Source organism: Ancrocorticia populi (assembly GCF_003123745.1).
In the GTDB taxonomy this organism is placed as follows: domain Bacteria; phylum Actinomycetota; class Actinomycetes; order Actinomycetales; family Actinomycetaceae; genus Ancrocorticia; species Ancrocorticia populi.
The window spans coordinates 919,975-977,645 of the sequence record NZ_QETB01000001.1; the positions used below are offsets into that span (position 1 = coordinate 919,975).

Annotated in this window: 53 protein-coding genes and 1 other RNA gene (2 of these 54 only partly in view); 40 read left to right on the forward strand and 14 right to left on the reverse strand. The window is 59.4% G+C overall.

Annotated features, from left to right (window positions below):
- A protein-coding gene (locus DD236_RS04260) for a class I SAM-dependent methyltransferase (protein WP_243409903.1) crosses the window boundary here: on the forward strand, positions 1-321 show its 3' end. The gene continues 519 nt to the left of window position 1, outside the view; the window shows 321 of its 840 coding nt (coding positions 520-840); its start codon lies beyond the left edge, outside the window; its stop codon occupies positions 319-321.
- A 120-nt stretch (positions 322-441) separates the two neighbouring features.
- Here DD236_RS04260 and DD236_RS04265 read toward each other — a convergent pair whose 3' ends face one another.
- Both DD236_RS04265 and DD236_RS04270 read right to left on the reverse strand, forming a co-directional pair.
- Complete coding sequence (locus DD236_RS04265) at positions 442-2,118, reverse strand: phospho-sugar mutase (RefSeq protein ID WP_109093094.1); 1,677 nt, start codon at positions 2,116-2,118, stop codon at positions 442-444.
- On the reverse strand, positions 2,115-2,933 hold the full coding sequence (locus DD236_RS04270; protein ID WP_109093095.1) for a purine-nucleoside phosphorylase: 819 nt from the start codon (positions 2,931-2,933) through the stop codon (positions 2,115-2,117). Before DD236_RS04270 ends, DD236_RS04265 begins: the two co-directional genes overlap by 4 nt.
- Before the next feature lie 34 nt (positions 2,934-2,967).
- Between DD236_RS04270 and dapE the strand changes: the two genes are divergently transcribed.
- From dapE to DD236_RS04285, 3 genes are all read left to right on the forward strand, one after another.
- Entirely contained in the window at positions 2,968-4,059 is a 1,092-nt protein-coding gene (dapE, locus tag DD236_RS04275) for a succinyl-diaminopimelate desuccinylase (RefSeq protein WP_109093096.1), read from the forward strand.
- Positions 4,056-4,874, forward strand: coding sequence for an LOG family protein (locus tag DD236_RS04280; protein WP_109093097.1), 819 nt, complete (start codon positions 4,056-4,058; stop codon positions 4,872-4,874). Before dapE ends, DD236_RS04280 begins: the two co-directional genes overlap by 4 nt.
- Before the next feature lie 86 nt (positions 4,875-4,960).
- Complete coding sequence (locus DD236_RS04285) at positions 4,961-5,128, forward strand: DUF3117 domain-containing protein (protein ID WP_109093098.1); 168 nt, start codon at positions 4,961-4,963, stop codon at positions 5,126-5,128.
- Positions 5,129-5,303: 175 nt separating this feature from the next.
- Here DD236_RS04285 and DD236_RS04290 read toward each other — a convergent pair whose 3' ends face one another.
- The 5 genes from DD236_RS04290 to DD236_RS04310 form a co-directional block, all read right to left on the reverse strand.
- Positions 5,304-5,933 carry an O-methyltransferase gene (locus DD236_RS04290; RefSeq protein WP_109093099.1) on the reverse strand — a complete coding sequence of 210 codons (630 nt, stop codon included), beginning with the start codon at positions 5,931-5,933 and terminating at the stop codon, positions 5,304-5,306.
- A gap of 82 nt (positions 5,934-6,015) precedes the next feature.
- On the reverse strand, positions 6,016-7,137 hold the full coding sequence (locus DD236_RS04295; protein ID WP_109093100.1) for an Mrp/NBP35 family ATP-binding protein: 1,122 nt from the start codon (positions 7,135-7,137) through the stop codon (positions 6,016-6,018).
- A gap of 62 nt (positions 7,138-7,199) precedes the next feature.
- The gene (locus tag DD236_RS04300; protein ID WP_109093101.1) at positions 7,200-7,772 is read right to left on the reverse strand and encodes a DUF1003 domain-containing protein; all 573 of its coding nucleotides are present in this window, start codon (positions 7,770-7,772) and stop codon (positions 7,200-7,202) included.
- The gene (locus DD236_RS04305; RefSeq protein WP_109093102.1) at positions 7,765-9,048 is read right to left on the reverse strand and encodes a magnesium transporter MgtE N-terminal domain-containing protein; all 1,284 of its coding nucleotides are present in this window, start codon (positions 9,046-9,048) and stop codon (positions 7,765-7,767) included. The genes DD236_RS04300 and DD236_RS04305 overlap by 8 nt, the downstream gene beginning before the upstream one ends.
- A 58-nt stretch (positions 9,049-9,106) precedes the next feature.
- Positions 9,107-10,594, reverse strand: a complete 1,488-nt coding sequence (locus DD236_RS04310; RefSeq protein ID WP_109093103.1) for an aminopeptidase P family protein — start codon at positions 10,592-10,594, stop codon at positions 9,107-9,109.
- Between the two features lie 297 nt (positions 10,595-10,891).
- Here DD236_RS04310 and DD236_RS04315 point away from each other — a divergent pair, with 297 nt between their 5' ends.
- From DD236_RS04315 to DD236_RS04340, 6 genes are all read left to right on the forward strand, one after another.
- Positions 10,892-11,878, forward strand: coding sequence for a siderophore ABC transporter substrate-binding protein (locus tag DD236_RS04315; protein WP_109093104.1), 987 nt, complete (start codon positions 10,892-10,894; stop codon positions 11,876-11,878).
- Between the two features lie 198 nt (positions 11,879-12,076).
- A complete protein-coding gene (locus DD236_RS04320; RefSeq protein WP_109093105.1) occupies positions 12,077-13,108 on the forward strand; it encodes an ABC transporter permease in 1,032 nt (343 codons plus the stop codon).
- A gap of 9 nt (positions 13,109-13,117) precedes the next feature.
- Positions 13,118-14,194, forward strand: coding sequence for an iron chelate uptake ABC transporter family permease subunit (locus DD236_RS04325; protein WP_109093106.1), 1,077 nt, complete (start codon positions 13,118-13,120; stop codon positions 14,192-14,194).
- Positions 14,191-14,946: an iron ABC transporter ATP-binding protein gene (locus DD236_RS04330; RefSeq protein ID WP_109093107.1), complete on the forward strand. Its 756-nt coding sequence runs from the start codon at positions 14,191-14,193 to the stop codon at positions 14,944-14,946. Before DD236_RS04325 ends, DD236_RS04330 begins: the two co-directional genes overlap by 4 nt.
- 23 nt (positions 14,947-14,969) lie before the next feature.
- Positions 14,970-15,812, forward strand: coding sequence for a PHP domain-containing protein (locus tag DD236_RS04335; RefSeq protein WP_109093108.1), 843 nt, complete (start codon positions 14,970-14,972; stop codon positions 15,810-15,812).
- On the forward strand, positions 15,809-16,426 hold the full coding sequence (locus DD236_RS04340) for a MarC family protein (RefSeq protein WP_109093109.1): 618 nt from the start codon (positions 15,809-15,811) through the stop codon (positions 16,424-16,426). Before DD236_RS04335 ends, DD236_RS04340 begins: the two co-directional genes overlap by 4 nt.
- Before the next feature lie 253 nt (positions 16,427-16,679).
- Here the strand turns inward: DD236_RS04340 and DD236_RS04345 are convergent, their stop codons facing one another.
- Complete coding sequence (locus DD236_RS04345) at positions 16,680-18,290, reverse strand: DEAD/DEAH box helicase (protein ID WP_109093110.1); 1,611 nt, start codon at positions 18,288-18,290, stop codon at positions 16,680-16,682.
- Positions 18,291-18,445: 155 nt separating this feature from the next.
- The gene (locus DD236_RS04350) at positions 18,446-18,676 is read right to left on the reverse strand and encodes a DUF3107 domain-containing protein (RefSeq protein WP_109093111.1); all 231 of its coding nucleotides are present in this window, start codon (positions 18,674-18,676) and stop codon (positions 18,446-18,448) included.
- Positions 18,677-18,910: 234 nt separating this feature from the next.
- On the opposite strand from DD236_RS04350, the gene DD236_RS04355 reads away from it, so the two are divergent.
- Positions 18,911-22,042 carry an ATP-dependent helicase gene (locus tag DD236_RS04355; protein WP_109093112.1) on the forward strand — a complete coding sequence of 1,044 codons (3,132 nt, stop codon included), beginning with the start codon at positions 18,911-18,913 and terminating at the stop codon, positions 22,040-22,042.
- The gene (locus tag DD236_RS04360) at positions 22,039-25,497 is read left to right on the forward strand and encodes an ATP-dependent helicase (protein WP_165819818.1); all 3,459 of its coding nucleotides are present in this window, start codon (positions 22,039-22,041) and stop codon (positions 25,495-25,497) included. Before DD236_RS04355 ends, DD236_RS04360 begins: the two co-directional genes overlap by 4 nt.
- Positions 25,498-25,503: 6 nt before the next feature.
- Here DD236_RS04360 and DD236_RS04365 read toward each other — a convergent pair whose 3' ends face one another.
- On the reverse strand, positions 25,504-26,454 hold the full coding sequence (locus DD236_RS04365; protein ID WP_243409904.1) for a phosphotransferase: 951 nt from the start codon (positions 26,452-26,454) through the stop codon (positions 25,504-25,506).
- A gap of 146 nt (positions 26,455-26,600) precedes the next feature.
- Between DD236_RS04365 and DD236_RS04370 the strand changes: the two genes are divergently transcribed.
- From DD236_RS04370 to DD236_RS04440, 15 genes are all read left to right on the forward strand, one after another.
- The gene (locus tag DD236_RS04370) at positions 26,601-27,845 is read left to right on the forward strand and encodes a TadA family conjugal transfer-associated ATPase (RefSeq protein ID WP_109093114.1); all 1,245 of its coding nucleotides are present in this window, start codon (positions 26,601-26,603) and stop codon (positions 27,843-27,845) included.
- A 41-nt stretch (positions 27,846-27,886) separates the two neighbouring features.
- On the forward strand, positions 27,887-28,669 hold the full coding sequence (locus DD236_RS04375; protein ID WP_207785676.1) for a type II secretion system F family protein: 783 nt from the start codon (positions 27,887-27,889) through the stop codon (positions 28,667-28,669).
- Complete coding sequence (locus tag DD236_RS04380; protein WP_109093116.1) at positions 28,666-29,529, forward strand: type II secretion system F family protein; 864 nt, start codon at positions 28,666-28,668, stop codon at positions 29,527-29,529. Before DD236_RS04375 ends, DD236_RS04380 begins: the two co-directional genes overlap by 4 nt.
- Positions 29,530-29,543: 14 nt before the next feature.
- Entirely contained in the window at positions 29,544-29,738 is a 195-nt protein-coding gene (locus DD236_RS04385) for a hypothetical protein (protein WP_109093117.1), read from the forward strand.
- Positions 29,739-29,809: 71 nt separating this feature from the next.
- Positions 29,810-30,142: a TadE/TadG family type IV pilus assembly protein gene (locus DD236_RS04390; protein WP_279322650.1), complete on the forward strand. Its 333-nt coding sequence runs from the start codon at positions 29,810-29,812 to the stop codon at positions 30,140-30,142.
- On the forward strand, positions 30,126-30,578 hold the full coding sequence (locus tag DD236_RS04395; protein WP_109093119.1) for a TadE family protein: 453 nt from the start codon (positions 30,126-30,128) through the stop codon (positions 30,576-30,578). The genes DD236_RS04390 and DD236_RS04395 overlap by 17 nt, the downstream gene beginning before the upstream one ends.
- 1 nt (position 30,579) lies before the next feature.
- Positions 30,580-30,981, forward strand: a complete 402-nt coding sequence (locus DD236_RS04400; protein ID WP_109093120.1) for a Tad domain-containing protein — start codon at positions 30,580-30,582, stop codon at positions 30,979-30,981.
- Positions 30,982-31,004: 23 nt separating this feature from the next.
- Complete coding sequence (gene prfB / locus DD236_RS04405; RefSeq protein ID WP_109093121.1) at positions 31,005-32,141, forward strand: peptide chain release factor 2; 1,137 nt, start codon at positions 31,005-31,007, stop codon at positions 32,139-32,141.
- A 128-nt stretch (positions 32,142-32,269) separates the two neighbouring features.
- Positions 32,270-32,962: a cell division ATP-binding protein FtsE gene (ftsE, locus tag DD236_RS04410; RefSeq protein ID WP_109093122.1), complete on the forward strand. Its 693-nt coding sequence runs from the start codon at positions 32,270-32,272 to the stop codon at positions 32,960-32,962.
- The gene (gene ftsX, locus DD236_RS04415; RefSeq protein WP_109093123.1) at positions 32,962-33,876 is read left to right on the forward strand and encodes a permease-like cell division protein FtsX; all 915 of its coding nucleotides are present in this window, start codon (positions 32,962-32,964) and stop codon (positions 33,874-33,876) included. Before ftsE ends, ftsX begins: the two co-directional genes overlap by 1 nt.
- Before the next feature lie 16 nt (positions 33,877-33,892).
- Positions 33,893-35,257, forward strand: coding sequence for a murein hydrolase activator EnvC family protein (locus DD236_RS04420; protein ID WP_243409905.1), 1,365 nt, complete (start codon positions 33,893-33,895; stop codon positions 35,255-35,257).
- Positions 35,258-35,353: 96 nt separating this feature from the next.
- Positions 35,354-35,878 (forward strand): SsrA-binding protein SmpB, encoded by a 525-nt coding sequence (gene smpB, locus DD236_RS04425; protein ID WP_109093124.1) that lies wholly within the window; start codon positions 35,354-35,356, stop codon positions 35,876-35,878.
- Between the two features lie 219 nt (positions 35,879-36,097).
- Positions 36,098-36,467, forward strand: a transfer-messenger RNA (tmRNA) gene (gene ssrA, locus DD236_RS04430).
- Positions 36,468-36,684: 217 nt separating this feature from the next.
- Positions 36,685-36,942 carry a type II toxin-antitoxin system Phd/YefM family antitoxin gene (locus tag DD236_RS04435; protein ID WP_109093125.1) on the forward strand — a complete coding sequence of 86 codons (258 nt, stop codon included), beginning with the start codon at positions 36,685-36,687 and terminating at the stop codon, positions 36,940-36,942.
- Positions 36,939-37,325: a type II toxin-antitoxin system VapC family toxin gene (locus DD236_RS04440; RefSeq protein WP_109093126.1), complete on the forward strand. Its 387-nt coding sequence runs from the start codon at positions 36,939-36,941 to the stop codon at positions 37,323-37,325. The genes DD236_RS04435 and DD236_RS04440 overlap by 4 nt, the downstream gene beginning before the upstream one ends.
- A 347-nt stretch (positions 37,326-37,672) precedes the next feature.
- Here DD236_RS04440 and DD236_RS04445 read toward each other — a convergent pair whose 3' ends face one another.
- Both DD236_RS04445 and fucP read right to left on the reverse strand, forming a co-directional pair.
- Positions 37,673-38,968, reverse strand: coding sequence for an ABC transporter substrate-binding protein (locus tag DD236_RS04445; protein ID WP_109093127.1), 1,296 nt, complete (start codon positions 38,966-38,968; stop codon positions 37,673-37,675).
- Positions 38,968-40,353 carry an L-fucose:H+ symporter permease gene (gene fucP / locus DD236_RS04450; protein WP_109093128.1) on the reverse strand — a complete coding sequence of 462 codons (1,386 nt, stop codon included), beginning with the start codon at positions 40,351-40,353 and terminating at the stop codon, positions 38,968-38,970. Before fucP ends, DD236_RS04445 begins: the two co-directional genes overlap by 1 nt.
- 195 nt (positions 40,354-40,548) lie before the next feature.
- On the opposite strand from fucP, the gene DD236_RS04455 reads away from it, so the two are divergent.
- Positions 40,549-41,679, forward strand: coding sequence for a sialidase family protein (locus tag DD236_RS04455; RefSeq protein ID WP_133246053.1), 1,131 nt, complete (start codon positions 40,549-40,551; stop codon positions 41,677-41,679).
- A gap of 4 nt (positions 41,680-41,683) precedes the next feature.
- Here DD236_RS04455 and DD236_RS04460 read toward each other — a convergent pair whose 3' ends face one another.
- Entirely contained in the window at positions 41,684-41,986 is a 303-nt protein-coding gene (locus DD236_RS04460; RefSeq protein WP_109093130.1) for a DUF2249 domain-containing protein, read from the reverse strand.
- A gap of 255 nt (positions 41,987-42,241) precedes the next feature.
- On the opposite strand from DD236_RS04460, the gene DD236_RS04465 reads away from it, so the two are divergent.
- The 9 genes from DD236_RS04465 (at position 42,242) to DD236_RS04505 (ending at position 50,651) form a co-directional block, all read left to right on the forward strand.
- Complete coding sequence (locus DD236_RS04465) at positions 42,242-42,586, forward strand: hypothetical protein (protein ID WP_109093131.1); 345 nt, start codon at positions 42,242-42,244, stop codon at positions 42,584-42,586.
- On the forward strand, positions 42,586-43,938 hold the full coding sequence (locus DD236_RS04470; protein ID WP_109093132.1) for a tripartite tricarboxylate transporter permease: 1,353 nt from the start codon (positions 42,586-42,588) through the stop codon (positions 43,936-43,938). Before DD236_RS04465 ends, DD236_RS04470 begins: the two co-directional genes overlap by 1 nt.
- A gap of 11 nt (positions 43,939-43,949) precedes the next feature.
- Positions 43,950-44,906 (forward strand): mevalonate kinase, encoded by a 957-nt coding sequence (mvk, locus tag DD236_RS04475; RefSeq protein ID WP_109093133.1) that lies wholly within the window; start codon positions 43,950-43,952, stop codon positions 44,904-44,906.
- Positions 44,903-45,895 carry a diphosphomevalonate decarboxylase gene (gene mvaD / locus DD236_RS04480; protein WP_207785677.1) on the forward strand — a complete coding sequence of 331 codons (993 nt, stop codon included), beginning with the start codon at positions 44,903-44,905 and terminating at the stop codon, positions 45,893-45,895. Before mvk ends, mvaD begins: the two co-directional genes overlap by 4 nt.
- Positions 45,892-46,995, forward strand: a complete 1,104-nt coding sequence (locus tag DD236_RS04485; RefSeq protein WP_109093135.1) for a phosphomevalonate kinase — start codon at positions 45,892-45,894, stop codon at positions 46,993-46,995. Before mvaD ends, DD236_RS04485 begins: the two co-directional genes overlap by 4 nt.
- On the forward strand, positions 46,992-48,080 hold the full coding sequence (fni, locus tag DD236_RS04490; RefSeq protein ID WP_109093136.1) for a type 2 isopentenyl-diphosphate Delta-isomerase: 1,089 nt from the start codon (positions 46,992-46,994) through the stop codon (positions 48,078-48,080). Before DD236_RS04485 ends, fni begins: the two co-directional genes overlap by 4 nt.
- 193 nt (positions 48,081-48,273) lie before the next feature.
- Positions 48,274-48,729, forward strand: coding sequence for a hypothetical protein (locus tag DD236_RS04495; protein ID WP_109093137.1), 456 nt, complete (start codon positions 48,274-48,276; stop codon positions 48,727-48,729).
- Positions 48,730-48,846: 117 nt separating this feature from the next.
- Complete coding sequence (locus tag DD236_RS04500) at positions 48,847-50,127, forward strand: SLC13 family permease (RefSeq protein WP_109093138.1); 1,281 nt, start codon at positions 48,847-48,849, stop codon at positions 50,125-50,127.
- 2 nt (positions 50,128-50,129) lie between these two features.
- Positions 50,130-50,651, forward strand: coding sequence for a universal stress protein (locus tag DD236_RS04505; protein WP_207785679.1), 522 nt, complete (start codon positions 50,130-50,132; stop codon positions 50,649-50,651).
- Here the strand turns inward: DD236_RS04505 and DD236_RS04510 are convergent.
- The gene (locus tag DD236_RS04510) at positions 50,648-51,196 is read right to left on the reverse strand and encodes a MogA/MoaB family molybdenum cofactor biosynthesis protein (protein WP_109093139.1); all 549 of its coding nucleotides are present in this window, start codon (positions 51,194-51,196) and stop codon (positions 50,648-50,650) included. The two genes, DD236_RS04505 and DD236_RS04510, sit on opposite strands and share 4 nt — an antisense overlap.
- Positions 51,197-51,411: 215 nt before the next feature.
- Between DD236_RS04510 and DD236_RS04515 the strand changes: the two genes are divergently transcribed.
- The 3 genes in view from DD236_RS04515 to narH are tightly spaced (at most 14 nt apart) and all read left to right on the forward strand, a layout consistent with a single transcriptional unit that may run on beyond the window.
- Complete coding sequence (locus tag DD236_RS04515) at positions 51,412-52,776, forward strand: nitrate/nitrite transporter (protein WP_109093140.1); 1,365 nt, start codon at positions 51,412-51,414, stop codon at positions 52,774-52,776.
- A 14-nt stretch (positions 52,777-52,790) separates the two neighbouring features.
- Entirely contained in the window at positions 52,791-56,480 is a 3,690-nt protein-coding gene (locus tag DD236_RS04520; RefSeq protein WP_109093141.1) for a nitrate reductase subunit alpha, read from the forward strand.
- Positions 56,480-57,671, forward strand: the 5' portion of a protein-coding gene (gene narH, locus DD236_RS04525) for a nitrate reductase subunit beta (RefSeq protein WP_109093142.1). 344 nt of this gene lie beyond the right edge of the window; only the first 1,192 of its 1,536 coding nucleotides appear in the window; the start codon lies at positions 56,480-56,482; the stop codon falls past the right edge of the window. Before DD236_RS04520 ends, narH begins: the two co-directional genes overlap by 1 nt.

The window sequence follows — 57,671 nt, forward strand, 5'->3', positions numbered from 1 at the left end:
GCCGAGGAGTCTGGAACGGGTGCGCAAAAGGATCTCTCACAGACGATCAAGGTGGGTGCCAAGCCACTGAAGATCGCGAATTGGGCGGCCATGTTGGAGAGCGTGGGTTTCCGGGTGGAGTACACCTCGAGCAACAAGATGGCGCTCCTCGAAGTCCGCCGAGTCATTGCCGATGAGGGCATCCTAGGCTTCCTCAGGATTATCACCAATGTTGCTCGCAACCCCGCGGCTCGCAAAAGGATTCTCGCGATGCGAGCAACCTTCAAGGCCAATCAGGAGTACCTGTGCGCGGTAGGGCTGGTTGCGGTCAAGCCCGAGTAGACCCACCTTCCCGGGTTTGCGTCAGATCTCTAGTTTTGAGTGGTTGGCAGGTGGGGAGGTTTCGTCGTCGTCGGAAGAATAACTGCGACGAAACGATCCAACTCGCCCTAAAAACCATTCCTAGAGAACCAGCGCGGCTGAAACGTCCTCCTTGAACTGCTCCAAACGCGCGGCGGCCTCGGCCTTGGTGGCCTGCAGATCGCTGCCCGCGGGTAGGTAGACCTCCAAGTAGCACTTGACCTTGGGTTCGGTGCCGGAGGGGCGGATGATTACGCGGTCGTGCGCATCGGTGAACCAAGCGATACCGTCAGTGGCGGGCAGTGCGTCTGAGCCCTCGCTGAGATCCCATACACGCGCCACCGGCGAACCGGCAAGGGTAGTGGGCGGCGTGGTGCGGACCTTTGCCATGGTAGCGGGAATGATCGAGAGATCGTCCACGCGCACGGTCACGGGACCGGACAGATACACTCCGTGCTTGGTGTAGAGCCGGTCCAGCTCTCCCAGAAGATCCGACCCTTGATCGCGCAGCTTCGAGGCCAGCACGGCCAAAAGAATTCCAGCGGAAAGGCCATCCTTATCGCGAACGGCGCCGGGATTAACGCAGAAGCCGATGGCCTCTTCGTACCCGTAGGCGATGTGTGGCGTGCGAGCGATCCACTTAAAGCCGGTGAGTGTGGCCTGATAGGCGAGCCCGTGGCTTGTGGCGATTTGCTCGAGCATCCGAGAGGAGACGATTGAGGAAGCGAAAGTAGGGGTGCCCGGCTCCAAGACTGCGCCCCCGGCCAGATACTCTCCCAGAAGCGAGCCAATCTCATCTCCGGAAAGCTGGCGCCACGTCCCGTGCTCGGGCACGGCAGCAGAGCAGCGATCGGCGTCTGGATCGGAGGCAATCACAATATCCGCATCGACGGAGGCGGCGAGTTCCTTCGCCAAATCCAACGCTCCCAACTCCTCAGGGTTAGGGAATGGCACGGTGGGGAAGTCGGGATCTGGGGTGCACTGTTCGGCCACTTCGATGACGTTTTCGAACCCTGCTTCGCTGAAGATTCGGCGCATGATCGGCGTACCAACCCCGTGCATGGCCGTGTAGACGATCTTCAGGTCGCGTGAATACATGGCCGGGACCAGAGCGGCAGTTTCGCTGACGTAGGAGTCAATGACATCCTCGCCGATGGCGCCGTACGTGTCCGCCAGCGGGATGTCTCCGGCCGCAGGGGCGGCGGCAATCAGCGCCGCGATATCCGCATCGGCGGGTGGCACAAGCTGAACGCCTTGACCGAACTGATCGGCGCAGCGCCCGCCCAGATACACTTTGTAGCCGTTGTCGCGTGCGGGGTTATGGGAGGCGGTCACCATAACACCAGCGTCCGCGCCCAAGTGCTGCACGGCGTAGGCGAGCAGCGGGGTGGGGAGCTCACGCGGCATGATGAGGGCACGGATACCGGCGGCGGCTGCGATCGCGGCGGTGTCCTCAGCGAACTCGCGGGAGTGATAGCGCGCATCGTTGCCAATCACGAGCAGGGCATCGTCCCCCACCTTTTCCAGCAGGTACCTCACCAGCCCGGCGGCGGCCCGGCGCACCACGGCGCGGTTCATGCGGTTCGGCCCTGCGGCCATCGCCCCGCGCAACCCAGCGGTACCGAACTGGAGCGTACCCGCGAAGCGATCTGACAGTTCGGCGGCGGCGTCCGGATCGCCGTTCTCTGCGCGCTCCAACAGTGCCGTGAGTTCACCGCGATCGGCTTCTGACGGATCGTTTGCGATCCAGTCCTGGACCTCAGTTAGGTTGTAACTCATGCGTTCTCCTGATCGATTCGTGAAATGACGTCCGCAAGTAGGCGGGAAATTCGCGGGCCCGCAGCCCGCCCGGCCTCAAGCACTTCGGCGTGATTGAGCTCCCCGGGGGCGAACCCGGCGGCGTGGTTGGTGACCAACGAAATCCCGAGAACCTCCATGCCAGCCTCGCGGGCGGCGATGGTCTCTAGCGCCGTGGACATGCCCACGAGGTCCGCTCCGAGAGTCCGTGCCATCTGGACCTCGGCGGGTGTTTCATAGTGCGGGCCGGGGAACTGTGCGTACACGCCCTCAGGTAGATCGGGATCTACCTCTAGGGCGATGCTGCGCAGGCGCGGGGAGTAGGCATCCGTGAGATCCACGAAGTGTGCGCCTTGGATCGGTGAGGTGAAGGTGAGGTTGAGGTGATCGCGAATTAGCACGGCCGTACCCGGGCCCCATTCGCCCACGGTGCTGCCGCATCCGTTGGTGAGCACGGCGATCTTGGCACCCGCGGCGGCGGCCGTGCGGATGCCGTGGGCTACGGCGGCCACGCCCTTGCCTTCGTAGTAGTGGGTCCGCGCGCCCAGCACGAGCGCGTGATGGCCGCTCGCCAGGTTGATGGACGTGAGCGAACCAGAATGCCCGGCAACGCCCGAGACAGAGAATCCGGGGATTTCAGGTGCGGGAATTGTAGCAACGGGTTCTCCAATGAGCTCCGCGGCCCCACCCCAGCCAGAACCAAGAACAAGGGCAATGTCGTGGTGTTCAACCCCTGTTCGTTGAGCGATTACCTGAGCTGCCTCGTGAGCGAGCTGTTCAGAATCTGTTGTTGTCATAGAGCAATGGTAGCTTGCTTAGTAGCATGGTTCCATGACGATTTCTGAGTTGGCTGCGCGCCTCGTAGATATTCCTTCCGTTTCGGGCAACGAGCGCGAAATCGCGGACTTTGTTGAGGCGCGCCTGCGCGCGAATCCGGCGCTGGACGTGACTCGAGATGGGGACGCGGTTGTTGCGCGCACCCACCTCGGGGCCGCCTCGCGCGTGATTCTGGCCGGTCACCTTGACACCGTTCCGATCGCTGGAAACGTCCCCAGTAGCTTTTTTGACAGCGACGAATCACATCCCCACCTCTTCGGCCGCGGATCTGTAGACATGAAGTCAGGGTGTGCCGTGTTCCTTGCACTGGCCGAGGAGCTGACACATCCGCGTCTCGATGTCACGTGGGTGTTTTACGACCACGAGGAGGTTGCAGCCGAGCTGTCAGGGTTGGGGCGCCTGGCAGCGGACCACCCGGAGTGGCTTACCGGCGATCTTGCTGTGCTGGGCGAGCCAACCAACGCCCGGATCGAAGGCGGATGCAACGGCACGATGCGATTGAACCTTACCGCTACGGGTCAGGCCGCACATTCGGCCCGCCCGTGGATGGGGACGAACGCGGTGCACGCGCTCGCCGAACCGCTGAGGAGGCTTGCCGAGTGGGAACCGCAAGTTCATAGGGTTGGAGGGCTCGACTTCACTGAATCATTGCTGGCAGTAGGTATCTCAGGTGGAGGAGCGCGTAACTCAGTTCCTGACGAGGCCACCCTCATCGTTAATTTTCGATTCGCCCCCGATCGTAGCGAAGCTGCCGCCGAAGCATACGTGCGCGATCTGTTCGCGGATCTGCCGCTTGCCATCGAGGTGACCGATTCAGCGGCGGCCGCAGCTCCGGGTATGGATCACCCCGAGTTTGCCCGGCTTGCGGGGCTGCTGTCTGAGCGCGGTGCGGGCGATCCGGTGGCCAAGCTGGGGTGGACGGACGTTGCACGGTTTTCCGCGCTGGGCGTCCCCTCGATCAATTGCGGGCCGGGCGATCCGCTTCTCGCGCACCGGGCCGATGAGGCTTGTCCGGTGGAGCAGATGGACGCTATGCACGAAATATTTACCCAATGGCTACAAGCCAGTGAGAAGATGGCATCATGAGTTCACATTCCGATTCCTACCGCCGCGGTCCTATGCTCTTTAGAGGCGATAAGATCCCCTCGGTCACGGCCGATGCCTCGCTGTTGGCTCCGGATCAGGGATCCGCTTGGTCACGGGAGGATCCTTGGCGCGTGATGAGAATCCAAGCAGAGTTCGTGGAGGGTTTCGGTTCGCTTGCCGATCTTGGCCCGGCGATTTCGGTGTTTGGATCGGCCCGCGAAAAGCCTGATTCGCCATGGTACTCGAAGGGCGTAGAGGTGGGTAAGCTCCTGTGCGATGCCGGTTTTGGCGTGATCACCGGCGGCGGGCCGGGAATTATGGAGGCCGCGAATAAAGGTGCGCATGAAGCGGGCGGCACCTCCGTCGGGTTGGGCATCGAGCTGCCGTTCGAGCAGGGGATGAACGAATACGTCAATCAAGGCATCAGCTTCCGCTACTTCTTCGTTCGCAAGATGATGTTCGTGAAGTATTCTTTGGGCTTTATCGTGATGCCTGGAGGATTCGGAACACTCGATGAGCTTTTTGAGGCTATCACTCTAGTGCAAACCGGTAAGGTTAAGTCCTTCCCAATCGTGCTTGTTGGCACGTCCTTCTGGGGTGGAATGATGGATTGGGTCCACGAAAGTCTCATAGGACAGGGCATGGCGTCTCCCGCCGATGAGCTACTCATTACCCTTGTTGATACGCCGGAAGAAGCTGTCAATGCCGTAGCTAAGGGGATCCATGAACTCGCGGCGAATACTCGCAACCACGCGTCAAAGGACGGTGCCGCAGGGAAGCCTTCTGCCGGTGGATTCGGGAAGAGAACCAAATAGGGACTCCAGCATTGCGGGCAATTGATCGGCGATCTCGGTATGATAGATGTGTTGTCGGTTCAACACCGCGACGGGAAGGATGAGACATGGCAGCCATGAAGCCTCGTACAGGAGACGGTCCCCTCGAAGTAGAGCGTGAAGGACGCGGCATCGTTGTTCGTATCCCGGTGGATGGCGGTGGCAGGTTAGTTCTTGAACTAAATGATGCCGAAGCGACGGGACTCAGAGAGGCTCTTGCATCGATCGAGAAGTAAGATATCTTGATGCTGAGGGAGGGAAGCCAGGTAGCTTCCCTCCCTCGCTTATGTCTCGGCTCCGTCGTCGTCCTCAATTTTGCGTCAAACCTCGGGTTAAAGGTGACCTCACCATCCACATCTCGCGTCAAATCTATAAGGTTGGTGTGACAGCCATCGCTGGCGGAGTGCTTTGTTAACGCAAGGATGCGAGGAGGAGCCCGTCTCCCACGGGGATAAGTGAGGTCCGAAGATCGGCGGACTCCATGAGTTCACGCCCCAGATCGCGAATCGCTACAACCTCGTCTTCACGGCGAGCGGGATCGGCTACACGCCCGTGCATGAGCGCGTGGGCGATGATGAGCACGCCGCCGGGGCGGAGCATGCGCAAGGCTTCGTTGACGTCACCGCTCATTTCGAGAGGGTCTCCGTCAAGAAACACGATGTCATACGAGTTATCGGCGAGGCGGGGAAGGATATCCGCGCTCTTCCCGTTGATGATGCGCGCCCGACCGGGCCGCACGCCTGCCTTTGTGAAGTAGGCTTTGGCGCTGTGCTGAGCCTCGGACTCCACGTCAATGGTGGTGAGCATGAGATCGGAAGACGCCCGAAGCAGATATAGGCCGGATACTCCCGTGCCGGTTCCTACCTCTACGACTGAGCGGGCCTTCGTTGCGGCGCCTATGAGGCTAAGAAAAGACCCTGTTGCAGCGGAGATTGAGGCGATGTCATACTCGCGGGCTTCGTCCCTAGCGTGAGCGGTGACGGAGTCTTCCTCACACATGTCCTCGGCATACGCCCACGATTGAGTCTGCTCGCCCGCCATGGCTCTCCCTTCAAATGGCCCCCAGCTAATAATACAAGGAGGGCGCCGGTTTTCCAGCGCCCTCCAAGCAGATTCTCAGTACCTAGACCGGTGTAACCCCGAGTCCGCGGCCCGCTAGGTTGCGGGAACGGTGAGCAAGGGTCTGAGCGATCTTGCGGAGCTCATTCTGGGCGGGAGAAGATCCTTCGTCGATAGCCCACGGCATACCGGAATCGCCGCCTTCACGGAGCTCTGTCTCCAACGGGACTTCGCCCAACACGGGAACCTCGTAGCCGAGCAAGCTCGAGAGCTGCGCGGCAACCGTGTGCCCGCCACCGCTACCGAAGATGGCGTTCTTGGAGCCATCCGGCATGGTCATGTAGGACATGTTCTCGATAACGCCTACCACGTTCTGCTCGGTGGCCTTGGCGATCTGTCCGGCGCGCTCAGCAACCTCGGCCGCAGCGGCCTGAGGTGTGGTCACAACCAGAACCTCTGAGTTCGGGATGAGCTGGGCAACGGACAGGGCAATATCGCCGGTGCCTGGCGGCAGATCCAAGAGGAGCACGTCTAGATCGCCCCAGTACACGTCGGCAAAGAACTGCTCGAGTGCACGGTGAAGCATTGGGCCGCGCCACACCACGGGGGAGTTGTTCTCCACGAACATGCCGATGGAGATGACCTTCACGCCGTGAGCAACGGGAGGGATGATCATATCATTGATTCCCTGAGGCGGAGTCTCGACTCCGAGCATGCGGGGGATAGAGAAGCCATAAATATCGGCGTCAACAAGGCCCACCTTGAGCCCCTCGGCGGCCAGTGCCGCAGCAAGGTTGGCTGAGACGGAGGACTTGCCTACGCCGCCCTTGCCGGAGGCGATCGCGTAGACCTTCGTTAGCGAATCCTTCGCAGCGAAGGGGACCTTTCGCTCAGGTTCGCCGCCACGGAGCTTGGATTGAAGCGCGGAGCGTTGTTCTTGGTTCATCGAGCCCATCGTGACATTCACGGCGGTGATGCCCTCGAGCTTGCTCACAACGTCCTTGACATCGGACTCAATCGTTTCGCGAAGCGGGCACCCTGCGGTTGTCAGCAGAATGTGGACCGATGCCACGCCCTTATCACTCACATGAACATCTTCGACCATGTCCAGTTCGGTGATGGGGCGTCGGAGCTCGGGATCGATAACGTTCTCGAGACTCTTTCGGATCTCATCGGTTGTAATCATGGTTCCATGCTACCCGCCTCGGGTTAGGCTAGGCGAACGTCGCGTGATGCCTCACAGGGCCTTTAGTCACCCTTGCTGGAATGGAGTGAGTCAAGTTCATCCTGCAACTGCGCGATTCTCTCGTCCCTCTCCCGAATTCGTTCCTCGCTGTCCCGCTCAAGGTCTTGAAGTGCATCGCGAAGCTCAGAGCGGACAAAGTCACGGGTGGCCACTTCTCCGAGGGACTGCCGCAGGCCGGCGATCTCGCGCAGCAAGTATTCGGTATCCGCCAGATTGCGTTCTACGTTCTGGCGATCCTGTTCGGCGATCACGCGGTCGCGATCGTCTTGGCGGTTCTGCGCAAGGAGGATGAGCGGGGCGGAATAGGATGCCTGCGTGGAAAACGCGAGGTTCAACAGGATGAAGGGATAGGGATCCCACGCATACTTCTGAGCGAAGGCTACGAGCGTCACGTTCGCCGTAATCCACACCACCACGAACACGGTCATGTACAAGATGAACCGTGGGCTGCCCATAAACCGCGCGGTGGATTCCGCGAACCGTCCGAAAGCATCTGGATCTGAGGGCTTCCTGCGGCGCCGCTTGCGCGTGTCCAGCGGCGTATCAAATGAACCGGCTACGTACCGCTCAGCCATGGTGCACCTCCAACGCTTCGTCAGTCGTGTCCTCGTCAGCCTCTCTCCAATCCTCGGGCAGGAGGTGATCAAGAACGTCGTCTACAGAGACGGCTCCCACGAGTAAATCATCGTCAACCACGGGGACCGCGGTCAGATTGTACGTTGCGAGCAGCCTCGTGATGGTGCCGATCCCGTCCCCGGGAGAGACTGCATCCACATCGGTATCGAGGATGGATCCGATCATGGTTGAAGGTGGCTCGCGCAGGGCCCGCTGCAGGTGAATCACGCCGAGGAATCGTCCGGTGGGGGTTTCCAGCGGGGGCCGGCACACGAACATGATGGCGGCCAGCGCCGGGGGCGTATCGGCCCGGCGCGCCATGGCAAGTGCCTGGGCGATCGTGGCGTCTGGCGGCAGAATGATCGGGTCGGACGTCATAAGCCCGCCCGCGGCACGTTCATCGTAGGTCAGGAGCCGGCGCACATCGCGCGCCTCCTCCGGCTCCATCTCCTCGAGCAGCTTGGCGGCCTGCTCGGTGGGCAGCTCGGCCACGAGGTCCGCGGCATCGTCTGGCTGCATTGCGTCTAGAACGTCGGCGGCACGATCAATATCGAGGGCCGAGAGAATGAAGGCCTGATCTTCCGAGCCAAGTTCCTCCATCACGTCGGCGAGGCGTTCATCGGGAAGCTCGTGCGCCACTGCCTGCATGCGCTCAGGTGGCAGATCGCGCAACACATCGGCAACGTCCGCGGGCTTGAGGCCTACAAGTTGGGAGAGGATTGAGGAAGCCCCCTGATTGGCGGCGGGATGCGCAAGGCCCACTACGTCATTGACGGGAACCGTGAACGTCTCGGCGGCCTTTCGGCCCTTCTTCGAGGTCTGCACAAAGAGCGTGGTCAGTTGCCACTCCCGCCCGCGCACGTTGGACATGGCGGCGTCTAGAACAATCGCTTTCTCCCCGGTTTCTCGGAGCGTGACCGTGCGCTCTAGGAGCTGGGCCAACACAAGCGTTTCGGCCGGGCGCTGGGCGAAACGGCGCATGTTGACCAAACCGGTGGAGATGACCTGCCCCTTATCAATCGAGGTGACCCGGGTCAGTGGCAGGAACACCCGCCGCCGCCCGGCAACCTCCACAACCAAGCCCACAGCTAGCGGATTGCCCTTGAATCTGAACAGGACAACTACGTCATACACCGTTCCCACCTTGTCGCCTATCGGGTCAAAGACGGGGCTACCCACGAGGCGTGCGGTATAGACGATGTTCCGAGCTGCAGGCCGAGTCGCAGAGTGTGCCATGGGTTCCTCTCATTAAGCGCTTCTGGTGGAGCGCCCTTAGTGAATCGCAGGAAGCGGCTCAGCTGTTGATGGACGCGATCCACGCCTCAACATCGGCAATAGTGCGCGGGATGTCCTCGGACAACCGTATGGCACCCGATTCGGTTACCAGAATGTCATCCTCGATGCGAACGCCGATGCCGCGGAACTTCTCGGGAACCTTCAGATCGTCCTCACGGAAGTACAGGCCAGGTTCGATCGTGAAGCACATACCCGGCTCCAGAACGGCGTCCAAGTACATTTCCTTGCGGGCGAGCGCACAATCGTGAACATCGATCCCAAGATGGTGGGAGGTGCCGTGGGGCATCCAACGGCGATGCCACTGGTTATCCGGAAGCAGCGATTCTTCTGCGGTCCCGGGTAGGATTCCCCACTGCTCGAGACGCTCAGCAATCACCTCCATGGCAACTGCGTGTACATCGCGGAACTTGCAGCCGGGCTTTTGCGCCTCGGCAAGTGCACGCTCGGCGGCATCCAGAACGGCCTGATACACCTCTGCCTGAGCCTCAGAGAAGGTGCCCGAAACGGGCAGGGTACGCGTGATATCAGCGGTGTACAGCGAATCAACCTCAATGCCAGCGTCCACCAGAATCAGCTGGCCTTCCTTCAAAGGGCCGTCATTGTCAATAAAATGAAGCGTGTTCGCGTGGTTACCGGCCGCGGCAATCGTGTCGTATCCAAGCCCATTGCCCTCTTCGCGGGCCTTGGCCCCGAAGGCACCTTCCACAACGCGCTCGCCGCGATGATGGCCGAGGGCGCGCGGGAAGGACGCGATGATGTTATCGAAGCCCTCTCGCGTGCTGTTCACGGCATGCTGCATTTGGCCGGCCTCCCATGGGTCCTTCCGGAGGCGAATCTCCGCCAGCGCTTCGGAAAGCTCGGCATCGGCTTCCTCGGCTTCCTGCGCGATCTCCGCGCGCTCGCGAAGCTCCTGAACCTGAGATTCGATTCGCGCATCAGATTGGGGGACCACTCGAAGGCTGACCTGACCCTGCCCGAGATCCTTGGCCAGAGCATCGGACAGATTGTCGATCGAATCGCATCGAATACCAGTGAGTGTAGACATCTCTTCGAGCGTTGGCTGCGCGCCTACCCAGAATTCTCCGTAGCGAGAATCCGCGTAGAACTCCTCGGAGCTGCGCGGGGCGCACGGATGGAAATACAGGGTGGCCTCGTGGCCGCCTTCCACCGGGTTAAGAACCAGCACGGCATCTGGCTCCATCTCCCCTCCCAGGCCGGTGAGGTGAGCGAATGCTGAATGGGCACGGAACCGGTAATCACAATCGTTATTGCGGGTCTTGTAACCGCCCGCGGGAATCACGAGGCGTTCGCCCGGGAACCTCTCCGAAACCAGCTTGTGCCGCGCCGGCACATAGTCCGCCGCTTCGCCTCGCTCCACATTTGAGACACGCGGACCCCAGTCCGATCCGATGAATTCTCGGAATGCGGAGCTGGTGGGCTGCTGTGACCGATTGTTTCCGCGACTTTCTAATTCTTCCTTTGTCATAGTCACATTCTCCCACCAACTGCATAGATTCGCTCTTCCTTCGCCCGTGAAGAAATGGCGGGTGGAATTCGTCGTCGTCGGAAAAACATTGGGAACGACGACGGAGCCGCACCCAGGACCAACGCCCCACTAGGTAGTCCAACCCTTTGTTAGGTTACCCTGACTGGCTGTGACAAGTTCCTCACCTGGCCGAATTGAGATTGCGGTTAGCGAAATTAATTAAGTAACGTGAGCCGTACGTTAATCGAAGTAAGGTACGCCTTACTGACTTGTACGCAATACACACAGGAGACGCACATGCGCCGCTCATTCCTCGCCACCCTCGCAGGTGGCGCGCTCATTCTTTCAGCCTGCGGGTCCGATACGGACTCCGCTGACCAGAATGAGACCACTCCCGCCGGGGATTCCTCAACGATTGAGATTGAGGACAACAATGGAACACACGAGATTTCAGTTCCGCCCGCCTCTGTTGTGGCAACGGACAATCGCACGTTCGAGACTCTCCATGATTGGGATGTGGAACTGGCCGCCGCGCCACTTGGCCTTATGCCCAGTACGGTCGATTATTCCGAAGACGATGGAATCGTGGATTTGGGCATGCACATGGAGCCTAACCTCGAGGCCGTGGTGGAGGTGAACCCGGACGTCATTATCAACGGGCAGCGGTTCACCCAGTACCATGATGATTTCGCGGAGTTGGCACCGGATGCCGCGATCGTTGAGCTTGATCCTCGCGATGGGGAGCCCTTCGATGAGGAGCTTAAGCGTCAGGTTCTGGCGCTCGGACAAGTCTTCGATAAGGAGACCGAGGCCGAGGCTCTCGGCGCCGATCTTGATACCGCGGTAGAGCGCGTCACGGGTGCCTACGATTCCGAGGAGACGGTGATGGCCGTTAATACCTCAGGTGGCGAAATTGGCTTCATCGCACCGTCAGTTGGCCGCACCCTCGGCCCCATCTACGATGTTCTTGGGCTGACGCCAGCGCTGGAAGTTGAGGGATCAACTGACGATCACCAGGGCGATGACATTAACGTGGAGGCTATCGCTGACTCGAATCCTGATTGGATCTTGGTCATGGACCGCGATGCGGCCGTGAGCGCCGATGATCCCGAGTACACTCCCGCCAACGAGCTCCTTGAGAACTCGGACGCACTTGCCAACGTGACGGCCGTGCAGGAAGGCCAGATCGTGTACATGCCAGCGGATACCTACACCAACGAAGGGATCCAGACCTACACCGAATTCTTGAACACCTTTGCCGATGCCCTTGAGGCAGCAAACTAAGAATTCCCCAGATCACCGACGGCGAGCCTTGCCCCTTAATGGCTCGCCGTCGGTCCGGTATGTCTCTGGGGGACTTGGGGTATCCGGGGTGCCCGGGAGGCGCGGAGATTAACCGGGAAATGTTCCTCGGGCGAGGTGGCAAAGTCCGAGGAACGCGTAGGACGTGTGGAACATGTGGGACGTGTCGGGGAGGAATCGATGACATCACCCGTGGAATCGGGACCAGACAAACCTGTAGTCCAAAAACCGGTAGCTAAGAAATCGCAGAAGGTTTCCTCGCACAAGCTTCTGGATTGGAAGCTACTGCTAGGGGTTATTGCGGTGGGCGGGCTACTGGTTCTCTCGCTGTATACAGGTGTTTATGACGTTCGCGGTGCAGAAGACGGATCCACCATGTTTGCCGTGACGCGCATTCCGCGTACCGTGGCGCTCATGCTGGCCGGAGCGGCGATGGCCATGTGCGGCCTCGTCATGCAACTGCTCACCCAAAACCGCTTCGTCGAGCCCACCACCACCGGCACCACCGAGTGGGCCGGGCTGGGACTCCTTTTCGTCATGGTGCTCTTCCCGGGCGCTAGCATCACCATGCGCATGGTGGGCGCCGTGATTTTTGCATTTATTGGGACAATGGTGTTCTTCGCGTTCGTACGGCGCGTATCGCTCAAGTCTTCTCTGATCGTGCCGATTATTGGGATCATGCTGGGGGCAGTAGTGGGATCCATTTCCACCTTCGTGGCGCTTCAGGCCAATGCCCTGCAAAACCTCGGCGTGTGGTTTGCCGGCAGCTTCACCTCTGTTCTGCGGGGTAACTACGAGATTCTGTGGATCGTGGCCTTCGTGGTGGTAGCAGTGTTCGTAGTGGCAGATCGCTTCACAGTGGCAGGGTTAGGTAAAGAAGTGGCCACCAACGTGGGGCTTAACTACGACAGAGTGATCTTGCTTGGGACAGTACTGGTGGCTATCGCCACCGGAGTTGTGACTGTTGTAGTGGGGAATTTGCCGTTTCTGGGCCTGATTGTGCCGAACATCGTCTCTATGATCCGCGGCGATGATCTCCGATCAAACCTGCCCTGGGTGTGCCTCCTTGGTATCGCGATCGTCACCGTATGTGACCTAGTGAGCCGGACAATCATTGCCCCGTTCGAAGTGCCCGTATCCCTGATCCTCGGGGTGTTGGGTGCGGCCGTATTTGTTGCGTTGCTGCTCGGGCAGCGGCGCCGGATGAGCTAAAGGTTGGATATGGCTCAGATAGTGGATACTCAGGAAGATCAGCCCGGTGGACGCAGTCTTGGTGGGCGCGGCGCCAGTAGTCATGAGCGGCGCTCCACAGCTTTGCCTACCGCCAAGTCACGAATCCGGTATGCCGTTGTTCTGACGATTCTTTGCGTGCTGGCGGGCGGGTTCGCTTTTGGCGTCTTGGCCGTTGGCAATCCCATGCCCGTTGGGTCGGATGGCTTTTGGCGTATCGCTAAGATGCGCACCACGAATATCACCGTGATGCTGATTGTGGCGTTCTGTCAGGCAATGGCTACCGTTTCCTTCCAAACCATCACCAACAATCGGATTATCACCCCGTCCATCATGGGATTCGAATCCCTGTACACGGTGGTCCAAACGAGCTCAGTGTATTTCTTGGGAGTTGCTGGCGTGGTAGCCCTTCAGGGGCGCGTGCAGTTTGTGGGGCAGGTGCTACTCATGGTTGCGCTGGCCATGATGCTCTATGGGTGGCTGCTGCGCGGGAAATACGGCAATCTTCAAGTCATGCTTCTCGTGGGCATCATCATTGGGGGAGGGCTTGGATCAGTTTCCAGCTTCATGCAGAGGCTGCTCACACCCAGCGAATTCGATGTTCTGGCCGCTAGAATGTTCGGCTCAATTTCCAATGCGAACGCGGATTACCTCCCCATTGCAATCCCTTTGTGCCTGGCCGCCGGCGGCGCACTCTGGTTCAAATCACGGCAGCTCAACCTCATGGCGCTAGGCAAAGAAACTGCCATCGGCCTAGGACTTAACTACAAGCGTGAGCTGCTCCAAACCCTCTTTTTCGTCTCTATTCTGATGGCGGTTTCCACCGCACTCATCGGGCCAATGACGTTCCTCGGGTTCCTCGTGGCCACACTGGCCTACCAGTTCGCGGATACCTACGATCATCGCAAGATTTTTCCCGTCGCGGTACTTACCGGATTTGTTGTGCTCTCCGGTGCTTACTTCGTTATGAAGAACATTTTCTACGCTCAGGGTGTTGTCTCCATCATCATCGAGATGGTGGGAGGCGTCACCTTCCTCATCGTCATGCTCCGAAAGGGACGCCTGTGATTACGCTCAACGACGTTCGCAAAGTCTATTCCTCCAAGGTCACCATCGGCCCCGTTGATCTGAAGATCCCGCAGGGAGGCATAACTGCCCTTGTGGGCCCCAATGGTGCCGGCAAGTCCGCGCTCCTGACGATGGTCGGGCGGTTACTGGGGATGGACTCCGGTGCGATCGAGGTGGCGGGCTACGACATCGCTTCCACTAAGTCGCGCGATTTGGCCAAGATTCTGTCTATTCTGCGCCAGGAAAACCACTTCGTCACACGCCTGACGGTGCGCCAGCTCGTGGGCTTCGGCCGGTTTCCCTATTCTCAGGGGCGCCTGACCACAGAAGACGAGGAGATCATCAGCGAGGCGATTGATTTCTTGGATCTCACAGAGCTGGAAGGACGCTACCTCGATCAGCTTTCCGGTGGTCAGCGCCAACGAGCCTATGTTGCCATGGTTTTATGCCAAGATACGGAGTTTGTGCTACTCGATGAGCCGCTCAATAACCTAGATATGAAGCACTCCGTGGAGATGATGAAGCACCTTAAGACGGCTGCTGTCAGCACCGGGCGCACCATTATCATCGTGCTCCATGACATCAATTTTGCCGCTTCCTACGCCGATTACATTTGCGCCATGAAGGACGGCTCCGTGGCTGAATTTGGAAGCCCTGCTGAAATCATGCAGCCGGACACGTTGACGCGCATCTTCGATACCCCCGTCAGCGTGATCGATGGGCCAAGCGGTCCGCTCGCGTGCTATTTCTAGAATCGCCGTGCTATTAGTAGAGCATGAGAATTGATCCGCACACCCACACCACCCGCAGCGATGGGCGTTCAACACCGAGCGCGCTGATGGCCGAGGCTGCCGTTGCGGGTATCGATATGATCGGGCTGACGGATCACGATACGGTGTCTGGTTGGGAAGAAGCTGCCAACACCGTGGAAACCAGCGGCGTGGCGCTCATTCGCGGGATGGAAATTTCGGCGATGTACCACGGGATCACGCTGCACATGCTGGGATATCTGTTTGATCCCGATGCGCCCGCCATCACTGAGCATACGCGCCAAGTCCGTGAGTCGCGGGTGGAGCGAGCCCGAGAAATGGTTGCTCGGCTGGGACGGGACTTCCCAATAACCTGGGAGGATGTCACTCGCCACCTTGAACCAGGCGCTACCGTGGGGCGCCCGCACATCGCCGATGCCCTCGTTGAGGCTGGCGTGGTGGAGAGCCGTGCTCAGGCGTTTGACCACCTACTCAAGGCGAGGTCTCCCTATTACGTATGGCACAAGGCCGCGGAGGCAACCGAGGCGATCGAGTGGATCAATGCTGCGGGCGGGCGCGCCGTGTTCGCTCATCCGGCCGCGCCACACCGTAACCGTGTTGTTCCCGTGGAGGCTTTCGAGGAGTTTGCGGAAGCCGGATTATTTGGTATCGAAATTGACCACCGGGATAATCTCGAGGCTGCCCGCCCCGAACTCGCGGCACTTGCCGATCGGCTCGATCTCGCGCGATTTGGTTCCAGCGACTACCATGGTCTGGGCAAACCTAACCGCCTTGGCGAAAACACCACGTCCCCGGCGGTCATTCAAGCTCTTATCCAGAGCTGTCAGTTGGAGGTTCTCTATCCGTGACGGGATTTGATGGCGTACTCTTCGCGTCTACTTTCACCACGCTCTTTGTTATCGCAGATCCCTTCGGGAACCTTCCGGTTTTCCTTGCTCTGACGTCACGAATGACGCCCAGGGAGCGCAAGCGGGCCGCTTGGCAGGCCACGTTGACATCGCTTGCCGTTCTCACCATCTTTGGCGTTTTCGGCAAGTACATCCTTGGGTTCCTTCACATCAGCGTAGAGGCCATGCAGCTATCTGGTGGCCTTCTACTCCTGCTTGTTGCTCTCCAGCTCCTGACCGGCTCGGAGCAGAACCCTGGCGAACCCGGTGCAGCAAACGTCGCGCTCGTGCCGATCGGCGTTCCGCTTCTCGCTGGGCCGGGCTCGATCGTGGCCGTCATGATCTCTGCTCAAGATGCCGTCAACGGCGGAGTCGGCTCAATCGTTGCGGCGATCGTTGCCGTGTTGATTGTGCATGTGGTCGAGTATGTGACGATGCGCTTTGCTAACCCAATCCATAGGCTCCTTGGCGAGGGCGGTACCATCTTCCTCACCCGGATTTCGGGCATGCTGCTCGCGGCTATCGCCGTGCAGCTCATGGTGAATGCGGTGCTCTCGATTATTGAGGGAATGTAGGCCTTCACGGATGCCTTTAGTGCTTTGGGATGCCTCTGGCGTTTGGGGTTGCCAGTATAGAGACAACTGAAAGCGCTAACCTAAACCCAAAGCGCTAACGCCAACCCAACTGGTACCCCCGACTGATTGAGGTAGGGATGGATTCGACATAGGGATTTGCCCGAAATTTGGTACCGACGACGAAGCACCCACCTCCGCAAATAACTTGCTGAGGTGGGTGCGTACGTAAGTAAACGTCGTCGTCGAAAAAACTCTAACCCTCAGAGCCCTCACTACGGTTAACGCGGCGGCGCTTGCGATTGCGGCGAGGCGCAGCCTGACGGTTGGCGTTCTCCTCAGACTTATGCGAATCGCCATGCCCGCGGCCATCGCGTCCCCGAGAATCGTTGTTGCGGCGCCGGTTGCCGCTTCCTCCTTGAGAACGCCCGCGGCGTTGTCCGCTACGTCCGCCCCGAGACCGCTCGCGGCCCTTGCCGGCGGACTTGCCAGTCTCTCCCAGATCTTCGAGCTTTTCGGCAGCAAGGCCAGCGCGTACACGCTTCTCCACCGGAAGTGTTCCGGTCACATCACTCGGAATATCAAGATCGGTATAAAGGTGATCGGAGGTGTGGTAGGTCTCGATAGGCTCGGGGTAGCCGAGGTTCAGGGTCTTGTTGATAACGGCCCAGCGCGGGATATCGTCCCAATCCACGAAAGTCACGGCTGTGCCAGAATGCCCGGCACGCCCGGTGCGCCCAATGCGATGTATATACGTCTTGTCGTCTTCTGGGCACTGGTAGTTGATGACGTGGGTGACGTCGTCAACATCAATACCACGGGCAGCGACGTCGGTTGCTACCAGTACGTCCACCTTGCCATGGCGGAAGGCCCGCAACGCCTGCTCGCGCGCACCCTGCCCAAGATCTCCATGGAGGGCGCCGGCAGCGAAACCGCGCTCAGCTAGATCCTCGGCAAGACGGGCGGCAGTGCGCTTCGTACGGGTAAAGATAATGGTGAGCCCACGCCCGCGCGCCTGCAAAATACGCGAGACAACTTCCACCTTATTGAGGGCGTGGCAGCGATACACAACCTGACGTGTGCTCTTAACCGTGGCGCCTTGATCAGTAGGGTCTTGCGCCCGGATATGAGTGGGCTTGGACATGTAACGGCGTGCCATGGATACCACGGGTCCGGGCATGGTCGCGGAGAACAGCATGGTGTGCCGGCGCGGCGGAGTCTTGGACAGGATGGTCTCAACATCCTCAAGGAAGCCGAGGTCCAACATCTCATCGGCCTCGTCCAGCACCACAGTGCGGACGGCTGAAAGGTCTAGGGAGCCGTGGCGCTGTAGATCGATGAGGCGTCCAGGGGTGCCCACTACGATTTCAGCACCCTTGGTGAGGGCCTCTTGTTGCGGCTCGTAGGCACGTCCGCCATACACTTCGATGATGCGGACGTTGCGGTACTTGGCGGCCATCGTAATTTCGGCAGCTACCTGCTTGGCCAGCTCGCGTGTGGGAAGCACAATCAGCCCCTGTGGCTTGCCACGCTGAGCCTCGGGGATATCGTCCCAACCTTCTTCGTCAGGCCCGGCGATGGCTTCAAGCATCGGGATACCGAACCCGAGGGTCTTGCCCGTTCCGGTCTTGGCTTGGCCAATAATGTCATGGCGGCGCAGCGCCACGGGAAGTGTGAGGGCCTGAATTGGGAAGGGATGAATAATCCCCTTATCGGTCAGGGCTTTTGTAATGGGGGCGGAAACGCCGAAATCCTCGAACGTCTTCTGGTCAAGGCCTTCGCTATCGCCAGTAATGTCAGCTTTTACTTCCCGAACCTCGGGAACTACAGCAGCCGATGAATCGACTATGCCGGAGCTAGTGCTCATTCAGTCATCCTTTTCTTTTGGCGCGTACGGTACGCGCGGCGCAGCCGATCGCAAATGCCAATTTGAATCGAGACGACCGGGCAGCTCTTATCTCCATACTAAGACCAATGCCCCACAAGGTGCTTGCGGGGCGTTGGGTCTCACACTCTGGCGGCTTATTCGGGGACTAATCCAAAGCCCACGCGGCGGGTGTGGGCAGAGGCTACCTCGACGTAGCCGATCGCATCTGCTGGGACAACCACCGAGCGCCCGGAAGAATCCGAGAGCCGCAGCGGCGAGCCGTTTTCTAGGGCGGCATTTACGAGCTTATCCAGCTCTTCAGTGGTGATATCGATATCGAGGTTGAGTTCGCGCGGTGCCTGACGAACTCCGATGTTGATTTCCATAAGATCCTCCCTCGTGGGATAAGTAACTGCCCCTAGCTTAGCGTCCGCACCCAGTCCAGACTGAGTGGAGCCTTACCTGTTCATTGATGGCCGAATGCTGTAAGGGTTTTTAGCGACGACGACGAATTCTTGTCCGATCCCGCCGCTGCCTCTCATCGTGCAATTGCTTGGTGAGCTGTTGGTCGGCGATCGGTTGTACGGAAATGTAGTGGAGGCCCGCGATAGAGTTTCATCGTGGACACGATAGAACTTGACGAATCGCAAATTGACGCGCTTGAGGCTGCCGTTGCTCCGTGCCGGTTGAGCATTGTTGGGGCTCCCGGCTCGGGAAAAACACTCGTGTTGAGCTACCTCATCCAGCGTGAAGTGGAGCGTGCGGGCCGCCCACCCAAGATTGCGGTTCTAACTCAGGATCGGCGCTCGGCAACGTTGCTGCGCAATCAGATCTCGAGGCAACTTGGCGGGCTGCCCGAAACCGTCCGAGTTCAAACCCTCACGGCCTTTTGCTACGCGCTGGTCCAGTCCTATGCTCAGGCGGTGGGCCGTGGGGACCCGGAGCTCATCTCGGGGCCCGACGAGGATTCGATTCTTGGGGAGATTCTCGCAGCCTCCCCGGACATCGCATTTCCGTCCTTCGTGACAGACGAGGTGGCCAACATGCCGAGCTTTCGCTCGGAGATCCGCAACTTGATCACGAGGGCGTCCGAACTTGGATATTCGCCCAAGGATCTGGACGAACTGGCACGCACTTACGAGGAACCAATGTGGCACGCCGGTGCGCAGATTATGTCCAAATATGAGGATCTGACGGAGGCGCGCTCGGCTTTCGGGGGCCCGGAGGATACCTCGGATCTGCTTGATCACGCCCAACTTATTGGGACGGCTGCCAGCATGATTGCTGGCTGGGAAGCCAACGTGGCCGCCTCGCCGGGCAACGATGGGCTTGGCACGCCGCGGCCCCGCTGGGACTGGGTGGTTGTAGACGATATTGAGAACGCGCCGCGCTCCATCTTGGCACTGCTAGCGGAACTCGCAGCGGACGGAGCCTCGATCGTGGTGGCTGGTGATCCCGATGCGGCCGTTCAGGGATTCAGGGGCGGGGTGGCTAGCCTGCCAGGGGACATCACGGATCCGGCCGGTTTTGGCGCTACGCCAGTCTATTTGCACCAGCGGTACCGAGGCGGAAGCGCCATCGGGCGCGTCAGCGATCAGCTGGTCCAGCGGATCCGAGTGGGCGGATCGATGGTGGGCCATCGCTTGCCCCAAGACGCGGATGGGGACGGTGCCGTCTCGGCGCGCCGCTACGTACACCGCGAGGAAGAGATCTCCGCAATCGCGAGAGATCTGCGGCTTTTCCATATTAAAGAGGGCGTTCCGTACTCACAGATGGCGGTGGTGACGCGCTCGCGAGCGGATCACGCAGCCCTGCGTGGCTCGCTCATCCGCAAATCCATACCCGTGGAACAAATTGGTTCGGATAGGCCGCTCCACGAGCATCCGGCCGTTGCCAGCCTCCTCGACGTGATCCGTCTCAGCCTCAAGATCGGGGAGGGGCAGGATTTGGCAGACGTTCTCACCTCGTGCGTTGTGGGGATCGATCCGTTGGAACTGCGGCGCAGTAGCAGGGCGATGCGTGGTTACGAAGTGGTGCGAGGAGGCGAGCGCAGTGAGGATGAATTGCTGTCGCTGGTGCTGGAAGGGCCTGAAGCGGTCAGAGAACACGCACCTGCGGGAGCCGATGCGCTGATCCGGGCCGCCAAGATCTTTGATGCGGTGCGCCAATCGGCTAGCAAAAACAACTGGCTGGCTGAAGACGTTCTGTGGGCAGGTTGGGAAGCCAGCGGGAAGGCCGAACAGTGGCGGGCGCAGGCTCTAGCCGGTGGCCTTGCCGGGGACTGGGCGGATGTTGCGCTGGACTCGGTGATCCAGTTGTTCCGCGTTGCTCAGCGCATGGCGGATCGCGAGCCCACTGTGCAGATTCGGGAACTGATCGATGAAGTGACCAGCCAGCAGCTCCCAGAGGATTCGATTGCGCGTCTTGGGTCTGGGCAGGAGGCAGTTACGCTCACTACTCCGTCCGCATCGCAGGGGCGCGAATGGGATGTTGTGGTGATCGCCGGCCTTCAAGATGGAGTGTGGCCCAATATGCGTGTGCGTGATAGTTACACGCACACGGCTCGGCTCACACAGATCGCAACCGGGCGTCTTGTTCCAGGGCTTTCAGAGAGCGAGCAACGATTCCAAGACGTTGAGGAGACCCTCGATGATGAGCTCCGTCAGCTTTACCACTGCCTTGGCCGTGCACGGCGGCGCCTCATACTCACGTGTGTTCAGAGCGATGAGTCCGTCCCGTCGCGGTTCTTCGATGCTATGGGATTCGTTAAGGAGGAGGACGCTGACGGTGCAGAAGAGGAGCCATCCCGCCTCCTGCTGGGTCCACGCGCTCAGCACGCGGATTTGGATATGCCGGGGCTCGTGGGCCAACTTCGCCGCGCGGCGGGAGGGGCTGAGGCCGAAGGTGCGGCGGATGTCCTCTCTCAGCTCCGCGAAGGTGGCGTTGCCGAGGCTCAGCCGGGCATGTGGTTCGATCAGGTGGCCGCGAGGACTGGGGGAGAGGCCACGGGGATCAGTTCGGTTTCGCCCTCGCGCGTGGAGAGCCTCTTGGCGTGTCCCCTTCAGGGATTCTTACAGGGAGTTGGAGCGGATAGTGCCGATGGGCATGAAGCCGCCAACCTGGGCACATTCATCCATGCGATAGCGGAAGAGCTGCCGCATGGAACGCTCAGCGAGTATATCGAGCTCATGGATTCTCGGTGGCAGGCGGAATTTGAGGACCCTACGGAGAGTTTTGCGGCCCTCCAACGCTACAACCGCGCCCGTACGATGGTGGAGACTCTGGCTGTCTATGTCAAGGACCATCCTGAACCGGTGAAAACCGAGCGACGCGAGCGTGTTGAGTTGGATGAGACTGCGCGGCTCAATGCTTCCCTGGACCGGGTCACTTTTACGGATGACGGCGCGAAGGTTGCCGATTTCAAGACAGGCAAGAATGTGCCGTCAGAGGCGGATTCTGAGGACAATATTCAGCTCCAGCTCTATCAATTCATCCTCAACCGGCTCTACAACAAGAGCGAGGGAGCTGAACTTGTCTATCTTGGCGCGCCGAAGGCTAAGGGCGATCCCACCGTGCGCAGCCAAAAGCCGCTCACAGAGGAAGGCAGCATGCGGGCCGAGGAACGGATACGTGAGGCGGCGGCCATTCTCCGATCGGATGCCTTCGCCGCTAATACGGACACGGGCCCATGCGAAAGGTGCTCGTTCCGATCAGTTTGCCCAGCCAAGCCCGAGGGAAGGATGTTCTCATGACTAACTACGAATCGATCATGACGTGCCTGAACCCGGATTTCCTTCCCACGCCGGAGCAGCGCGAGGTTATCACTTCGAATTCGCCTGCGATCTTGGTGGTGGCTGGGGCTGGATCGGGAAAAACCGCCACGATGGCCAACCGGATTGCCTACCAGATAGGCACAGGCACGGTTCGGCCGGGTGAGGTCCTCGGCCTCACGTTTACTCGCAAGGCCGCGGGTGAGCTCGCCCAGCGAGTTGATCAGGCGCTTATGCGTTTGAGTAAGGGTGGTTTCCTCACGAGCCAAGGTGAGGGACTCTCCGCGCTGCGCGAGCGAATGGACCGGCCCAACATCTCAACATACAACTCGTTTGCTGCCGATATTGCTGCGAGCTACGGCATGCTCGTTGGCAAGGATCCCGGTGCCCGGCTCATTACCGATGCGGAGCGCTGGCAGCTCATGGAGGAGATCGTAGGGGCCTGGCCAACTCGTGAAGAGGATGAGGCGCTGCGAGAAAGTGCGCAGTCCACCATCATCTCCTACTCTCTTTCTCTCGCCTCTTCCCTGATCGATAATCAACTGACCACGGATGAGGCCCGCGAATTCCTGGCTCGGGAGATTGATGCGCTGAACCGTCTGGAGGAAGAGGGTAAGGGCGTCAAGCTGGGCAAGCAAGACGGTGTCAGCCTCACCACGGAGTGGAACACTCTGCGTAAGAAGGGTCTGCCCGCTCTGCAAAGGCGCCGCCAAATGCTCGATATTGTGGACGTGTACCTCGAGCGGAAGAAGCAGCTCGGTGTGGTGGAGTTTGCAGATCAGGTGGCAACTGCAGCCGCCGTCTTGGGGGAGCATCCCGCACTCGGCGAAGAGCTGGCCGGGCGTTACCGGCTAGTTTTACTTGACGAATACCAAGACACCTCGATCAATCAGGCGGACCTCTTGGTTAAGGCCCTTGGGAGCAAGATGGGCGCGTGGCGCTCCGTTTGTGCAGTGGGAGATCCCTACCAAGCGATCTATGGCTGGCGCGGGGCAAGCGCGAGCGCACTCGCAGATTTCGCCGTTCAGTTCCGGCGCCATATGGGCGGGCTGGAAGAGCTCACGCTCTCCACATCCTTCAGGAACGATTGCGCGATCTTGGACGCCGCCAACGCCGTTGCTCTGGGCATCGAGGACACCGCCTTGCCCGTGAAGAAACTGGAGGCCCGTAAGAAAGCGGGGCCGGGAAAGGTCACCGAAATCCGGACCGTTCTGCGGGAGGATTCCTACCGTGCGATAGCCTGGCGCATCAAGGACGTCATGGCTGCCATGGCGGACAAGGACGGCGGTGCAGAAATTGCCGTGCTGTGCCGTAAGCGCAAGTACATCGAGACGATAGTAGAAGCCTTGAACGAGGTGGGCGTTCCCTATGAGATCGTTGGCGGCGAAAGCTTGCTGCAGCGCCCCGAAATCTTGACGATCCGCGCAGCGCTTGCGGCAGTTGCAACTCCGGGCCGAAACGATCGCCTCATGAGGTTGCTGACCTACGTGGGTATCGGTGCTTCGGACCTGCGCGCGCTGAGCGCGTGGGCTCAGGAGTATGCCGCCCATCAGTTGCGGAGTATCCACCCGGGAAAGGAATCGAATGGAACTGGTCAAGCCGGAGGTGATGGTGAAACTAGTGGAGCATCCCTCAACCCACGCGGAGAAGGAACGCTTATCGAAGCGCTCACCTATCTTCCGGGCCTAGATTGGACAAGCTACAGGGGTGAGGCGTTTTCCGAAGCGGGCAGGGCCCAGCTTGAGCTTCTATCCGGGGTGCTTCAGTCCATTCGCGGTGCGATCCACTCGGATTTGTCCGATTTGATCGCCTTCGTTTCTCAGGCGTTGGGTTTAGATTTAGCTGCGGCAACACGGGCTAGCGGCGGCCAGAGAGTCCGTACTTCCATCAACTCCTTCATTGCACTCGGTGGCTCGTACCAGCGTGAGCACCCGGGTTCTTCGCTGGCGGACTTCCTCGAGTGGATGGAAACGAGCGACGAAAAGGAGCATGGGGGAGAGGACGAGGCGGGTATCGAGAGTGCTCGACTCGATGAGGATATCGAGGTGCGCCCGGGGGTTGTCCAGATCATGACGATCCATGCCGCCAAGGGGCTGGAATGGCGCGATCTCGTTGCAATTCCGGAGCTGGTAGAGGGGGAGTTCTCGGACATCGAATCCCGCGTCAAGTCGTGGCCCACTCAAAGTGAAACGTTCCCCTACCCTCTGCGGGCCGACTACAAGTACCTCCCGCAGTTCGATCCGGCACAGTGCGAGGATAGGGCTGAAGCTGCTCAGGGGATATATGAGTTCAAGAAGATTGCGCTGCCCGAATACGAGAGTCAAGAGCAACGCCGCCTAGCATACGTGGCGTTCACGCGGCCCCGGGCGGAGCTGCTCCTGGCCGGATATGGTCTGAAATCTCCGGAGAAGGCCGAACCACGGACGAAGGGACGTGGCCAGAACGTGGTGAGTGAAGATCCCGTGACGGTCCAGCTCCTCAAGAGGTCCACATACCTCACCGATATTCGTAAAAAAACGGATGTGACCCCCTTTGCCGAACTCGCTGGCCCGGATTGGCCCTCTGAGCTCATCGAGCAAGTTGGAGAGCAGGCGGAAGTTGATTGGCTCGTCGAGCGCTTGGGCGAAGATGCTGTCTATCCGCCGAAGCTCGCGCCTGTTCCGCACTACGCGGAAATGCCCGATCTGCTGCACTGGCCACAGAGTATCCGGCGCAAGCTCGATTCCCTAACTCCGTTGGCAACCGACGCCGATCTGAAGGAGTGGCAGTGGCAAGCGGATGTGCTGCTGGCCGAGCGCCGGGATACTCGCGCCACCACGCTGGCCCGGCCCTACTACACGGCTACCGATATGGTGCATTTGTCCGAGGATAGCGAGGCGTTCCTCGCCAATCAGCGCAGGCCAATTCCATCGAAGCCTTCAGGTGCGGCCAGGCTGGGAACCAACATGCATGCGCAGATTGCGCACCACTTCACGGAACCCGCCACTCTCGATATAGATTCTCTGATGGAGTTGCCCGCAAGCGACCTTGATATGGATTCCTCGCGCGAGGGCCAGCTCTATGACGCCTTCCTCGCTTCCCCATGGGCGGGTTGCGCGCCGTTGGCTATTGAGCAGTCGCTCGAGATCGTGGTGGCGGATCGAATCATCCGATGCACCATCGATGCGGTTTTGGATACCTCGGCCAAGCCTGGTGCCCATCCGATCACCATCGTGGATTGGAAAACGGGCCGTCGGCCGCGCAACAAGGACCTGCCGTCACGTGAGCTGCAGCTGGCCCTCTACCGTCTGGCATGGTCTCGGGCGCACAAAGTCCCGCTCGATCAGATCGGTGCCTGTTTCGTCTATTTGGGCGAACCTGAATCACGTCGCGAGCTTCAGGCCGGCGAACTGACCGAGGAGGAGATCACGGAACGGATCGCCGCGGCACTGAACTAGTGTCTCTTAGCTCGGGTCAACATCCCACGTTGGCTCGGGCTGGGAGGATGGGTCCGATTCAACATCGGCCGCGAGGTCCGTTAGCATGTTGCGGGCCTCGTGCTGGACGTCGTCGTTCTCCGTACGAATCCCGTATAGCAGCCACTTGGCGATACTCAGTTCGGACAGAAGGATTGCCCGGGTCTGAGTGCTCTCATCCACGCTGACGCCTCGGGTGTTCTCATAGGAATCGAGGATTGCGTCAAAAATCGGATCGGGAAGGGCGAGCAGCGGAGCGAAATCAACGGCGGGATCGCCCACGTGTGCCCCGCCAAACCCAAGTACCGCTGTGATTGTGCCACCCGACCACAGGAAGTTCTCCGAATCGATATCGCCATGCAGCACGGCGGGCTCAAACTCCCACAGCTCAGTGTCCTCTAGGGCGTCCTCCCAACGTCTGCGGAGCAAAGAGGGGATGGCGCGTGTTTGATCAGCATCGTGAAGTTCGGCGAGTTGGCGAACCCGGAACTCTTCAGCGGCATAGTGGGGAAGCCCGGCGTGATCGATCGTTTCGGTTGGAAGCATGTGGATGGAGGCGATGGCCCGGCCAACTTCGCGAGCCCCAGTGGACGTCATGGTCTCGAAGTCCCCGGGCGTCCCGATTGGTTCAGGGTAGACGATTGCGCGGCCGCCGGCGGCCACGTTGGCGAAGCCTGCCGGCCGCATAATGTCGAACGGAAGCTCTCCTTGGCGCAGCGCTTCTAGCAGCAGAGGCGCGATCGCCGCCTCGGCTTCGAGGGAGGTTGCAGCTGTAGTATTCATGGGAGCCTTGACGATCCAATGACGTCCCTTGGAATCGAGCACGCCGCCTGTCACGAAATCATCAGTCTCAACATACGGCGGGCGAACTCCCACGGCGCTGAGGCCGTCGATGGCATCTACTGCGAGTCCTGCGAGGTATAGCGGCGAAATCTTCACGCTCTCAACATACGTGGTCAAGCCCAGTGTTGGCGAGCGTACGTGCCCGAACGTCTCAATTTGACCGAGTTATCCACAGCCTGTGGGTGCGCTCTGCAAGCTATTGGCTACCTTCTCTATGGTGTGCGTGAGGGAAGGACATTCCGATGGCGGTACAGTCTCAAGCGCGTGAGAGCATCGAAAGCGTTGTGCGGCATCTGGTGCGCCAACGAGGAATTGACCCTCAAACCGATGCAGCTGCGCTTGAGAGCCTGATTGGGCAGGCGATTACGGAATATGAGGGCCAGTCGGTCGCGGGCCGGGCCGAACCGATCACCGCAGTGGAACCGCTCAAACACAAACTTCGTGACGCGATCGGCGGGTATGGCCCTCTTCAACCGTTGCTGGATGATCCAACGGTTGAAGAAATCTGGGTGGATGAGCCGGCCAAGGTATTCGTCTCGCGGGCGGGACGAAGCGAGCTCACCACCATCGTTCTCAGCGACGCCCAGATCCGGGACCTCGTGGAGAAGATGCTCAGGTCCTCTGGCCGTCGGCTCGATCTGTCTCATCCGTTTGTCGATGCTGCGTTGGCTGGAGGGGAGCGCCTGCACGTGGTTATCCCTGACATTACGCGCAAGCACTGGGCAGTCAACATTCGCAAGTATGTGCTGCGGGCCCGCACGCTCGCCGAGCTGGTGGGTGCCGGTATGATGCCACCTCAGGCTGCCACGTTCCTTGAGGCCGCCACCCGCGTAGGGTTGAACATCCTCGTCTCGGGAGCAACGCAGGCGGGCAAGACTACTCTGCTACGTGCCCTCCTAGGCGCAGTTCCTGCCACTGAACGTATCGTGAGCGCCGAGGAAGTCTTTGAGCTCAACCTTGAGCACCGCGATGTGGTAGCTATGCAGACGCGCCCTCCTAACATCGAGGGCCGCGGCGAAGTGACACTGCGCCGCCTAGTCCGCGAAGCCCTGCGAATGCGACCGGAGCGAATTATCATCGGTGAGGTACGCGCAGCTGAGGCGTTTGACATGCTGGTGGCACTTAACGCCGGGATCCCCGGCGCCTGCACCATCCACGCCAACACAGCCCGCGAGGCCGTGATGAAGCTGTGTTCCCTGCCGCTCTTGGCGGGCGAAAACGTCACCTCGCAATTTGTGGTTCCAACCGTTGCCAGCGCCATCGATCTGGTGGTGCACGTGGAGCGCGATCACCACGGCAAGCGCCGCGTCACCGAGATTGCTAGCGTCACCGGGAGGGTCGAGGCCTCGCGCGTGGAAGTTGCCTCCATCTTCTCCACTAGGTCTGGTGGCGAGCTCACCCGCTCGGGTGGCGATATTCCTCAGCGGGACCGGTTCGTCCGGGCCGGCATTGATGTCCAACAGCTTCTGGGTTCATCATGGGCCTGATCCTGGGAACGATGTGCGGCCTCGGGTTCGTTATGTGTCTGGTGGCTACAACGGGAGAGCCACGCGCGGCCGCGCCTCCATCGTGGGCGCGCCGTCTCAACTCCCGCCGCTCAGAATTCGGTCTCGCATTGCTCGCAGGCGCACTCGGAGGTGCACTTGCATACCTCCTTCTTCGCAACGGTTGGCTGGCGGCATGCGTGGCATTAACCAGTGCCTGCCTGCCTAACGTGGTGCAACAGTCCCGAAGGCGTAAGTTGCGAGCTGAGCGAGCCGCCGCGTGGCCAGATGCGCTCGACGATATGGTCTCCGCACTGCGCGCAGGCCTTGGAATCTCCGAGGCACTGAGTTCGCTCGGTAGCCGCGGCCCGCTCGCCCTACGCCCGGCATTCGCCGGATTCGCGGTCCAGATGCAGGCCACGGGGAGTTTAGACGCCAGTTTGAACGGGCTCAAAGAGAGCTTGGCGGATCCGGTGGCGGACCGTGTTGCCGAGGCCATGCGGCTGGCAAGCGCGCTCGGCGGCTACGATCTGGCCAACGTGCTCCAAGCCCTCGCTCGTAACCTTCGAGCGGAAAACCGTGATCGGGGAGAGCTGCTAGCACGCCAATCTTGGTCCGTTAACGGCGCGCGAGTGGCGGCTGTTGCCCCATGGATTGTCCTTGTCCTGCTGGCATCTCGCCCAGGAACCATTGAAGCATTCGCCACGCCCACGGGCACGGCGATCCTCGTGGGAGGCTTCCTACTTACTCTCCTTGCTTACGCCCTCATGGTGCGCCTTGGAAGGCTCCCCGAGGAGCCGCGTGTATTCGTTGGGAGGGCTGAATGATCATCGGATTGCTTGCTGGATTCGGCGTGGTCCTTATCGTGACGGCGCTCGTTTCTCCGCGTCCAAGCTTGGAACAACGGGTTATGCCATACCGCCAGCACGGGTGGAAGCGCACGCACTTTCTCCCACTGACCCGGGTCCAAAAGCTTGCGGTGGCGGCCTTGGAGCGGGTGGGGTCAACGTCCGCGTCAGTCGAGCGGCGCATCGCCACGCTGGGCGCGGGCAACCTCCGCATTTTCCGTCTCACGCAGTTGCAGTGGGCGGGGGCGGGATTTGCGGTGGGCCTCCTCTGCGCCTTTGCGCTGCTCACGCGTTCGGGAAATCTCCTTCTCGCGGCACTACTCGCGTTCGGTGGCGGCCTCGCGGGCGCAATGGCGGCCGATTCTCAGCTCACCCGCCGAGCAAACAGGCATTCGCAGGCGCTCACCGCCCAGCTTCCAGACGCTGCCGAACTCATGGCGTTGGCCGTCTCGGCCGGCGAGCCCATGCGCTCAGCTCTAGAACGCATTAGCGTCATTGGCAGCGGTGAACTCGCGGAAGAGATCAATCGCATGCTCAGTGAGGTACGTGCCGGGGCCACTCTGGAGGACGCACTGACGGCTATGGGAGCGCGATCGGGATCGGGCCAAGTTGCTCGCTTCTGCGATGCTCTGGTTACTGCGAGCCGTCGTGGTACACCGATTTCAGAGGTACTGGCTTCCCAAGTACAAGACGCCCGCGATCAGGCACGCCGCGAACTCCTAGAGATCGGTGGAAAGCGTGAAATCACCATGATGATCCCCGTGGTTTTCCTCATCCTGCCCATAACCGTGCTCTTCACGCTCTACCCGGGCCTGCGCGCCCTGACGTTCATGACCTAAGAAAGGACACCACCATGAAGATATCCACCCTCCTTCGGTCCCTCCTGAACCGGGCTGACCCACCGGGCGATTCCGAGCGTGGCGACGTCCCCGGTTGGGTTCTGGTCACCCTCATGACTGCCGGCCTCGTGATCGCCATCTGGGCCGTTGCGGGCCCTGCCCTCGTTGACGTGTTTAACACGGCAATTAGCAGAATTACCAGTATCTGAGTACCCCGTTGTTGGAGAATTGGCGACGACGACGAAGCCGCCTCCCTCGCAACGAACTCGGCCAAGCGCTGGTGGGTTTTGTCATGGTGTTGCCGTTGGTTCTGCTGGTGATGCTGGCGCTGTTGGGATTGGCCATGAGTCTGCACGCCCGCATGATCCTCCTCGATAGCGCTGCGGAGGGTGCTCGTGCGGGTTCCCTCGCGGGCGCCGGCACACAGCTGGCGGAGGAGCGCACCCGGGAGCTCATCGTGGGAGCCCTTCCGTCCGAATACGCCGATGATGTGCGAGCAACCGAGGTGGAGACGGGCGGCGCGGCTGTAATCCGTGTGGAGGTCGCTGCGCCACTACCCATGGTCGGGTGGGCAGGCACGATTGAGGTGGCGGCCGATGCCCCGATCGAATAGCACTGAGCCAAGCAACGCCAAGTCGAATGGTGTCGCGAAAGGCGAGGAAGGTAACGCCATCGTCGAGTTCGTTGGTGTCATGGGGATACTGGTGGTGCCGGCGGTCATTGCACTTGTTGTGGCCTCCGCGCTGCTCCTTGGCCAATCGGCGCTCACGGCTGCGGCGCGTGATTCTGCCAGGGCGTTTGCTCGGTCCGACACCGTGGCTGAGGCGTGGGTTCGGGCGCAGAGCTTCGCGGATCAGGCACTCGAATCCCGTGGCATCGATTCGGGAGCTTTCCTCACCATCTCCTGCTCGGAAGATCCCTGCCTAAGCCCGGGCGCTACGGTGTCTGTCAGGGTGGAGGCAGATATCTCTGTGCCCTATCTTTCACCCATCCGGATGTCCCGTGAGGCGACGATGCCCGTGGACGAATTCCGAGCAATCAGGGACTGAAATGAAAGGCGAACGGGGAAACATGCTCATTCTGGGCATCGGGATTTGGGCGTTTGTGTGCGTGCTGCTTGCCGGCAGCGTCGCCTTATCTATCGTTGCCCTCGAACGGCGTGAACTCGTGGCACAGGCTGATTCGATAGCGCTCACGGTAGCGGATGATCTGAATGATGAACTCTATTACGCGGGCGCCCAGCACTACCTTCCTGACGGGCGTGACGTGGTGGTCACTGCCCAGAGGCTGACGTCCGGCGATACTCGGATTGGGGATCCGACAGGTGTGCGCAATGGAATGGTTGTGGTGACTCTCTCCCGAAGCGTCCCGTTGGCCTTTGTGCCCGAGGGTATGCCGTTCAAGAATGTCAGGATTGAATCCACCAGCTACGCGATCCTGCGTGAACGGTAGAACCTATGCGGTAATCTAGGCCTGTGGCCACTGAATACCGAGCAGAAATCGACGCCCTACGGAAAACATTCCATCAGATTTGGATGGTAACTGATCCCGAAGGTCTCAAGGCAACAATTGCGCGCTTAACAGAGCAATCATCGGCACCCGATCTATGGGATGATCCCGACAAGGCGCAGGAGGTTACCTCGGAGCTCTCCCATGTTCAGTCCGAACTAGATCGCGTTCTCGCTCTTGAGGGACGCTTAGATGATCTGGAAGCGATGTTGGAAATGGCGGAAGAGGAATCTGAAGCCGATCCCGAGCTCGCTGGCGAACTCTATGCCGATCTGGACAAGGACATGGAACGGACCTCACGAGATCTAGACGATCTCCAGATTCGCACGCTGCTTTCAGGTAAGTATGACGAACGCGATGCCGTTATGACCATACGGTCCGGGGCGGGTGGCGTGGACGCCGCGGACTTCGCCCAGATGCTCCAGCGCATGTATGTGCGCTGGGCCGAGCGTCAGGGTTATTCCACAAAAGTGCTCAACACCTCCTACGCGGAAGAAGCCGGTATCAAGTCCACAACGCTGGAGATTCACGCGCCATACGCATACGGAACCTTGTCAGTGGAGGCCGGAACGCATCGCCTAGTCCGGATCTCCCCATTCGATAACCAGGGCCGCCGCCAAACATCGTTTGCAGCGGTAGAGGTTATCCCTCTCATCGAGAAGACTGATCACATCGATGTACCGGAAGCCGATATACGCGTGGATGTGTATCGTTCGTCTGGACCCGGCGGCCAGTCTGTGAACACCACGGATTCCGCAGTCCGAATCACCCACATCCCCACGGGGCTCGTAGTGTCCATGCAGGATGAGAAGTCCCAGATTCAAAACCGTGCCGCCGCCATGCGAGTGCTCCAATCGCGCCTTCTGCTCATCAAACAGCAGGAGGAAGCGAAGGAGAAGAAAGAATTGGCGGGGGATATCAAGGCGTCGTGGGGCGATCAGATGCGTTCCTACGTGCTTCAGCCGTACCAGATGGTGAAGGATCTGCGAACTGGTTTCGAAGCGGGCAACCCGGACTCGGTGTTCGATGGTGAGATTGACGGCTTTATCGATGCCGGAATTCGCTGGCGCGCGACGGGCGAGAAGGCCAACTCCAACGATTAGTTAGTGGGCCATTCGGATCTCATTAGTCGAATAGATAACGTTTTGATCACGGCGCGCCGCGCTGAACCATATGGGTCAACCACGTATGCTCAGAGCGACCGTGCCCACGACGTTTGGCTATGAAACATATGATCCGATTCGACGATGTCACCAAGGTGTACCAGAAGGGTGCTCACCCCGCACTCGATCAAGTGAGCCTCGAGGTAGATCGGGGCGAGTTTGTGTTCTTGGTAGGGCCCTCCGGGTCCGGTAAGTCCACGATGCTTTCGCTCATCTTGGCGCAGGAGCGTCCCACATCCGGGCACGTCCACGTGCTCGGGAAAGATCTGTCCACTGTTTCGGCCCGTCGCGTGCCACTCATGCGCCGGAAGATCGGCGCGGTGTTCCAAGATTTCCGCTTGCTTTCAGATAAGAACGTATACGATAACGTCGCGTTAGCGCTTCAGGTTATTGGAGCCCCTCGCCATCAGATCAAGACCGAGGTGCCTGAGGTTCTCAAGATGGTGGGCCTAGACGGCAAGGAACGCCGCCAGATGACGGAGCTATCCGGTGGTGAACGCCAGCGTGTGGGCATTGCCCGCGCCATGGTAAACCGGCCGCAGATCCTTCTGGCGGACGAGCCCACGGGAAACCTTGACGGCGAAACCGGCCTGTCCATCATGAGGCTGCTCGATCGAATCAATCGCACGGGAACCACCGTTGTGATGGCTACTCACGATCAGTCGATCGTGAACCAGATGCGCAAGCGCGTGGTGGAGCTGAAGGAAGGGATTATCGTCCGCGATCAATCTCGTGGCGTATACGGAGGTGATCAGCGCTAATGCGTTTCCGGTTTATCCTTTCTCAGACGTTCAGGGGACTGTGGACCAATAAGGCCATGGCCGCCTCGGTCACGCTGGTGACGTTTGTTTCACTCCTTTTCATCGGGGCTGCATCGTTGCTACAGACTCAGGTCTCCAATCTCAAGGGTGATTGGTATGACAAGGTAGAAGTCTCAGTCTTCATGTGCCCGTCGAACTCAACGGCCCCGCAGTGCGCCAGCGGCGAGGCAACGGACGAACAGGTTGCCGATATTGAGGAATTCCTCGAAACAGATGAGATTTCCCAGTACATTGACACCGTCCATTTCGAAACCAAGGCTGAGGCGCTAGAGAACTTCAAGCAACAGATGGAAGGAACGGCATGGGTTGATTCCCTATCCGAGGATCAGATGGAATCCTCCTTCCGAATCAAGCTGTCCGATCCGGAGAAGTACCAGATCGTAGCGGAGTCCCTTGATGGGCGCCCCGGCGTTCTGGAGGCGAAGGATCAGCGAGCTCAGCTAGAGCCACTGTTCGATATGCTCAACCGCTTCACAATTATCGCTGGCGTGCTCGCTGGCGTGATGATTGTGACCGCCCTGATGCTCATGCCCACCACAATTCGACTTTCGGCCATGTCCCGCAGGGACGAAACCGAGATCATGCGCTACGTTGGCGCCTCGAATTTCTTCATTGAGCTTCCGTTCATCCTAGAGGGAATCATCGCCGCACTGACCGGTTCAATTCTGGCAGTAGGGGGCTTGTGGGTCACGGTGAAGTACTTCATCACCGATTGGCTCGGAACCTCGATGTCGTGGATGCAAATTATCAATACCGGAGACGTGTGGAGGCTTTCTCCGTTCCTCGTGCTGGGTGCCATGGTGGTTGCCGGTATTGCCTCTTGGATAACGCTGCGTCGTTACGCGAAGGTCTAATCAGAAGGGACTCGGAATGAACCGGAAGAAGCATCTGGGAGCTATCGCAGCGTTCGCGATAGCCCTGACGGGCTTCGCAGGAGTTGTGACGCCCGTTGGGCCCGCTGCATACGCCAGTGATCGCGATGATCTCGTGGAGAAGCAGAAGGAGCAAGAGAAGCAGATTGAGTCCACGAAGTCCTCTCTTGAGGGGGTAGACACCGATCTGCAGGCCGTCTATCTGGATTTGGAGGAAACCAAGTCCAAGGTTTCAGTTGCGCAGCAGAAGCTCAAGGATGCTGAGGATCAGCTGGCCGAAGCCGAACGTGATCAGCAGATTGTGGCCGGCCAGCTCGATGCAGCCCAAGGGGAACTCGATTCCATTAAGGAAGAAATCACACAGGGCGAGGCGAACATCGAGTCCAGCCAGAACAGCCTCGGTGAGATCGCTCGTGCTCAGTACCGCGGGGACACCATGCCGTCCACGATGGATCTACTGGTTGGGGCAAGCTCTTCCGAAGACTTCCTGAATTCTTATCAGGTATGGGAGGCACTATCCCGCACTCAGAGCACCAGCCTGACGGACGCGGAGGTAGCCACGGCTCAGAATTCGACGCGTGAATCGCGCCAGACTGACGTTGAGGAGCAGATCGCCGATCTCAAGGAGCAGGCGGATGCCCTAGTTGTTGAAAAGGAAGAGAAGCAGCAGGCTGCTGAGTCCAAGCATGAGGACCTTCTCGCAGTTCAGTCTGATTATGAGAAGAAGGAAGCCAAGCTTCAGAACAAGAAGGATGCCTTCCAGTCCAACCTTGAGAGCCTTGAGACTGACCGCAACGATACGGCGGCTCAGATCGCCCAGATCGACGCGGAGAACAAGAAGAAGAAGGAGCAGGCTAAGCTACAGCAGCAACAACAGCAGCAGCAGTCTCAATCAAAATCTTCTGGATCGTCCAACGCTGCTCCGGCAACTAACTCCGGCGGCAACTGGCTCATTCCAACGGTGCCAGCCCCGCTATACGTCACCTCTCCGTTCGGGATGCGTGAGTATCCGTTTGGTGGCTACTGGATGCATAACGGGGTAGACCTTCGCTCCTCCTGTGGCGAGGCCCAGGTGGCCCCCGCCGATGGTGTCATTGCAAAGACCGTTCCAGCACCCGGTAACTCCACCCACGGCAACCAGATCTTCATCAACCTTGGTGTGGTGGGAGGCTCCTCCTATGTGGCCGTGACGAACCATCTTTCCAGCTTCAATGTGTCCGCGGGCCAGTCCGTTAAGCAAGGGCAGGTAATCGGCTATACCGGGCAGACTGGTCAGGTGACCGGTTGCCACGTTCACTTCGAACTCTGGAAGGACGGGTCGGTTGTCAACCCGATGAGCTACCCGGCCTTCACGCAGCGGTAGTGGTGAGCTAGGCGAGGATACGTCGTCGTTGCCCTACTTTGAAACGAAGCGGAATCCGCGTAGAATCTTCAGTTCGTACGGATTGGAGGTGTACTGATGGCGAAGAAACCGGGCAAGCTGTCCGCGGCCGAGAAAGCCAAGGCGGAGGCGGATGCCAAGCAGGTCATTGCGCGCAACAAAAAAGCGCGTCATGACTACAACATCCTCGATACGTACGAGGCCGGGCTGGCGCTCACCGGGACCGAGGTGAAGGCGCTGCGCATGGGCCGCGCGTCGCTCATCGATGGCTGGGTGGAGATCGATCGTGACGACGAGGCGTGGATTCACGGGATCAATATCCCCGTCTACGCCATGGGTACGTGGACCAATCATGCTCCCACTCGCAAGCGGAAGCTGCTGCTGCATCGAGACGAGATCCGTAGGCTGGGCGATAAGGTCCAGGCCAAGGGCCACACGATCGTGCCGCTCGAGCTGTACTTCCTACGCGGGCGAGCCAAGGTTCTGATCGGGCTGGCTCAGGGCAAGCAGGAGTGGGACAAGCGCGAAACGTTGCGGCGGCGTGAGGCCGATCGTGAGGCGGAGCGCGCTATGTCCGCGGCTAGGAAGCGCGCACGCGGCTAGGGCGCGGCGCGAGAGTTCGGCTTGCCGGGAGAGTTGCTTGCCGTCGCGAGAGTTACGTTCGGAACCTAACTCTCGCGTCCTAACCGAACACTCATGCACGGTGTAGCTCGACGACTGCATGGCAATAGGTGGGAATAGATTCCGGGCCCTAGGTGTTGTAAGATATGTAGGCGCTTTAGTGCGCATGTTTCCGGATCAGCCGGGTTAACAACTGAATAAGGGGATGATCGGTTTCGACGGCGATTACTTGCCGAAGAGAAGCGGGTCGAGGATGCAGAGTCATCTCGTTAACGACTCTCTGCAAACCAATAGGTGCCAACTCAAAGCGCACCGATTTCGCCCTCGCTGCCTAAGCGAGCTTCGAAATCCGTCAGACTGAGGGTGCTTTCTCCTCAATAACTGGCGACGTTAAGAAAGCCACTGCTGAGCGGGTATGCCACGGGCGCGCTCGGGACTCTTACGCGGCTAGGTTCGTCAGCGGCTTGTTTGCGAGAACGCTGGAGCCAAAAACAACGGTCAGCAAACTACACCCGTAGAAGGCTTTGACTTTGATCGTCGGACGCGAGTTCAATTCTCGCCATCTCCACAAACTCAAACCCCTCTGACTGGGCGCCCGTCTGGTCAGAGGGGTTTGTTGTTGTGCAGTTGTTCTTGATGAGTGCGACGGTATTCGATTTCTAGCCTTCCTAGCGTGGGATAGCCCGGGGAATCGGCAACTCCAGCCCGGTAATACGAGAACGGCCGTGGGTAACGCTTATAAGGGAATGGCTCTTCAACATGTACATCTAGTTGGCTAGGATGTTGTTATGACGGTCTACAACGTTTACGAGGCACGTGATTCTCTATCGCATCTCATCAGTGAATCTGAGCGGGGTGGGGAAGTAGTGATTGCCCGCAGGGGTAGGCCAGTTGCACGTGTTGTACCGTACGAAGACTCCCAATCCGCAATGACAGGTTCGGATCTTGCTCAATGGTTGGCCGCACACCCCTTGCCGGATCGGCTTCGTTCTTCCGCGAACGAACTTGAGGCACGTATTCATGAGAACCGGGACTCGTGGGAATGATCTACTTAGACAGTTGCATTGTGATCTATGCCGTCGAAGCTGATGATAAAACGGGAGAAAAGGTCCGTGCGAAGCTCGCACAAACGGATGAAGTTATCGCAACAAGTCCACTTGTGCTTCATGAGTGTTTAGTGGGACCGCTGCGAGATACAGATTGGGAGCTTCGCGACCGTTACGTCGCTGTCTATTCGCAATTCAAACAACTGGACCTCGGCCTTGAAACATTCATGAGGGCCGCCGAATTACGGGCCGCTTCACAGATGAAAACGCCGGATTCGATACATGTGGCAGCTGCACAAATTGCAGGATGTACTGAATTTTGGACCAACGATCACCGTCTCATGAAATCCACGCGTGGTCTAGGAATCAACATATTGGAATGAGACACCGAGGTTTCGACAATTAACCCCTTCCACTGATTCTCGCTTCAGCTTTGGCTCTATGGTCGTGATGGTGCTTGGGGTCTGTCTGCCCACCTCGCTCTTCAAATCAGGCCACGCAACGATAAACGTGAGTAACAGATGGTCGCCCACCGCACAGAGTTCGACACGCGCCGCGTCAGCTCCACAATTTCAAGATCCCTCTGGCTGAACAATTCGCTTGGTCGGAGGGATTTTTGCTGTACGGAGTTGTCTTCATCGCTGATGCGAAAGGCGGGCCGAGAAACCCGGCCCGCCTACTCGACTAATCCAGCGTCAGAATCCCTCGCTGAGCTAGCTCACGGGGACGCTCACCCCGCTGGTCCGGGCCGGTCGCCCGTGACCCGATCTACCAGGATCTCTGCGAAGGAGGAAGCATCACGGCTGTTCACGAATGAATCCACCGCATCGAAGAATCCCTGCTGGAACGCTGGGGAGACTAGCTCTCCGTAGGAGATTGATTGCAGAATCGGTAGTTCGCGGAAGGCATCTACTGATTCGAGTTGCTCGTCGTCCAACTCTGATACGTCGGCGTCCAAGCGGACGGGTATGGAGCCTTTGACAACGGAGAAATCGCTTTGGACGGTGGGATCGAGTATTGCCTCTTGGAAGGCGGTAGCATTCGCTGAGTTCACCGTTCCCTTGGCTTGGACGAATGTGTCGATGACCGCTAGGAACGTGTCTGACGTTCCGGGAAAGGCCACGGCGATGATGTCCTCAGCATCGTCAGGGTACGCCGCGCGTAGCTCCGCGTATGCCGAATCGTTCATTTGCTCGAACGCGCAGTCTCCCTCAGCTAGCGAGGTGGCAGCCTGATCCCACGTCATGGACCAAGACTGTGGATCGACGGTGTCCACGATTGTCCCGAAATCGGCAAGGGCAGCCTGAACGTCATCTCCCGACCAGTTGAAGCGGTCGTTACTGATCCGATCCCAACCATCTTGGCCAACGTGCGCCAACAACACGGATTCGAATAGGCCGGCCACGGTGAACGAGTCTTTTCCACCAAGGCACATTGGGGTGGCCCCGGCGGCAGAGACCTTCTCGATATCAGCTAGGAACTCGTCCAGAGTCGTGTCGTCGGTAGGCAGGGTGATACCCAGCTCGTCCAAGACGGCCGTGTTTGCTAGCAAGACGTTTGCTCGGTGTGCACCTGTGGGGACACCGTACTGCTTGCCGTCCACACTCATAGAATCCACGACAGCGTCAGGGAGAGCGTCGGTGACCTCAGGCGTATATAGCGCGGACACGTCCGCGATTGACGCGGCACGCACCCACGCCTCTACATTTCCGCCAGAGAGTGTCTGCCAGACATCCGGCGGGTTGCCAGAGGCTAGGCGGGATGTCAAAACAACTTGGGCATTGGATCCGGATCCTCCAGCAACGCTGGAGTTGGTGACGTTGACTCCTTCGTGCTCAGCAGAGAAGCCGTCAAGCAGCACATCGAGTGCCGGCTGTTCGGAGGCAGATGTCCACCAAGACAAAACCTCCAGGGCATCCGTTTCTCCCCCCGACTGCTGGTCTGAGGAACACGATGTGAGGGCCATGGCTCCGGCGGCGCAGATTGCAACGCCTAGTGTCATCATTCGACGGTTGTGGGTTTTCATTATGACCTCCCAGCGGACGAAGAATTGGATGACGAATTTAGGCGTCTTGTCAACCGAACGTCGTAGATCGCGTAGGCGGTGACAACAGCAAAGCAAAGAGCTGGCACCACGAAGGATGTGGACGCGGACGTCATGTCCATGACGCGTCCTTGGACCATCGGCATGATTGCTCCGCCAACGATGGCCATAACTAGGCCGGCGGCGCCGAACTTTGTTGCCGATCCCAGCCCCTCAAGGGCAACTCCGTAGATTGTGGGAAACATGAGTGATAGGCAGAAGGACACGCACACGAGGGCGGCAACTCCCGCTGGTCCGGGAACTAGAACGGCGAACAGACAGATGGCAACCGCCAGCGTGCCAAGGACGGTCATCACCTTTGTAGCTTGGATGTGGCCGATCAGCCATGTCATGAAGAAGCGGGACACCAAGAAGATCAGCAGGCTGACCTGAAGCAACTGCGCTCCCAACTGAAGAGACCCGTCCATTGTCTGCTGGACGTACTGGAGGATGTAGGTCCAGCAGCACACCTGAGCCGAGAGATTGAAGAACTGCGAGACCACGCCGTAGCGGTAGCGCTTCGAGTTCCACAATCTGCGCATCTTTTGGCCTACAGTCTGCCCGTCATCTTCAGCCTTCTCGGCGGCCTGTACCATCGACTTCGGTGGTTTCTGGAAGGCGATAATCACAAGGATAAGCAGTAGCAAGACGCCCAGTGCTATGTATGGCCCCATGACCGCGCGCAGCTGGGTGGCACGAACCTCCCGGAGTGCCGCATCGTCCGCGCCCGCCAAGTTCACTGGAGCATCGAGCGTTGGCAAGATCATCGTTGAGGCAACAAGGACTCCGATGTTGGTTCCCACTGGGTTGAATGCCTGCGCTAGGTTGAGCCTGCGTGTCGCGGTCTTCTCTGGTCCCAAGGAAATGACGTAAGGGCTGGCGGATGTCTCCAAGATTGAGCATCCCGCGGCGATTGCGAACAGTGCCACGAGGAATGCGCCATAGGTCATGATGTTGGCGGCGGGGAAGAACAGGAACGCTCCCGCGGTGGCTAACGCCAGTCCGCTGATGAGCCCAGCCTTGTAACCCCACCGTTCGTTGATGAACGCAGCGGGCAATGCCAACAAGAAGTACGCACCGTAGTAGGCCATCTGTACTAAAGAGGCCTGGAACGCGTTCATGTCGAAGATCCGTTTAAACCCTGACACCATGGGAGTTGTCAGATCCGCAGCGATGCCCCACGCCGTAAAGCACCCGATGACAGCGATAAACATGAGCGCTGCACCAGGGTAGAGTATCGACTCTTTGGGTTTATTCACTGCTCGCTTCGCCGGCCCCGTCTCTGGGATGTCGGACTGCGGGTGGGCTGCAGCTGTGTCGCTCGCCATGGCGACCTCCTATTGTTTTAGGATCCCTCATCATTGTGGGACTCGTCGCTATAGTAGCCAGAGTGAGCGTTTCCGTCCACCAGAACGCCAACGTCACGTAAAAGGTTCCTTTCTAGGCATCTTCACGTGTGGCGCGGAGCGGCTAGCGTGGGCAAATAGAGATGAGAGGCTACCTAGCCTAAGTGGGGAGGATGCGTGAAGATCAAAGCACCCCGGACCGCAGCGGGTAAGTGGCTCTTGTGGACCACTGCCGTCGCGGCCGCTGCCTTGATTGCTTGGCAATGTTGGGGACCAGGTGTTCCCTCTTGGCGAGGAAAGACTCACGGAATCATGTCGGTGACGTTTTCGGCAAATGTGTCAAACGCGCTGGTTGCCGTACTTATCGCATACGTGGCGTTGCTTCCCGTCCTCCTTTCTATTTACTTCCGTCGCCTGCGTAAGGAAAGGGGACAGCCAATCGGAAATGCGGCAACGATGATCAATGTTGCAGTTGTTATTCTTTGCGAGATCGGCGTCGCTTTCTTGTCTCTCCTTGCCGTATTTCTTACTTTTCAGGATTGTCGCGTGGTAACCGTTGAAGGCACCAAATATTACGAATGCAACGCCGGGTTTCTGGACCCGTTGTACACCTATCACGAATACAAGGGGCCCTTCCTGATGGGCAGAGCTGGCATTGAGGCTGGTGAGCAACGATGGACAGATGACTCCGAGAATTCAGATCCTTGGTTGTTGCAAAGCATGATGGGTGGACTGTTGTGGATTTTGCCGCAGGAACCAGAGCAGGTGCCGAGCATCGACGTGGTTCCGCCTGAGGCCAGCACTGAAACCTCCGATCCACAACCCTCCTACCCGGCCCCAGAACTTGATGAATTGGTGATCGATTCTGAGGAAGTTGGTGGCTTCACGTTCGGGATTGCGCAGGTGGATACCGCCATGGCAGGCAACGGTGCATTCGTTGCTGTTGCCAGCAGCGATCACGGCAATACGTGGGAAGAACGCGGCGCCATTGCCGATAGCGTTTCGTTCTACTCGTATTCAGCGGTTGACGCCGATATCCACGTTGTTGGCTTCGGATCCTCCTCGTCCGATACTCCGCCGCCCGCCATGATCACGACGGACGGCGGCTGGACGTGGAGCGAGCTTGTGCTCCCGTTCCACGAGGGTACCGATGCCACGGCACAATTTGTGGAATCGGCCAGACTAGTTGATGGTGGCCTTGTTGTAACTGCCAACTATCCATCGTGGCTTGCTGGACGTGGGAACGGACGTAGTTTTATTTCATACGACGATGGCGTGACCTGGAAGGCCTTCGCTGAGCAGCGCTGATCTGCTATTCCGCCGTGGCCCGGGACTTGAACAGCCGAACTCCAACGCCGTCGCCGGCGCGGTCCACGTAGCCGACCTCAATCGCATCGCCGTAACGATCGGCGATCTGCGCCAGCAGCGGCTTGGGATCGTGAGGGGCAATCAGCACGAATCCAGAACCCACCTTCAAGCTGGATAGCGCGCCGAAGACTGCACCGTGGCGGATGGCGTGGGGAACCGGGCGTACATCGAACTCCATGTCGAATGTTTCCGAACACCCGCAGTCGTGTTGTCCGGTGGTATCGGTTAGAGGGATCTCATGGATCATGGGTACTCCTGTATTTAGCACGGTTTATTACGTGTTTAATCTAGTTGCGCGATTCATGTGATTGCAAGGTTGGGGCCGGTCCGTCGTCGTCGTTAAAACGAAACTTCCGGGGAAGTAGGCGAAGGTGCCGAAAATTCTGTGGGACCTTCGTCCAACGCCATGATTCCGGACACTGTGAGTCACGGCCTTTTCGCGCCTATCGGCGACCGGGCTATACTGTGACAGTCCATTTCCGAACCAGAACTGACGGTGACTATGCCAAAATCTGATCTTTCCGGTGCGAGTTCTCCCCAAAAGGGGGAAGAATACATCGAGGTTTGGAACGATTTGGTATCGCCGCGTGACTTGACGTGGTCCCTCGTATCTTGCGGTGGCTGCGTTGCTATCGCCTTGGGACTCGCGACCCTGCTTTCTTCAAGCCTGTTTATGTGGGGGCTCGGAGGAGCCGTACTTGGCTTCATTATCAGCGCGGTAGTGTTCAAACCGAAGCGTGTGGTTGAGATCGTCGAGGCGGAGGATCTGGCGGCAGGCCCGGCGGCCCCGGCGATCCAGTCCGATCAGGAGTTCGCCGGAAGCGGCACTCAGGGGGAGGCCCGGTAATGGACATGACGCTGCTTCTCCAGATTCCTATCGCGGCCATCGCCGCGATTTTGCTGTACACCTTTATCGGTTTTATCCCGGGCACGGATGAGACGAGCGTTCTGGTTCCGGTGACCCTCGCGTTGGTGCTGGCGGGGGTTGCTCCCGTGGTGGTGCTCGCCTTCTTTATCGCCGCAATCGTCACGTTGAATCTCACCAACGCCATCCCGACCGCGCTAGTTGGACTTCCAGGTGGAGTGCTTTCCACGCCTATGATGGAGCACTCGCTCTACCTCAAGGACAAGGGAAGGGCGGCGGAGACCATCAAGAAGATGGCCGCAGGAAGCGGAATCGGCACCATCGTGGCGATCCCGGTGAGCTTAGCCATTGCTGCCGCCATCGCGCAGTACGCGGAAACGCTGCGCGAATACGGCACTCTACTCTTTGTATTTGGGGCGATTGTGCTGGCCCTCCTAGGTGGAAACCGGCTGCTCTCGTTGCTCGCGATCATCCCGATGTCTCTGCTGTTCCAGGGGCTTATCTCGCTGTACCGCGATCAGGGTGTCATCCCAGAAGACGGCAGTATTACCGTGTCCTTCTTCCTCGGTATCACGATCGGCCCCATGCTGGTCTCGATCCTCCAGCTTCTCAATCGCAAGACGCGCGAAACGCTGCCGCGCCGTACCCCGGCAACCCTCAATATCTCCCGCGAGGAAATGAAGGGCCAATCCCTCAGCCCTAAGAACATCTTGACCAAGGCCGAGGCCGCATGGACTGCGCTCATGTCCTTCGTGACGCCGTTCCTCTTCTTCTTGAGCCCGGTTGGCTTGACGTTCCTGCTGGGCAAGGCATCGGAGGGGCGCCGCGGGAGTCATGTAGACAAGGCCAACCGGTCAATAACGGCGATGAACGGAATTGCCCACTCCGCTTACCTGTCCGGCACGATTATCCCGCTGCTCGCGATCGGTATCCCGCTTTCACCTGTGGCGATTGGGCCGGCGCAGGCGCTCTTCAACGCGCCGCCAGTGCTCTCCCTTGAGAACAACCTGCATCACATGCTCAGCACTCCGGAGTTCATCGCGGCTGTTGTGATCGGTGCGCTCTTGGCGCTCGCGGTCACCTATTACATCGCAGTGCGCTACTCCTACCAGATCACGTACTTCGTCATGCGATATATCCCTCACGAGGCAGTCCTTGGGCTGTTCGTAGGGTTTATCCTTCTGCTCGCCTACTTGGATGCTGGGGTGGCAAATATCTTCGGCGTGCTCTTGGTTGGCGTGGCTTGTGGCACCTTCAATAAGCTAGGCGTGGGTTACGGGGTACAGTTTATGACGCTATATGCATCGCCCTGGATCGTTATGAACCTGCTATAGGAAAGGCTTTCGTGATTCCACACGTCGGAACCGGCCAGACCGTGGCCAAGATTATCCTCCTCGGAGAGCACTCCGTGGTGTACGGCTATCCTGCCATTGCACTGCCTATGCACTCGCTCAAGATGACTGCTCGCGTGGAGCCCGTACGTGGTGGCCACGATGAGGGCACGCTTACGGGGCTTGGATGGTCCGGGCCGATCAGTAAGGCCCCCGCGCATTTCGCGAGTATCTTGAGGGCGCGCGAGGTTGCGGCGGAGTTTGTTGGCGATCCGGATGGCCTGTTGAGCATCACCACCGAATCGGAGTTCCCTGCCCAGCGCGGGCTGGGTTCCTCCGCGGCGGCGGCTGGCGCGGTTATTCGCGCGGTATTGAACGCCTATGATGCGAAGGCTACCGCGCACGAGATTTTCACCCTGACGCAAGAGGCGGAGACGATTGCGCACGGCCAGCCCTCTGGTCTTGATGCCGTGACTACCTCGGCAACCTCGCCAGTCCATTTCCAAGCTGGGCGCACCACTGATTTGGGTCTTCCGCTGGATGCCTGGATCGTCATCGCCGATTCCGGGATCCACGGCAGCACGCGGGAGACCGTTGGGCACGTGCGCTCGTTGTATGAGAATTCGTTCCGCGAAACTCAGGAATCCCTGTCGCGTCTTGGAAAGATTGCCGAGGGGGCGGTGGATAACCTTCGCAGCAGCGATATTAGCCAGCTTGGTATCAAGATGACGGAATCGCACGGGATCCTAGCGGATTTGGGTGTGAGCACTGTGCAGCTTGATGAACTCGTGTACGCCGCATTGGATGCTGGCGCGCTTGGCGGCAAGCTCACGGGCGGTGGCGGGGGTGGTTGCGTGATCGCGTTGGCCCACAGCTACGAGGATGCACAGAGGATCAGCGACGCCATGCGCGAGGCCGGGGCGCGAGCCACATGGACCCACGCGCCGCTCCTCAACGAGGTGGTTGCGTGAAGGCAACGGCCACCGCGCACGCCAACATCGCGCTCATCAAGTACTGGGGTAAGGCCAATGAAGATCTTATTATCCCGATTACTTCGAGCCTCTCCTTAACTTTGGATGATTTATTTACGACGACGACGGTTGATTTCTCCTCTCTCGAACCTACTGCGGCTGATCAGGCAACTCTGGATGGCGCGACGGTTAGCGGACGCCCACTTGAACGCATCTGTGGCCTGCTGGATCTGGTCCGGGAGCGTGCGGGGATCGATCAGCCTGCGAAGGTGACGTCGGAGAACATGGTGCCTACGGCTGCCGGGCTGGCTAGCTCGGCTTCGGGTTTTGCTGCGCTCACTGGTGCGGCGGCTGTTGCGGCGGGGCTTGAGCTGAGCGATCGGGAGCTGTCCCGACTGGCAAGGCGGGGTTCCGGATCGGCGTCGCGCTCGATTTTCGGGGGTTTGGCGATTTGGCACGCGGGGGACAGCGACGAAACGTCATTCGCGGACCCCGTGGTAGATCACGGCTTCGCTCAGGAGATTTCCCTTGTGGTGCTAGTGCTGAATTCTGGCCCGAAGGCGGTTTCAAGCCGAGACGGCATGCGGCGCACGGTTGATACATCTCCTCTTTATGAGTCGTGGGTGGCAGAGCATGCAGGGCACCTTCGTGAGGCGCTCGCTGCAGTAGCGGATCGTGATCTTCCGCGTTTAGGTGAGGCGGCCGAGGCCAACGCCTTGGGCATGCACGCGGCGATGCGTGCGGCCAACCCGCCGATCAATTACATGAACGATGCCAGCTGTGCGGCGCTTCAAGCCGTGAAGGATGCCCGGGCGGCGGGATTTCCCGCGTGGGCCACGATGGACGCTGGGCCCAACGTCAAGGTGCTCACCAGTACCAAGCGCGCGGCGGAGCTGGAGGCCTGGTTGCAGTCCCGGCTGAAGGATTCGGTACCCGGGATGGATACGGTGGTTGCTCACGCCGGACCAGGATTGACGGTGACACGATGAGCGAGCCGTGGGCGATCGAGGTTCGGGCGCCGGGCAAGCTCTATGTGGCCGGCGAATACGCCGTTGTGGAAACGGGTTTTCCCGCGGTACTCGTGGCTGTTGATCGCTACGTCACCGTTCAGGTGAAGAGTTCAGACGATACCGGGCACATCACCTCAGATCTGAACGCCGGAAGCTGGTTGGAGTGGTACCGGCGCGATACCGATATGGTCATCGAACCGGATGAGGCTCCTTTCAGCTTTGTATTAGCCGCCATGCGCATTGTGGAAGAAGCCGCACGCGAGCTTGGTGAGAGTTTGCGGATCTTCGATCTCAACATTACGAGCGAGCTGGATGATGATTCCGGCCGCAAGTTCGGGCTCGGCTCGTCGGCCGCGGTGACCGTGGCAACCATCCGCGCCCTCTGCGAGCTTTACGATTTGGATCTCTCTCGGCTGGAGCAGCTCAAGCTGGCGCTCCTCGCCAGCATCGAGGTCCAGCGCTCGGGATCCGGGGGAGACGTTGCAGCCTCCATGTTCGGAGGCTGGATCGCCTACACCGCTTTCGATAGGGCATGGGCGCGGGAGCAGCGGGCTGCAGGGCATTCTGTTGTGGAGCTGCTCAAGACCGAATGGCCAGGTCTATCGGTCAACCGTGTGGCGCCGCCTGCCGATCTCAGGTTGCTCGTGGGATGGACGGCCTCCCCGGCCTCCACCTCGCGCCTTGTTGGCGGTGTGCAGTCCCGCAAAACTCAGGGCGGGATGGACTATCCCCAGTTCCTCGCTGAGAGCGCCCGCTGCGTGACGTCCCTCGTCTCGGGCCTCAATGACGGAGATAATGAGGCAGTGTTCGCCGCGATTCGGCGGAATCGGGAGTTGCTGCGCCAGCTTGGCGAACGCACCGGCATCACGATCGAGACCCCAAAGCTGCGTCACCTCATCGAGACCGCAGAGGAACACGGTGGGGCGGCCAAAACATCTGGCGCCGGAGGTGGGGATTGCGGCATCGTTCTGATTAGCAACGATGCGGATATCGATGGCTTGCTCGCCTCATGGGAGCGGGCAGATATTCGAGTACTGAACCTTTACGTTCACCAGCCGGAAGGAGGGGTGGAGCAATGAGTGGGCGCGATTCCGCACGCAAAGATGACCACGTCCGGATCTCCGAGGAGCTCCGCAACGTGCAGCATAACGGGTTCGACGATATCCGATTCATGCACCAATCCTTCAACGAACTCTCACGCGAGAGCGTTGATATCAGCACGTCCGTGACCGGAAGCCCCTGGCAGGTGCCGTTCTACATCAACGCGATGACGGGCGGCAGCGAGATGACCGGGCGCATCAACGCGGACCTTGCGAAGGCTGCGGCAACGGCCGGTGTGGCGATGGCCAGCGGTTCGGTGAGCGTGGCGCTGAAAGACCCAAGCCTCGCTCCTTCCTTCGAGGTGATCCGGGAGAACGCTCCCGAGGCATTCATTTTCGCCAATGTCGGTCCCACAGTGACTGCCGAAAATGCACGCCGGGCCGTTCAGCTGCTTGATGCTAATGCGCTGCAAGTCCACGTCAATCCTGCCCAAGAGCTGGTTATGCCCGAGGGTGATCATGACTTCCGCGGATGGCTTGATCGCATCGAGGAGATTGTCGCAGAGGTACCTGTTCCCGTTGTGGTCAAAGAAGTAGGATTCGGACTCTCCTCCAAGTCCATCGCGCAGGTGAGGGCCCATGGAGTACACACAGTGGACGTGAGCGGACGCGGTGGCACGGATTTCGCGGCAATTGAGAAGCGGCGGCGCGGCGATCGCGCCTACAGCTATCTCGCGGGCTGGGGGCAAAGCACTGTTGAATGTCTGCTCGAGACCCTCGGTGATTTCCCGGTCCAGCCAGCCAATCCCCGGCACCACGTTGAGATTCTGGCCTCCGGGGGAGTACGTAGCCCCTTTGATGTAGTGCGGGCCCTGGCTATGGGTGCCCGGGCCGTGGGCGTGTCAGGGCATTTTCTTCACCTGCTCATCGAAGAGGGCATCGAGGCCCTCATCAGCGAACTGACCTCGTGGACCGAAGAAGTCCGCACGCTGATGACGCTGCTGGGTACTCCGAACGTGCCCGCGCTGCTCCAGACGGATCTTCTGGTCTCGGGCAAGACAGCGGAATTTGCGAACCTTCGGGGGATCGATTTGCCGGAGTTGGCGCGCCGCAGCGAGCTCTAGCCTTGCGCACCCAACGCACGGAGATTTGACGCAATCTCGGGCAACGACGACGAAGCCCCACCCTCGCACCAACTGGCCGAGGTTGGTGCGTACGTGAGGAAACGTCGTCGGCAAAAAATCTTTAATCGGAGTTGTTCCGTATGGGAGAGATAGCGTCTTCTGGTGGGAGGTGCCTGCGTATAAGCTCATCAGCATGGCATTGGATAAGCAGAAGGTCTTGTTGGACGCGCCCGCAGCGCTTAATTACGATGATCAGCCGTGGACGGTAACCGTCGCGGGTGATTCGATCATCGCGAGTTGGAAATGGATGGATGCACGGTTCTTTGGGCCGGAATCCGTCACTGATGAGGAGCGGAACTACACGTTCGTAGCAACCTTGAAGAACAACGGTAAGTGGAAGGAAACAGGAAGCTCATCGGAGAAATCATCCAACGTTTCTCTGAACGGCGGGACTCTGAGCTTTGGTTCGAGCAGCTCAAGTTTCAAAGGTAAGTCATCGGAAATATCGGTTTCTTTCGGGTTTGGCCAGAACAAAGATGAGGGCAACGTTGGCATGGTGAAATCCACGCTGGACACCGAACTCATCAAGAATGCTGTGCGCGGCTACCTCGAGTACTGTGGCTGGAAGAAGGCTGGATTGTTCGGGTAGGGATTCTTCGTCGGAAGAACCCACACGGAGAATTGATGCAAGATTTCAAGGACGTGCTGGCTCTGGACAGGCATTGACAAGGCTTCTGGGGCGGCCGGACTATTGGACGTGTCTGTCATGAACAACGCGATGGAGTGGTTTTCGATTGCTCTTCTCATCGCTGTCTTAGTCTTCGCCGTGGTGCGCCCGAAAGGGCTTCCAGAAGCGGTTGCGGCCGTGCCGGCGGCACTGTTGGTGGTGCTTGTTGGAGCTATCGATTTGGCAACTGCCGGTGACGAGGCGCGCACTCTTGCCCCGACCGTAGGATTCTTGGCCGCAGTACTTGTGTTGGCGAATCTTGCCGAAAAGGAAGGGCTCTTCCTCACGGCGGGGCAGCTGATGGCATCGGGTTCTCGCGGCGATCCCAAGCGGCTCTTGACGCTAGTGTTTGTTGTGGCCTCGCTGACCACGGCAGTACTCAGCTTGGATGCGACTGTTGTTCTTCTGACGCCCGTTATTTTCACTACCGCTTCACGGCTGGGAATGCGGCCGAAACCGCACGTATACGCCACCGCGCATCTTGCTAACTCTGCCTCCTTGCTGCTTCCGGTATCCAATCTGACGAATCTGCTGGCTCTCAATGCCTCGGGTCTGAGTTTTGGTATGTTCGCCGCGGTGATGGCCGTGCCATGGCTGGTCTCGCTGGCCATTGAGTATTGCGTGTTCCGCTGGCAGTTCAGCGGCGATCTGGGGCTCCGTGTTGGTGATGGTGGCAACGGCGGCACCGGCCAAGGAGATCGGATAGAAGTACCTAAGTTTGCCGTTGCGGTGGTGGCGCTGACGCTGGTGGGTTTCGTCCTGTGCTCGCCGCTGGGAATTGACACGTTCTGGGCGGCGCTAGTGGGCGTTGTGTTGCTCGCAGCCAAGCGACTCATTGTGGGTGCAGAGCCGCGGGGCGGGCAAGTGGTTGACCTACTCAAGTCAATCAACGTCTGGTTCATCCTCTTTGTTCTGAGCCTCGGGATTGTGGTCCGGGCCGTGGTGGATAATGGACTTTCCGATGCGTTAAGCAATGTCCTGCCGGAAGGAACGAGCCTTCTTTCGATGCTCGTATTGGCCTTTATAGCCGCCCTTCTCGCAAACATTGTCAATAACCTGCCCGCTGTTCTGGTGCTGCTGCCGCTGGTGGCCAATGCGGGGCCGCCAGCGATACTCGCCGTGCTCGTGGGAGTTAATATCGGGCCAAACCTGACCTACGTTGGATCTCTGGCCACCTTGCTCTGGCGAAGAATCCTCGCGGCTCGTGACCAAGAGACGGAAGTTACGGAGTTTACTCGGCTCGGGCTATTCACCGTTCCGGTGAGCCTCGTGGCCTGTACGTGTGCCCTGTGGGGCGCTACTCAATTGATGGGAGTATAAAGATGAGAGTTGTGGCATGGGTTGCCCCCGGAACGTGGAACACAGTGGTGGATACGGCAGCGCGGCGGCCAACGGAAGATGAGATCACGCTCGTGGCGGCGGCCGATACGCAAGAGAACATCCCCTCGGGTATTCTCTCGGGACTTATGGGGCGCGGCCACGCTCCTGGACACCAGTACTACGACAAGCTCAGCAAGGACGCTGCTCAGGATCTACTGGATAAGGCATACAAGGCTATACGGCGTGAGGCGGAAACCAAGCTTGTGGTGGGGCGCACCGAACGTGTTGTTACTGAGGCCTGCGCGGATGCGGACCTGTTGATTCTTGCCCGGGATGGCGATAGGTCGCGCCTTGGACCTAACAGCATTGGGCGCCATACCCGCTTTGTTATTGACCATGCCCCGTGCACAGTAGCACTGTTGTGGCCGGGTGAAACGCCTTCGCTTGATTCAATTCCTGAAGAAATCCCGGCGGAAGAAGACCCGGCAAACCTGCCACACGAGCGCGATAAGCGGAAGAGCTAGTCCTGATCGTCCAGCTGCTCGAAGATGTGCGGGAGCAGCTTGCACACCACTGCGAGCGAATCCTTGACGCCGCCTCGCGATCCTGGCGCGTTAACGATGAGGGTGCCTCCCTTGCCACGGTGCGTGATGCCCACGAGTCCGCGGGAGAGTGAGGCGAGCGGGGTCTGAGTGAGGCCGTGCTGGCGAATCTCCTGAGCGATGCCATCCATCGTTACGTCGAGGAACGGTGCCGTCGCCTCCGGCGCGACATCTCCGGCCGAGATTCCGGTACCGCCAATGGTGAGGAGGAAACGGGTCCCTTCGTTGAGAGCTTCGTTAATTGTGGCGACGACGGCCGAGTAGTCCTCACGCGCGTACTTGAGGAAGCTCCGGGTTTCGCCGGCGTGCGTACGGTTCACATGCACGCGGTTTTCCTCCAGAAGTCTGAGTGCTAGTGGGCCCGCGGTGTCCTCTCGTTCACCATCGAAGATCGCATTGTTAATGACGATGATGGATCCAGCGATGTCGCGATCCATCTCGCGCATGGGACGCTCGGCCGGGGACATACTGCTGCCTCTCTGTCTGTTGATTCTAGTGAACTGCGCTCGTCGCCGTCCCAAACGTGGAAGCTATTTGCGAAACAAAAGTCTCACGTAAATAAGGGCAGAAACTAGGGCATTCAAGGTGATTCACTAGAGAAATCACCCTAAGCTGAGGGTAGCAAATAAACACGGGCTATAGCTTGTTAAATAAATCTACCCACAAGGGATCAGGAGTCAGCATGGGTGTCAGTGCAGACGAATCTTCTGAGCAGAAGCTGCCAGAACTCGATACGTCGGGACATGTGATCGTTGGGTGGGATCCCGAAGATCCGCAGCGGTGGGATTCGAAGGTAGCGTGGAAAACCCTCATCGTTTCCACATACTCGTTGTTCCTTGGGTTCTGCGTGTGGTTTATGGTTTCCGCCATCGCGCCCAAGCTCAACGAGATCGGTTTCGATCTATCGTCCGCGCAGCTCTACTGGCTCACCGCGATGCCCGGCCTGTCCGGAGGCCTTCTCCGCTTAGTCTTCATGGTTCTGCCTCCCATTCTGGGAACGCGGATGCTGGTGGGGCTGTCCTCGCTGCTCTACATCATTCCCATGGTTGGGTGGTTCTTCGCCGTTCAGGATACGAGTACATCGTTCGGAACATTGATGTTGCTCGCGGTATTGTGCGGAATCGGCGGTGGAACCTTCTCCGGCTACATGCCTTCTACTGGATACTTCTTCCCGAAGCGGCTCTCGGGGACTGCGCTCGCGATCCAGTCGGGAGTGGGAAACCTCGGCATGTCCGTGATCCAAATTATCGGGCCGTGGCTCATGGGATTCGGACTGTTCGGCATCACCTTCATCGCCCCGATGCGAGGTGATGAAGGGGCGCTGTGGGTTTTCAACGCGGCGATCTTCTTCGTTCCATGGGCCATCGTGGCGGCGATTCTGTCCTTCTGGCTCCTCAAGGACGTTCCCGTCAAGGCAAATATCCGGCAGCAGTTGGACATCTTCGGCAATCAGAACACATGGTACATGACGCTGCTATACGTCATGACGTTCGGAATCTACTCCGGGCTATCCGCCCAGTTTGCGCTGATCATCAACAGCACATTCGGCAACGATTCCCAGTTTGCTGAACAGGGACTCACTGGGCTGCCGTCGGGCGTCACCTATGCGTTCCTCGGCCCGCTCATCGGCTCTATTGTCCGCGTGATCTGGGGGCCACTGTGCGATAAGTTCGGCGGGGCAATCTGGACGTTTGTGTCCGGGGTTGGTATGACAGCCACGTTGGCGCTGTGTGCGGCGAACCTCAACCCGTCCAACCCGGACCAGTTCACGCCATTCCTCATCGGGATGCTTGCCTTCTTCGTGTTCGCCGGGATCGGCAACGCGGGAACGTTCAAGCAGATGCCCATGATCATGCCGAAGAGGCAGGCGGGCGGGGCGATCGGCTTCACGGCCGCCATCGCGGCGTTTGGGCCATTCTTTGTTGGTATGGCACTGGCCAGCTTCAGTGTCCAGTCCTTCTTTATCGGTTGCGTCATCTACTGCCTCGCCTGCTCGGTGTTGTGCTGGGTGATGTACGCACGCAAGCACGCACCCTTCCCGGGTTAATTCAAGGAGTCACGATGAGTTCTGAAACTTCACTCTTCACGCTCGGTGCTCACCTGCGTCAAGGCGAGGCATCGGGAGATGCGCGCCAGCTCTTCTTGCAGGGTGGGCGGCAAGCCGATGCGTTCTATCGCCAGCGTTTTAGCCACGACAAGATCGTGCGTTCAACCCACGGGGTGAACTGCACGGGTTCATGTTCGTGGAAGGTGTACGTCAAGGACGGGATGATCACGTGGGAATCCCAAGAGGTTGACTACCCCACAACTGGTCCGGACATGCCCGAATACGAACCGCGAGGTTGCCCGCGCGGGGCCGCCTTCGCGTGGTACGAGTATTCGCCAACCCGCATCCGCCACCCATACGTGCGCGGCAAGCTGCTGGACCTCTACCGTGCCGCAAAGAAACGCACGGGTGATCCAGTCCTCGCCTGGCACGAGGTAACAAGCGATCCTGAGCAGGCGCGCGCATACAAGTCCGCCCGCGGCAAGGGTGGAATGGTGCGCACCACGTGGCAAGAGGCCACGGAGATCGTGGCCGCCGCCCACGTCTCTACCGTTAAGGACTTCGGGCCGGACCGCGTGGCTGGCTTCTCCGTGATCCCCGCGATGTCCATGGTCTCCTACGGCGCCGGCTCACGCTATTTGGAACTCATGGGCGGCTCGATGCTGTCCTTCTATGACTGGTACGCGGACCTCCCTCCCGCCTCGCCTCAGGTGTTCGGCGATCAGACGGATGTGCCGGAAGCCGGCGATTGGTTCAACTCCGATTACCTCATGCTGTGGGGATCCAACGTTCCCGTCACGCGCACGCCGGATGCTCACTTCATGACCGAGGGACGCTACCACGGCCAGAAGGTTGTGGTGTGTTCGCCGGATTTCGCCGATTCCACCAAATTCGCCGATGAGTGGCTCCGTGTGCACCCCGGGACGGATGCCGCCCTTGCCATGGCAATGGGACATGTGATTCTGAGCGAATTCCACGTGAAGCGTCAGGAGGAGTTCTTCCTCGATTATATGAAGCGTCACACGGACGCGCCGTTCCTCATCACGATCGAGACTGAAGATGACGGCCAGTACACGGCCGGGAAGTTCCTGACGGCCTCGGATATGGGCGGGGAACTCGCCGCTAGCGAAAGCGCCGAGTATCGCCTCCTCGTGATGGATGAGGATGGCAGTGTCAAGGACCCAGGTGGCACTCTGGCCGATCGTTACGGGGACGCTGGGCAGGGCAAATGGAACCTCGATATGCCCGGGGTGGATCCGGTGATGTCGCTCTACGCGGATGGAGGCGAATCGGTTGAGGTGTCCCTCCCGCGCTTCGATCTGGTGGGCGAATCGGGGCCGGGCACCATCGGCGCTGGCGTAATCAAGCGGGGAGTTCCTGTTCGCCGCGTGGCTGGCAAGCTCGTCACCACCGTGTACGATCTTTTGCTTGCCCAGTACGGCGTGGGGCGCGACGGATTGCCAGGGGAGTGGCCTTCGGGGTACGACGATGCCTCGGGTCTGGGTACCCCGGCCTGGCAGGAAGAGCTCACGGGCGTTCCCGCCGCTGCGGCCGAGCGGATTGGGCGCGAGTTCGCCCAGAGCGCTCTGGATTCAGGCGGACGCTCCATGATCATCATGGGCGCGGGAACCAATCATTATTTCCATTCGGACACGATCTATCGGACCATGCTGGCGCTCACGTCCATGTGTGCGACTCAGGGAGTTAATGGTGGAGGCTGGGCACACTACGTGGGCCAGGAAAAGGTTCGGCCCATCACCGGCTGGCAACAATACGCCATGGCGCTAGACTGGTCGCGCCCACCCCGCCAGATGATTTCTACCGGGTTCTGGTACCTCACCACAGATCAGTGGCGGTATGACGCTGGCCGGGTAGAGCGAATCTCCTCTCCACTGGCCCGCGGAGAACTAGGCGATATGAGCTTCGCCGATTCGCTGGTAGAGGCCACCCAGCGCGGCTGGATGCCCGGGTATCCGCAGTTCGATCGCTCGTCGCTTGACCTAGCGGACGAGGCGAAGGAAGCTGGTCTCGCTCCGGGCGAATACGTGGCGCGGGAGCTGGCCGAAGGCCGCCTTCACTTCGCGGTGGAGGATCCGGACGCGTTCCAGAATCATCCGAAGGTTCTCTTCAACTGGCGCACCAACCTGCTTGGATCGTCGGCCAAGGGCACGGAGTTCTTCCTGCGGCACATGATTGGTGCCGATAATGATGTTCAGGCTGAGGAACTGCCGGAGGGAGTTCGTCCCGAACGCATGGCGTGGCGGGACGAGGCTCCGGAGGGAAAGCTGGACCTGATGGTTACGGCGGACTTCCGCAACACGTCCACAACGCTGCATTCGGACGTGGTGCTGCCAGCGGCAACGTGGTATGAGAAGCACGATATTTCCTCTACGGACATGCATCCCTTCGTCCACACCTTCAATCCTGCTATCGCCCCGCCATGGGATGCGCGCACTGACTTCGAGCTATTCGGCGAGCTGGCCGAACTCTCCTCGCAGCTGAGCGTCAAGCACCTAGGGGCGCGTACCGATCTGGTGGCCGCACCGCTGGGGCACGATAGCCCCGATGAGCTGAACACGCCTCACGGCGTGGTGCCAGACCGGGAGAGCGCGGGCTGGGTCCCCGGTGTCACCATGCCGAAGATTATCCCGGTAAAACGCGATTACACGAAGATCGCTGAGAAGTTTAACGCGATTGGGCCGCTCCCCGAAAAGGTCGGGATGGCAACCAAGGGCGTGGCATTCCAGCCCGCCGCCGTGGTGGAGGATCTCGGTAAGAGAAACGGGCTGATCGATACTTCGATTGGTCAGCGCCCGGCAGTGGACACGGCTGTGAAGGCAGCGCAGATGGTGCTCTCACTTTCGGGTACCACGAACGGCAAGCTCTCGGTTCAAGGATGGAAGAACCTCGCCCAGCGAACGGGCCATGACGCCTCGGAGCTGGCCGCTGGCGACGAGGAGAAGCTCATCACGTACGCGGACATCGTCTCCCAGCCCAAGGGCGTGATTACCTCGCCCGAATGGTCCGGTTCCGAGCATGGCGGTAGGCGCTACACCGCTTTTGCCGTGAACAAGGAGTACTCCAAGCCGTGGCATACGCTCTCGGGGCGCATGCACTACTTCATGGATCACGATTGGATGCGCGAGATGGGCGAACAACTCCCGGTATTCCGCCCGCCGGTGGATCTCATGCATTTGTATGGCGAGGCGGCACCGGGCCAAGTGTTGGAGGACGGAAGCGGCGGTGCCGAGGTCTCGGTTCGCTACTTGACCGTCCACAATAAGTGGGCGATCCACTCCCAATATTACGACAATCTGCACATGCTCACGCTTGGCCGAGGCGGGCAAACCGTGTGGATGAGCCCGCAGGATGCGGAGAAGATCGGGGTGCGCGATAACGAGTGGATCGAGGTCCACAACCGGAACGGCGTGGTGAGCGCCCGCGCCATCGTGTCCCACAGAATGCCCGAGGGCACGGTGTACATGTATCACGCGCAGGAGCGCACGATGGGAACCCCGCTCAATGAGAAGACGGGCAAGCGTGGTGGCACGCATAACTCGCTCACGCGCATCCTCATCAAGCCTTCTCACCTCATCGGTGGGTACGGGCACTTCACATACGCATTTAACTACATCGGCCCAACCGGAAATCAGCGTGATGAGGTCGCGATGATCCGGCGCCGCAGCCAGGAGGTGACGTTCTGATGAAGGTCATGGCGCAAATCGCGATGGTCATGAATCTGGATAAGTGCATTGGGTGCCACACGTGTTCCGTGACGTGTAAACAGGCGTGGACGAACCGCGAGGGCACGGAATACATGTGGTTTAACAACGTGGAGACCCGCCCGGGCGTTGGGTACCCGCGGCGTTGGGAGGATCAGGTAGAAAATAAGGGCGGCTGGGTCCACAAGGCCAATGGCAAGCTTGTCCCCCGTCAGGGCGGGCGTCTCAAAGGCCTCGCGAACATCTTCGCTAACCCGAATCTTCCCGAGATGTCCGATTACTACGAGCCGTGGACCTACGAATATGAGAAGCTGCTTTCGGCCCCAAAGGACTCCTCGGCACTCCCTGTGGCCCGTCCCAAATCCCAGATGACGGGTGAACACATCAACGCTCCCGAATGGGGACCGAACTGGGATGACGATCTGGGTGGCTCGCTGGAGACCATGCAGGACGATCCGGTGATTGCGGCCTCGGGCGCTGAGGTGAAGGCGCAGATCGAAAACGCCTTCATGTTCTACTTGCCACGGATCTGCGAACACTGTCTGAACCCCACCTGCGTCTCCGTGTGCCCCTCGGGTGCGATGTACAAGCGCAGCGAGGATGGCATCGTCCTGGTTGATGAAGATAAGTGCCGCGGCTGGCGCATGTGTGTGTCCGGATGCCCCTACAAGAAGGTTTACTTCAATCACACCACCGGTAAGGCGGAGAAATGTACGCTGTGTTACCCGCGCCTTGAGATTGGGGAACCGACGGTATGTTCGGAAACGTGTGTGGGGCGCCTACGGTATTTAGGTGTTCTTTTGTACGACGCCGACCGTGTGGGAGAGGCGGCCGCCACTGAGCGCGATGAGGATCTCTATGAGGCTCAGCGTCAGATTCTGCTTGATCCCCGTGATCCCGAGGTGATTGAGGGGGCGCTCGCGGAAGGCGTGCCGCGCAGCTACATTGAGGCCGCGCAGGAATCGCCGATTTACAAGCTGATCCATGAGTATCAGGTGGCGCTCCCGCTACACCCGGAGTACCGCACGCTGCCGATGGTTTGGTACGTTCCGCCGCTCTCTCCGATCGTGGATGAGGTGACAGCTTCCGGTAACGATGGAGAGGACGGCAAGATCCTGCTCACGGCGATTTCGCGGATGCGTATCCCGCTGGAGTATCTGGCCTCGTTGCTGG

Bases quoted from the DNA above. Each gene is read 5' to 3' on its own strand.
- DD236_RS04265 (WP_109093094.1), bottom strand. From the start codon at position 2,118: ATGAGTTACAACCTAACTGAGGTCCAGGACTGGATCGCAAACGATCCG.
- fucP (WP_109093128.1), bottom strand. From the start codon at position 40,353: ATGGCGAGCGACACAGCTGCAGCCCACCCGCAGTCCGACATCCCAGAG.
- DD236_RS04310 (WP_109093103.1), bottom strand. From the start codon at position 10,594: ATGACAAAGGAAGAATTAGAAAGTCGCGGAAACAATCGGTCACAGCAG.
- DD236_RS04495 (WP_109093137.1), top strand. From the start codon at position 48,274: ATGGCATTGGATAAGCAGAAGGTCTTGTTGGACGCGCCCGCAGCGCTT.
- DD236_RS04465 (WP_109093131.1), top strand. From the start codon at position 42,242: ATGCCAAAATCTGATCTTTCCGGTGCGAGTTCTCCCCAAAAGGGGGAA.
- DD236_RS04300 (WP_109093101.1), bottom strand. From the start codon at position 7,772: ATGGCTGAGCGGTACGTAGCCGGTTCATTTGATACGCCGCTGGACACG.
- DD236_RS04315 (WP_109093104.1), top strand. From the start codon at position 10,892: ATGCGCCGCTCATTCCTCGCCACCCTCGCAGGTGGCGCGCTCATTCTT.
- DD236_RS04515 (WP_109093140.1), top strand. From the start codon at position 51,412: ATGGGTGTCAGTGCAGACGAATCTTCTGAGCAGAAGCTGCCAGAACTC.
- DD236_RS04325 (WP_109093106.1), top strand. From the start codon at position 13,118: ATGGCTCAGATAGTGGATACTCAGGAAGATCAGCCCGGTGGACGCAGT.
- DD236_RS04345 (WP_109093110.1), bottom strand. From the start codon at position 18,290: ATGAGCACTAGCTCCGGCATAGTCGATTCATCGGCTGCTGTAGTTCCC.
- DD236_RS04370 (WP_109093114.1), top strand. From the start codon at position 26,601: ATGGCGGTACAGTCTCAAGCGCGTGAGAGCATCGAAAGCGTTGTGCGG.
- smpB (WP_109093124.1), top strand. From the start codon at position 35,354: ATGGCGAAGAAACCGGGCAAGCTGTCCGCGGCCGAGAAAGCCAAGGCG.
- DD236_RS04295 (WP_109093100.1), bottom strand. From the start codon at position 7,137: ATGATTACAACCGATGAGATCCGAAAGAGTCTCGAGAACGTTATCGAT.
- DD236_RS04385 (WP_109093117.1), top strand. From the start codon at position 29,544: ATGAAGATATCCACCCTCCTTCGGTCCCTCCTGAACCGGGCTGACCCA.
- DD236_RS04520 (WP_109093141.1), top strand. From the start codon at position 52,791: ATGAGTTCTGAAACTTCACTCTTCACGCTCGGTGCTCACCTGCGTCAA.
- ftsE (WP_109093122.1), top strand. From the start codon at position 32,270: ATGATCCGATTCGACGATGTCACCAAGGTGTACCAGAAGGGTGCTCAC.
- DD236_RS04335 (WP_109093108.1), top strand. From the start codon at position 14,970: ATGAGAATTGATCCGCACACCCACACCACCCGCAGCGATGGGCGTTCA.
- DD236_RS04380 (WP_109093116.1), top strand. From the start codon at position 28,666: ATGATCATCGGATTGCTTGCTGGATTCGGCGTGGTCCTTATCGTGACG.
- DD236_RS04470 (WP_109093132.1), top strand. From the start codon at position 42,586: ATGGACATGACGCTGCTTCTCCAGATTCCTATCGCGGCCATCGCCGCG.
- DD236_RS04400 (WP_109093120.1), top strand. From the start codon at position 30,580: ATGAAAGGCGAACGGGGAAACATGCTCATTCTGGGCATCGGGATTTGG.
- DD236_RS04285 (WP_109093098.1), top strand. From the start codon at position 4,961: ATGGCAGCCATGAAGCCTCGTACAGGAGACGGTCCCCTCGAAGTAGAG.
- DD236_RS04440 (WP_109093126.1), top strand. From the start codon at position 36,939: ATGATCTACTTAGACAGTTGCATTGTGATCTATGCCGTCGAAGCTGAT.
- DD236_RS04280 (WP_109093097.1), top strand. From the start codon at position 4,056: ATGAGTTCACATTCCGATTCCTACCGCCGCGGTCCTATGCTCTTTAGA.
- DD236_RS04485 (WP_109093135.1), top strand. From the start codon at position 45,892: ATGAGCGAGCCGTGGGCGATCGAGGTTCGGGCGCCGGGCAAGCTCTAT.
- DD236_RS04505 (WP_207785679.1), top strand. From the start codon at position 50,130: ATGAGAGTTGTGGCATGGGTTGCCCCCGGAACGTGGAACACAGTGGTG.
- DD236_RS04435 (WP_109093125.1), top strand. From the start codon at position 36,685: ATGACGGTCTACAACGTTTACGAGGCACGTGATTCTCTATCGCATCTC.
- DD236_RS04350 (WP_109093111.1), bottom strand. From the start codon at position 18,676: ATGGAAATCAACATCGGAGTTCGTCAGGCACCGCGCGAACTCAACCTC.
- DD236_RS04290 (WP_109093099.1), bottom strand. From the start codon at position 5,933: ATGGCGGGCGAGCAGACTCAATCGTGGGCGTATGCCGAGGACATGTGT.
- DD236_RS04460 (WP_109093130.1), bottom strand. From the start codon at position 41,986: ATGATCCATGAGATCCCTCTAACCGATACCACCGGACAACACGACTGC.
- DD236_RS04510 (WP_109093139.1), bottom strand. From the start codon at position 51,196: ATGTCCCCGGCCGAGCGTCCCATGCGCGAGATGGATCGCGACATCGCT.
- DD236_RS04270 (WP_109093095.1), bottom strand. From the start codon at position 2,933: ATGACAACAACAGATTCTGAACAGCTCGCTCACGAGGCAGCTCAGGTA.
- DD236_RS04360 (WP_165819818.1), top strand. From the start codon at position 22,039: ATGACTAACTACGAATCGATCATGACGTGCCTGAACCCGGATTTCCTT.
- DD236_RS04500 (WP_109093138.1), top strand. From the start codon at position 48,847: ATGAACAACGCGATGGAGTGGTTTTCGATTGCTCTTCTCATCGCTGTC.
- fni (WP_109093136.1), top strand. From the start codon at position 46,992: ATGAGTGGGCGCGATTCCGCACGCAAAGATGACCACGTCCGGATCTCC.
- ftsX (WP_109093123.1), top strand. From the start codon at position 32,962: ATGCGTTTCCGGTTTATCCTTTCTCAGACGTTCAGGGGACTGTGGACC.
- DD236_RS04305 (WP_109093102.1), bottom strand. From the start codon at position 9,048: ATGGCACACTCTGCGACTCGGCCTGCAGCTCGGAACATCGTCTATACC.
- DD236_RS04445 (WP_109093127.1), bottom strand. From the start codon at position 38,968: ATGAAAACCCACAACCGTCGAATGATGACACTAGGCGTTGCAATCTGC.
- dapE (WP_109093096.1), top strand. From the start codon at position 2,968: ATGACGATTTCTGAGTTGGCTGCGCGCCTCGTAGATATTCCTTCCGTT.
- DD236_RS04395 (WP_109093119.1), top strand. From the start codon at position 30,126: ATGCCCCGATCGAATAGCACTGAGCCAAGCAACGCCAAGTCGAATGGT.
- DD236_RS04320 (WP_109093105.1), top strand. From the start codon at position 12,077: ATGACATCACCCGTGGAATCGGGACCAGACAAACCTGTAGTCCAAAAA.
- DD236_RS04420 (WP_243409905.1), top strand. From the start codon at position 33,893: ATGAACCGGAAGAAGCATCTGGGAGCTATCGCAGCGTTCGCGATAGCC.